The sequence below is a fragment of the Streptomyces sp. NPDC005494 genome (assembly GCF_042872025.1).
GTDB lineage: Bacteria > Actinomycetota > Actinomycetes > Streptomycetales > Streptomycetaceae > Streptomyces.
In genome coordinates this window covers 1-57,671 of record NZ_JBIAJR010000007.1, presented here as the reverse complement: position 1 = coordinate 57,671, position 57,671 = coordinate 1, and the positions used below count along the sequence as shown (strand labels likewise).

At 70.1% G+C, this 57,671-nt stretch carries 34 protein-coding genes and 1 pseudogene; 15 read left to right on the top strand and 20 right to left on the bottom strand.

The window, feature by feature from the left end; genetic code table 11:
• Positions 1-185 precede the first annotated feature (185 nt).
• Entirely contained in the window at positions 186-1,058 is an 873-nt protein-coding gene (locus ACFYQ6_RS20865) for an undecaprenyl-diphosphate phosphatase (RefSeq protein ID WP_361584187.1), read from the top strand.
• Positions 1,059-1,466: 408 nt separating this feature from the next.
• Positions 1,467-2,249, top strand: a complete 783-nt coding sequence (locus ACFYQ6_RS20860; protein WP_361584189.1) for an SGNH/GDSL hydrolase family protein — start codon at positions 1,467-1,469, stop codon at positions 2,247-2,249.
• A gap of 197 nt (positions 2,250-2,446) precedes the next feature.
• Here ACFYQ6_RS20860 and ACFYQ6_RS20855 read toward each other — a convergent pair whose 3' ends face one another.
• Positions 2,447-6,640, bottom strand: a complete 4,194-nt coding sequence (locus tag ACFYQ6_RS20855) for a molybdopterin-dependent oxidoreductase (RefSeq protein ID WP_388764226.1) — start codon at positions 6,638-6,640, stop codon at positions 2,447-2,449.
• A 216-nt stretch (positions 6,641-6,856) separates the two neighbouring features.
• Between ACFYQ6_RS20855 and ACFYQ6_RS20850 the strand changes: the two genes are divergently transcribed.
• The 3 genes from ACFYQ6_RS20850 (at position 6,857) to lnt (ending at position 10,118) form a co-directional block, all read left to right on the top strand.
• Positions 6,857-7,720 (top strand): universal stress protein, encoded by an 864-nt coding sequence (locus ACFYQ6_RS20850; RefSeq protein WP_388764224.1) that lies wholly within the window; start codon positions 6,857-6,859, stop codon positions 7,718-7,720.
• 169 nt (positions 7,721-7,889) lie between these two features.
• Positions 7,890-8,363 carry a nuclear transport factor 2 family protein gene (locus tag ACFYQ6_RS20845; protein ID WP_361584197.1) on the top strand — a complete coding sequence of 158 codons (474 nt, stop codon included), beginning with the start codon at positions 7,890-7,892 and terminating at the stop codon, positions 8,361-8,363.
• A 132-nt stretch (positions 8,364-8,495) separates the two neighbouring features.
• Positions 8,496-10,118 carry an apolipoprotein N-acyltransferase gene (lnt, locus tag ACFYQ6_RS20840; RefSeq protein WP_388764532.1) on the top strand — a complete coding sequence of 541 codons (1,623 nt, stop codon included), beginning with the start codon at positions 8,496-8,498 and terminating at the stop codon, positions 10,116-10,118.
• Here the strand turns inward: lnt and ACFYQ6_RS20835 are convergent.
• Both ACFYQ6_RS20835 and ACFYQ6_RS20830 read right to left on the bottom strand, forming a co-directional pair.
• Positions 10,042-10,947, bottom strand: coding sequence for a Gfo/Idh/MocA family oxidoreductase (locus ACFYQ6_RS20835; RefSeq protein WP_361584200.1), 906 nt, complete (start codon positions 10,945-10,947; stop codon positions 10,042-10,044). The two genes, lnt and ACFYQ6_RS20835, sit on opposite strands and share 77 nt — an antisense overlap.
• A 33-nt stretch (positions 10,948-10,980) precedes the next feature.
• A complete protein-coding gene (locus tag ACFYQ6_RS20830) occupies positions 10,981-12,192 on the bottom strand; it encodes an FAD-dependent monooxygenase (protein ID WP_388764222.1) in 1,212 nt (403 codons plus the stop codon).
• Positions 12,193-12,273: 81 nt separating this feature from the next.
• Here ACFYQ6_RS20830 and ACFYQ6_RS20825 point away from each other — a divergent pair, with 81 nt between their 5' ends.
• Entirely contained in the window at positions 12,274-12,909 is a 636-nt protein-coding gene (locus tag ACFYQ6_RS20825; protein ID WP_361584206.1) for a TetR family transcriptional regulator, read from the top strand.
• Between the two features lie 41 nt (positions 12,910-12,950).
• A complete protein-coding gene (locus tag ACFYQ6_RS20820) occupies positions 12,951-13,463 on the top strand; it encodes a DinB family protein (RefSeq protein WP_361584209.1) in 513 nt (170 codons plus the stop codon).
• Positions 13,464-13,677: 214 nt separating this feature from the next.
• On the opposite strand, the gene ACFYQ6_RS20815 is transcribed toward ACFYQ6_RS20820, so the two are convergent.
• The 8 genes from ACFYQ6_RS20815 to ACFYQ6_RS20780 all read right to left on the bottom strand — a co-directional run bounded on the left by ACFYQ6_RS20815 (position 13,678) and on the right by ACFYQ6_RS20780 (position 21,261).
• The gene (locus ACFYQ6_RS20815; RefSeq protein WP_361584211.1) at positions 13,678-14,172 is read right to left on the bottom strand and encodes a hypothetical protein; all 495 of its coding nucleotides are present in this window, start codon (positions 14,170-14,172) and stop codon (positions 13,678-13,680) included.
• 74 nt (positions 14,173-14,246) lie between these two features.
• Positions 14,247-14,966, bottom strand: a complete 720-nt coding sequence (locus ACFYQ6_RS20810; protein WP_361584213.1) for a uracil-DNA glycosylase — start codon at positions 14,964-14,966, stop codon at positions 14,247-14,249.
• A 90-nt stretch (positions 14,967-15,056) separates the two neighbouring features.
• The gene (locus tag ACFYQ6_RS20805) at positions 15,057-16,637 is read right to left on the bottom strand and encodes an ABC transporter substrate-binding protein (RefSeq protein ID WP_361584216.1); all 1,581 of its coding nucleotides are present in this window, start codon (positions 16,635-16,637) and stop codon (positions 15,057-15,059) included.
• 119 nt (positions 16,638-16,756) lie between these two features.
• Positions 16,757-17,512, bottom strand: a complete 756-nt coding sequence (locus tag ACFYQ6_RS20800) for an SDR family oxidoreductase (RefSeq protein WP_361584219.1) — start codon at positions 17,510-17,512, stop codon at positions 16,757-16,759.
• Between the two features lie 22 nt (positions 17,513-17,534).
• Complete coding sequence (fabG, locus tag ACFYQ6_RS20795; protein ID WP_361584222.1) at positions 17,535-18,296, bottom strand: 3-oxoacyl-ACP reductase FabG; 762 nt, start codon at positions 18,294-18,296, stop codon at positions 17,535-17,537.
• Between the two features lie 201 nt (positions 18,297-18,497).
• Positions 18,498-18,881 (bottom strand): DUF3037 domain-containing protein, encoded by a 384-nt coding sequence (locus ACFYQ6_RS20790; RefSeq protein ID WP_361584225.1) that lies wholly within the window; start codon positions 18,879-18,881, stop codon positions 18,498-18,500.
• Positions 18,878-19,762: a HipA family kinase gene (locus tag ACFYQ6_RS20785; protein WP_388764218.1), complete on the bottom strand. Its 885-nt coding sequence runs from the start codon at positions 19,760-19,762 to the stop codon at positions 18,878-18,880. Before ACFYQ6_RS20785 ends, ACFYQ6_RS20790 begins: the two co-directional genes overlap by 4 nt.
• A gap of 452 nt (positions 19,763-20,214) precedes the next feature.
• On the bottom strand, positions 20,215-21,261 hold the full coding sequence (locus ACFYQ6_RS20780) for a fatty acid desaturase family protein (protein ID WP_388764216.1): 1,047 nt from the start codon (positions 21,259-21,261) through the stop codon (positions 20,215-20,217).
• Between the two features lie 593 nt (positions 21,262-21,854).
• On the opposite strand from ACFYQ6_RS20780, the gene ACFYQ6_RS20775 reads away from it, so the two are divergent.
• The 4 genes and pseudogenes from ACFYQ6_RS20775 to ACFYQ6_RS20760 all read left to right on the top strand — a co-directional run bounded on the left by ACFYQ6_RS20775 (position 21,855) and on the right by ACFYQ6_RS20760 (position 26,277).
• On the top strand, positions 21,855-22,568 hold the full coding sequence (locus ACFYQ6_RS20775; protein WP_388764214.1) for a histone protein: 714 nt from the start codon (positions 21,855-21,857) through the stop codon (positions 22,566-22,568).
• A 3-nt stretch (positions 22,569-22,571) separates the two neighbouring features.
• Complete coding sequence (locus ACFYQ6_RS20770; RefSeq protein WP_388764212.1) at positions 22,572-23,576, top strand: SRPBCC family protein; 1,005 nt, start codon at positions 22,572-22,574, stop codon at positions 23,574-23,576.
• 348 nt (positions 23,577-23,924) lie between these two features.
• A pseudogene (locus tag ACFYQ6_RS20765) lies at positions 23,925-24,586 on the top strand (transposase); the annotation flags it as partial.
• 440 nt (positions 24,587-25,026) lie between these two features.
• Positions 25,027-26,277 (top strand): PP2C family protein-serine/threonine phosphatase, encoded by a 1,251-nt coding sequence (locus ACFYQ6_RS20760; protein WP_361584233.1) that lies wholly within the window; start codon positions 25,027-25,029, stop codon positions 26,275-26,277.
• Between the two features lie 24 nt (positions 26,278-26,301).
• Here the strand turns inward: ACFYQ6_RS20760 and ACFYQ6_RS20755 are convergent, their stop codons facing one another.
• Positions 26,302-26,538, bottom strand: a complete 237-nt coding sequence (locus ACFYQ6_RS20755) for a hypothetical protein (protein WP_361584236.1) — start codon at positions 26,536-26,538, stop codon at positions 26,302-26,304.
• An 87-nt stretch (positions 26,539-26,625) separates the two neighbouring features.
• Positions 26,626-28,227, bottom strand: a complete 1,602-nt coding sequence (locus ACFYQ6_RS20750) for an MFS transporter (protein ID WP_361584238.1) — start codon at positions 28,225-28,227, stop codon at positions 26,626-26,628.
• A gap of 998 nt (positions 28,228-29,225) precedes the next feature.
• Between ACFYQ6_RS20750 and ACFYQ6_RS20745 the strand changes: the two genes are divergently transcribed.
• Positions 29,226-32,048: a LuxR C-terminal-related transcriptional regulator gene (locus ACFYQ6_RS20745; RefSeq protein ID WP_361584241.1), complete on the top strand. Its 2,823-nt coding sequence runs from the start codon at positions 29,226-29,228 to the stop codon at positions 32,046-32,048.
• Between the two features lie 315 nt (positions 32,049-32,363).
• Here the strand turns inward: ACFYQ6_RS20745 and ACFYQ6_RS20740 are convergent, their stop codons facing one another.
• Both ACFYQ6_RS20740 and ACFYQ6_RS20735 read right to left on the bottom strand, forming a co-directional pair.
• Entirely contained in the window at positions 32,364-32,579 is a 216-nt protein-coding gene (locus tag ACFYQ6_RS20740; protein WP_388764209.1) for a hypothetical protein, read from the bottom strand.
• A gap of 281 nt (positions 32,580-32,860) precedes the next feature.
• Positions 32,861-33,652, bottom strand: coding sequence for an alpha/beta fold hydrolase (locus tag ACFYQ6_RS20735; RefSeq protein ID WP_361584247.1), 792 nt, complete (start codon positions 33,650-33,652; stop codon positions 32,861-32,863).
• 367 nt (positions 33,653-34,019) lie between these two features.
• Here ACFYQ6_RS20735 and ACFYQ6_RS20730 point away from each other — a divergent pair, with 367 nt between their 5' ends.
• Together ACFYQ6_RS20730 and ACFYQ6_RS20725 are read left to right on the top strand one after the other, a co-directional pair.
• Complete coding sequence (locus tag ACFYQ6_RS20730; protein WP_361584249.1) at positions 34,020-35,258, top strand: beta-ketoacyl-[acyl-carrier-protein] synthase family protein; 1,239 nt, start codon at positions 34,020-34,022, stop codon at positions 35,256-35,258.
• A 91-nt stretch (positions 35,259-35,349) separates the two neighbouring features.
• Positions 35,350-36,297, top strand: coding sequence for an ACP S-malonyltransferase (locus ACFYQ6_RS20725; protein WP_361584252.1), 948 nt, complete (start codon positions 35,350-35,352; stop codon positions 36,295-36,297).
• A 46-nt stretch (positions 36,298-36,343) separates the two neighbouring features.
• Here ACFYQ6_RS20725 and ACFYQ6_RS20720 read toward each other — a convergent pair whose 3' ends face one another.
• Positions 36,344-36,601 carry a phosphopantetheine-binding protein gene (locus ACFYQ6_RS20720; protein ID WP_388764206.1) on the bottom strand — a complete coding sequence of 86 codons (258 nt, stop codon included), beginning with the start codon at positions 36,599-36,601 and terminating at the stop codon, positions 36,344-36,346.
• A 203-nt stretch (positions 36,602-36,804) separates the two neighbouring features.
• Between ACFYQ6_RS20720 and ACFYQ6_RS20715 the strand changes: the two genes are divergently transcribed.
• A complete protein-coding gene (locus ACFYQ6_RS20715) occupies positions 36,805-38,403 on the top strand; it encodes an AMP-binding protein (RefSeq protein WP_388764204.1) in 1,599 nt (532 codons plus the stop codon).
• Between the two features lie 229 nt (positions 38,404-38,632).
• Here ACFYQ6_RS20715 and ACFYQ6_RS20710 read toward each other — a convergent pair whose 3' ends face one another.
• The 4 genes from ACFYQ6_RS20710 to ACFYQ6_RS20695 all read right to left on the bottom strand — a co-directional run.
• A complete protein-coding gene (locus ACFYQ6_RS20710; protein ID WP_361584261.1) occupies positions 38,633-39,547 on the bottom strand; it encodes a proline iminopeptidase-family hydrolase in 915 nt (304 codons plus the stop codon).
• Positions 39,548-39,648: 101 nt separating this feature from the next.
• Entirely contained in the window at positions 39,649-45,780 is a 6,132-nt protein-coding gene (locus ACFYQ6_RS20705) for a type I polyketide synthase (RefSeq protein ID WP_388764202.1), read from the bottom strand.
• Position 45,781: 1 nt separating this feature from the next.
• On the bottom strand, positions 45,782-56,620 hold the full coding sequence (locus ACFYQ6_RS20700) for an SDR family NAD(P)-dependent oxidoreductase (protein WP_388764530.1): 10,839 nt from the start codon (positions 56,618-56,620) through the stop codon (positions 45,782-45,784).
• Positions 56,621-56,672: 52 nt separating this feature from the next.
• A partial coding sequence (locus ACFYQ6_RS20695) for a KR domain-containing protein (RefSeq protein ID WP_388764200.1) occupies positions 56,673-57,671 on the bottom strand: 999 nt, incomplete at its 5' end.

The window sequence follows — 57,671 nt, the reverse complement described above, 5'->3', positions numbered from 1 at the left end:
GGAGCCGCCCCTGAGCCGGGGGCAGCGCAGGTCCGTTCACCTGCAGGCGATACGCTGCGCGCGACCGACAGAGGATGTTGGGGCCGTGACGTCCCGTCCCCCTTTTCTGACCACATCCGCACACAGCCGACGGTCTTCTCGACCGTCGGCCGTTGCATGAGCACCTCCGGGATGGCCAAAGCCCCATGAGCTGGTTCGAATCATTCGTCCTGGGCCTCGTTCAGGGACTGACCGAGTTCCTTCCGATCTCCTCCAGCGCGCATCTGCGGCTGACCGCGGCGTTCGCGGGCTGGCACGACCCGGGAGCCGCGTTCACGGCGATCACCCAGATCGGTACGGAGGCAGCGGTCCTCATCTACTTCCGCAAGGACATCGCCCGGATCATCTCGGCCTGGTGCCGTTCGCTGACCGACTCCTCGATGCGGTCCGACCACGACGCCCAGATGGGGTGGCTGGTCATCATCGGCTCGATCCCCATCGGTGTGCTCGGCGTGACGTTCAAGGACCAGATCGAGGGTCCGTTCCGCGACCTGCGCCTGATCGCGACGACTCTGATCGTGCTCGGCATCGTCCTCGGCATCGCGGACCGTCTCGCCGCACGCGACGAGACCGGCGGGAAGCACCGTGTGGTGCGGGAGCGGAAGTCGCTGCGGGAACTGGGTGTCAGGGACGGGCTGATCTTCGGCTTCTGCCAGGCGATGGCCTTGATCCCGGGCGTCTCGCGCTCGGGTGCCACCATCAGCGGTGGTCTGCTCATGGGCTACACCCGCGAGGCCGCGGCCCGCTACTCCTTCCTGCTGGCCATCCCCGCGGTGCTCGCGTCGGGCGCCTTCGAGCTGAAGGACGCGGGCGAGGGGCACGTCTCCTGGGGGCCGACGATCTTCGCGACCGTGATCGCCTTCGCGGTCGGATACGCCGTCATCGCCTGGTTCATGAAGTTCATCACGACGAAGAGCTTCATGCCGTTCGTCATCTACCGTGTGCTGCTCGGCATCCTGCTGTTCGTGCTGATCGGAGCCGGTGTGCTGAGCCCGCACGCGGGCGAGTCCGCCGGCTGACGGTCCCCCGGGAGGCGGATCTGCCCGCCTCGCGTCAGAGGTGGCCCGCCCGCGGCCGTGACGACGGCCGCAGGCGGTGGCCCCCAGCCCACCCCGGAGCAGAGAGAGCTCCCCGCCGGGTGTCCCCGGCTCCGCGGGAGGGCTTCCGGAGGGCTCCCCCGCGGCACCGAGAGGCATGGCACTCCTGAGGCGCGCCATTCCCCCGCCGTCCCCTCCGGAGGCCCGCTGAATAGCGACCAAGAGGCAACGGGTGGGGAGGCCGACCACCGGCTCCCGGCCGTGCCCGGTCCGGGAGTCGGTCATTTCGCCGATGACGTGGGAACCCCGGCGGCGCCAGGTTGGACACGGTCACCGCGGTCGCGCGGCGGCCGTGCACCCGCCCCTTCCGCCCCAGCCCTGGGAGAACCCATGCAGCTGACCCGCCCTGCCGGCGCCGCTCTCCTCGCCCTCGCTCTCGCCTCGGTCCCCGTGACCGCGGCGCAGGCCACGACGGCGGCCGACGAGGTGAACTACGTGGCCCTCGGTGACTCGTACGCCTCCGGGACCGGAGCCGGGAACTACTCCGACGCCCTGTGCACACGCAGCCGTAACGCCTACCCGGCGCTGTGGGCCGAGGCCAACGACCCGGCCTCGTTCTCCTTCGTCGCCTGCGGCGGTGCGAAGATCCCCGATGTCCTCGACGACCAGGTGAGCGCTCTGGACGAGGACACCACCCTGGTCAGCCTGAGCATCGGCGGCAACGACTCCGGGTTCGCGTCGACGATGCTGAGCTGTCAGTACTCCACCCAGTCGGCCTGCGAACGGGCGCTGGCTACGGCCGGGCAGTACGTCGTGAACGAGCTGCCCGGTGAACTGGACAGCCTCTACGCGACGGTCCGCGCCGAGGCACCCCGCGCCGACGTCGTCGTCATCGGATACCCGCACCTCTACAAGGAGGGCGGCCTCTGCCTGGGCGGGCTCAGCTCGGCCAAGCGCACGGCGATAAACAAGGGTTCGGACCTGCTCAACGAGACCATCGCGGCGCGCGCCGCGGCGGCGGGATTCGCGTTCGCCGACGGCCGCCCGGCCTTCGACGGGCACGAGATCTGCACCGGCGACGCGTGGATCAGCAGCACGAACGTCCACCCGACGGCCGAGGGCCACGCCTCCGCGTACCTGCCGGCCTTCACGGCGGCCGTGCCGGGGGCCTGAGACCTCGCGCGGTGCCGAGGGCCTGAGTCCTCGCGCCATGCCGGGGCCTGAGACCTCGCGCGGTGCCGAGGGCCTGAGTCCTCGCGCCATGCCGGGGCCTGAATCCTCGCACGGTGCCGAGGGCCTGAGACCTCGCGCCGTGCCGAGGGCCTGAGACCTCGCGTGGTGCCGAGGGGCGGGCAGCCCGGCAGCCGGGTTCAGTACACGTCGCGCACGTATCGCTTGTCGGCGGCGAGCTGCTTGACGTAGACGGCGGCGGCGTCCTCCTGGAGTCCCCCGTGGGCCACGGCGATGTCCCGCAGCGCCCGGTCCACGTCCTTCGCCATCCGAGAGGCGTCGCCGCAGACGTAGAAGTGGGCGCCGTCCTGGAGCCAGGACCAGAGCTGGGCGCCGTGCTCGCGCATCCGGTCCTGGACGTAGATCTTGGCTCGCTGGTCCCGGGAGAACGCGGTGTCGAGGCGGGTCAGGGTTCCCTCCCGGCGGAGGGAGTCGAGTTCGTCCCGGTAGTAGAAGTCGGTGTCCTTGCGCTGCTCGCCGAAGAACAGCCAGTTGGGGGCCCGGTGGCCGAGGGCCCGCCGTTCGTCGAGGAATCCGACGAACGGGGCGACACCCGTGCCGGGGCCGACCATCACCATGGGGGTGGCGGGATCGGCGGGCGGACGGAAGTGAGGGGCGCGCTGGACGAAGAGCGGGACGGAGCTGCCTTCCGGTGCGTCGGCGAGGAAGGTGGACGCCACGCCCTTGCGCAGGTGCCCGTGCCGGTTCTCGTACCGGACCACCGAGACGGTCAGCCGGACGAGGCCGGGGTCGGTGAGAGGGCTGGAGGATATGGAGTAGAGCCTCGGCCTGAGTCGCTTGAGGACGCCGGCCCACTCGGCCGCCGTGGCGCGGGCGGAGTGCTCGGCGATGACGTCGACGGCCTGTCGTCCCCAGGTCCACTGGGCGAGTTCGCCCTTGTTGTCGGGGCGCAGGAGCTTCTTGAGGGTGCGGTCCTGCGTACGGTCGCAGACCAGGCGCAGCAGGCCCGGCGTGATCCGGGCGATGTCCAGGTGGCGGTGGAGTGCCTCGCCGAGCGGGACGGACCCGATGCCCGCCACCTCGACCGCCTCCGCCGGGTCCAGGCCGGTGACGGCGAGCCATTCCGCCACGAGTTCCGGACAGTTCAGCGGTTCGACCCCGAGTGCGTCCCCCGCCTCGTACGTGAGAGGCACGGGGCTCTCTCGTGTGTCGAAGGTGAACTGGCGTACCTCCTTGGCGGCCCCTGGGAGGCTGAGCAGGGTGTTGCCGGCCAACCGCCCGACGGCGGTCCTGGCGGAGCGGGCGGTCACCGGAGCGACGGCAGACGCGGAGGGGGTCGCCCGCACCTCGGGGGCTCCGAGGACATCGGGCGCCGCGGGGGCGCTCAGGGCGGCGGACACGTCGTCGAGCCACCGGTCCGCCGGCTCCTCGTAGTCGGGCTCGCAGTCCGTGCGCGGTACGAGGCGTACGGCGCCCAGTTCGCCGAAGCGCTCGTCGAGCCGTCTGCCGTGCCCGCAGAAGTCGTCGTACGAGGAATCCCCCAGGGCGAGTACGGCGTACCGCACGCCGTCCAGGCGAGGGGTCCCGGGCGCGTTGAGGGACTCCCAGAAGCCGGAGCCGTTGTCCGGCGCGTCCCCGTCACCGAAGGTGCTGGTCACGACGAGCAGATCGGCGGTCCGCGGGAGTGTGTCCAAAGGGCTGTCGTCCATCCCCACGAGGGTCGCCGCCCGGCCCTCGGCGGTCAGCCGCCGGGCTGTCGCCGCGGCTACCTCCTCGGCGTTGCCGGTCTGCGACGCCCACAGGACCACGATCTGCCGGCCGGGTGCGGCATCCGGGGCGGGGACGGCAGGGGTGTGCTCGTCGGCCGCGTCGGCCGGGATCCGCGAGAACATGCCGGCCAGCACCCCGTTGACCCACAGGGCGTGCTCAGGGGCGAACGGCGCGTGCGCGGGCAGCACGGGAGTTCCTCCGGTCCTCGTGGAGAGCCCGGCCAGGAACCCCGACAGGTAGCGGCGTTCGTGCTCGGCCAGTACGGGAGGGGCCGTCTCGGCGACACCGAAGACTCCGGCGAGGGCGCTCGACGAGGGGGCGGCGGCCCCGGGCTCCCCCGCGAGAACGGCGGGCACCCCCACGGGCGCGGGGACCACGGCGGCGGCCTTCGACGGCGTGGGGGCCACGGCGGCGACCTTCGCCAGGGTCACGGCGCAGACCTTGAACTCGGGCTGGAGGGAGATCGGGTCGACGGCGTCGTTGGTGACCGCGTTGACACTGAGGTACTCCCCGAAGAGGTCGTTCCAGTGGAAGGGCGCGAAGCAGTCACCGGGCCGCACACGGTCGGTCACGACGGCGGGCAGGACGGCCCGGCCACGCCGCGAGGCGACCTCGACCGAGTCGCCCTCCCCGATCCCGAGGGCTTCGGCGTCCTGCGGGCTGATCTCCACGAAGGGGCCGGGGTTCAGCCGGTTGAGCTTGGCGACCTTGCCGGTCTTGGTGAGGGTGTGCCACTGGTGCTGCAGACGGCCGGTGTTGAGCACGTAAGGGAAGTCGTCGTCGGGCATCTCGGCGGCCGGCATGTGCGGCCGGGCGTGGAACACCGCGCGCCCGCTCGGCGTGGGGAAGGCCAGCCGGGGCACGCTCCCGTCCGGGCGGACCGTGAGGGACTGGCTGACCCCGTCGTTGATGTAGCGGACCGGATTGCGGGCGGGGCCGTCCGGGTCGGCACTGGGCCACTGGACGGGTGTCCGTCGCAGCCTCTCGTAACTGACCCCGCGCAGGTCGTAGCCCGTGCGCGGGTTGTGGGCGCGCTTGATCTCCTCGAAGATCTCCTCCGCTTCGCTGTAGTCGAAGGCCTCCTCGTACCCCATCTCGCAGGCGATCCTGGCGATGATCCGCCAGTCCGGCCAGGCTTCTCCCGGCGCGTCGACGGCCTGCCGGGCGAGGGTGAGGCTGCGTTCCGAGTTGACCATGACGCCCTCGGCCTCGCCCCAGAGCGCGGCGGGCAGGGAGACATCGGCGTAGGCGTTGGTCTCGGTGTCGGCGAACACGTCCTGAGTGACGACGAACTCCGCCGCCTCAAGGCCCTCGATGACGGTTCGCCGGTTGGCCACGGATGCCACCGGGTTGGTGCAGATGATCCAGCAGGCCTTGATCTGCCCGTCGGCCATCCTCCGGAACATCTCGACGGTCCCGGCGCCCGCGGTGTCGGTCCGCAGGGTTCCGGGTGCGAGGTCCCACAGCTCCTCGACCTGGGACCGTTCGTCGTCGGACTGCAGGGCGCGCTGTCCGGGCAGTCCGGGGCCCATGTAGCCCATCTCGCGACCGCCCATGGCGTTGGGCTGGCCGGTGAGCGAGAAGGGGCCGCTGCCGGGCCGGCAGATGGCGCCGGTGGCCAGGTGGAGGTTGATCAGGGCGTTGGTGTTCCAGGTGCCGTGGGTGCTCTGGTTGAGGCCCATGGTCCAGCAGCTCATCCACTCGCCCGCCTCGCCGATCCAGCGGGCGGCGAGACGGATGTCGTCCTCGGGGATGCCGGTGATCTCCGCGACGGCGGCGGGCGTGTAGTCCCGCAGGAAGCCGGGCATCGCCTCCCAGCCCTCGGTGTGTTCGGCGATGAACTCCGGGTCGGTGTGGCCGTTCTCGACGAGGAGGTGCATGACGCCGTTGAGCAGCGCGAGATCGGTCCCCGGGCGTATCCGCAGGAACAGGTCGGCCTTGTCGGCGGTGGCGTTGCGCCGGGGGTCGACGACGATGAGCTTCGCGCCGGCCTTCACCCGTTCCATGAGGCGGAGGAAGAGGATGGGGTGGCAGTCCGCCATGTTCGAGCCGATGACGAAGAAGGTGTCGGCGTGCTCGAAGTCGTCGTACGAGCCCGGCGGGCCGTCGGCGCCCAGGGAGAGTTTGTAGCCGGTGCCGGCGCCGGCCATGCAGAGCCGGGAGTTCGATTCGATCCAGCTGGTGCGGACGAAGCCCTTGGCCAGCTTGTTCGCGAGGTACTGCGCCTCCAGCGTCATCTGCCCGGAGACGTAGAGGGCCAGCGCGTCCGGCCCGTGCTCGTCGACGATCGCGCGCAGCCGCCGCGCGGTCCGTGATATCGCGGCCTCCATGGGCAGCGGCGCCGGTTCCTCGCTGCGGTCCGCACGCACCAGCGCCGTCGTGAGCCGGCCGGGAGCGGCCAGCATCTCGGCGCTCGTCGCCCCCTTGGTGCAGAGCCGCCCGCCGTTCGTGGGGTGGGCCTTGTCGCCTGCGGCCTTCAGGACGGTGCGCCGTCCGTCCGGCCCCTTGCCGATGTCCAGGACGATCCCGCAGCCGACACCGCAGTACGAGCAGACCGTCCGCACCTGGGCGGGGGTGTCCGGCTGCGGGTTCGGCACGCTCATGGACGGCCTTTCATGGGGGACGCTGACACCGCGACCGTACGAAACGTCCGTTTCCCGGGTGTCACGCCGGACGATCAAGCGTGGTTACGTCCCTTGCACAGCGGCCAGGAGCCGCCGGTGAGGCCCGCCGCGCCGGGCCCCCGTGGCCGGGCCATAATCGCGATGGCGGGCCGGCCCGCCCCGGCCCGGGAGATCTCCGACCTCCGTGGAGGATTCATGACCGCCGACGCCCTTCCCGTGATCGCAGCGGTGGACGGTTCCGCGCACAGCTGGGAGGCGCTCGACTGGGCCGCTGCCGAGGCCGTGCTCCGCGGTCTGCCGCTCCTGATCGTGCACGTGCGGCCACCCACTCGGCGCAAGGACGAGGAGGGCGTGCTGCGGGAGGCCGAGGAGCTGCTCGCGCAGGGTGTGCTGCGGGCCTCGCGGCTGGCGCCCGGACTGCGCACCTCGACGCTGACCCCGCTGGACTTCCCTTCGGCCGCGCTGATCTCGCTGAGCCGGGACGCGTCGATGGTGGTCGTCGGCTCGCGGGGGCTGGGCGGGTTCCGGTCGCTCATGATCGGCTCCAACAGCCTGGCCACCGCCTCGATGGCGCGGTGTCCGGTCGTGGTCGTGCACACCGGCCGGACCGACGAGAGCGAGGGCGACGCGGCGGAGAGCTTCCCCGACATCGTCGCGGGGGTGGCCGCCGACGAGAGCAGTGGGGCGGTCCTGGACTTCGCCTTCGAGACCGCCGCGAGGAGACCGGGTGCGCGGCTGCGCCTGGTCCACGGGTGGACGATGTTCTCGTCGATGCTGTCCGGTGGCCCGGTGTTCGACACCGACGCGGCAGCGGCCTCGGCGGGGCGGGCCCTGGCGGAGCTCACGGCGGGCCGGCGCGAGAGGTACCCACAGCTCGACGTCGTGCGTGAACCGGTGCGGGGCTCGGCCTCGCGCACGCTGGTCACGGCGTCGGCCACAGCGGCGCTGACCGTGGTCGGGCGGCGCAGGGGCGGTGAGTCCCTCGGCCTCGGGCTCTCCCCCGTCGCGCAGACGACGGTGACGCACGCCCTGGGCCCTGTGGCCGTCATTCCCACCTGAGCGTGCCGCGGGAGGCCGGTCCCGGGCCCGATTCCGTTGCCGGTGTGGGGAGTGCCGGTGCGGGGAGTGCCGGCGTACGGCGTGCCGGTGCGGGGCGTGGACTGTGCGCGCGAGGAGCGGGCCGTGCGCGGCTCTTGGCCTGCCGCTCCCACGGGACGAGACTTGGGCGATGACACAGCGCGTGGCTCTCGCGACGGTGATGGACCGGATCTCCATCGATGCAGTGATCACCGATTACGCCGCCGCGGTGGACGACGGCGCCTGGGACGACCTGGGCGCCCTGTTCACACCGGACGGGCGCGCCGACTACCGGGGGGCGGGCGGGCCCGAGGGGCCGGCCACCGAGGCCGTGCGGTGGCTGTCGGAGAGCCTGCGGCCCTTTCCCGCCCGCCAGCACCTGATCGTCAACCGCTGCCTGGAGCTCCAGGATCTGGGCGGCTACCCCGGCGACCTGGCCCAGGTCCGGGCCGACTACCTGAGCCCGATGGGCCCGGAGACAGGTGACGGCGGGAGCGTCCCCACCGTGGTCACCGGGGGTCGCTACGTCTTCGACCTGCGGCGTACGGAAGCGGGCTGGCGGCTCCTGTCCCTCTCCGCGCTCCGCAAGTGGCGGTACGCGCCCGGGGCGGCCACCGCGGGCTGATCCACCGCCCGCCGCGCGACCCTGGGGAGGCGTTGCCCGCCCCGGCGGCCCGGCACGCCCTCTGGGCGCCGCTGATCTTCTGCACCACACTGGGGACCAGGCGCAGAACCGGCGAGAAGGAGATGCGTGCCGATGCGGGTCGGGCGGCTTGCGGACGGACGGCGGGGCGAGGGAGGCGTACGGCCTGGCGAGCGGCTGCTGAACTCGCGCACCGCCCGGGGCGTCGCGGCGCTGTGCGCGGGCGCCCTGCCCGCGCTGGCGTTTCCCGCGCCCTCGCTCTGGTGGTTCGCCTACGTCGCGCTGGTGCCCTGGATGCTGCTGATCCGGTCGGCGGCCACCTGGCGCCGTGCGGCTGCCGACGGCTGGGTCGGGGGCATGGGATTCATGCTCGCGGTGCACCAGTGGCTGATGCCGAGCCTCCATGTGTTCATCGTGGTGCTCGCGGCCCTGCTGGGGCTGCTGTGGGCGCCGTGGGGTGTGCTGGTGGCCCGGCTCCTCGGCGGGTCGCCGTCCGTCCCGCGCTCCGTGGCCGCTGTGGCGGTGGTGCCCTCCGGATGGCTGATGATCGAACTCGTCCGTTCCTGGGAAGGGCTCGGCGGCCCTTGGGGGCTGCTGGGCGCCAGCCAGTGGGAGGTTCCGCCGGCGCTTCGGGTCGCTTCGGTGGGAGGCGTGTGGCTGGTCAGTCTGGGAGTGGTGGCCACGAACACGGCGCTGGTCCTGCTGTTCGCCGTTCCTTCGGCTCGCAGAGCGGCCGGGGCGTGTCTGGTGGCGGGTGCGGTGGCCGTGGGGGCGACGGTGGCGTGGGCGCCGCGGCCCGAGGAGAGCGGACCGGTCCGGGTCGCCGTGGTGCAGCCGGGTGTCGTCGAGGGGCCCGGCAGCATCGAACGCCGGTTGACGCGCGGCGAGGAGCTCACCCGTGGCCTGGCCGGCCGTGACGTGGACCTGGTGGTCTGGGGCGAGAGCAGCGTGGGGGTGGACCTCTCCCGGCACCCGGAGGCGGCGGACCGTGTCGCCGCGGTTTCGCGCCTGGTCGGGGCCGATGTGCTGGTCAACATGGACGCCCGGCGCACGGACGGTCCCGCGCGGGCCGGGATCTACAAGTCCGCTGTGCTGGTCGGACCGGACGGCCCGACCGGGGACCGCTACGACAAGATGCGCCTGGTGCCGTTCGGTGAGTACGTTCCGGCGCGTGCGCTGCTGGGCTGGGCCACCTCGGTGGGCAAGGCGGCGGGCGAGGACCGGCTGCGCGGCAGCGAACCCGTGGTGATGGAGCTGCCGGACGGGCTGCGGCTGGGACCGCTGGTCTGCTTCGAGTCGGCCTTTCCCGACATGAGCCGGCAGCTGACGAAGGACGGGGCCCAGCTGCTGGTGGCCCAGTCGTCCACCTCGACGTTCCAGCACAGCTGGGCTCCTGAGCAACACGCCTCGCTGGGCGCGCTGCGCGCGGCTGAGACGGGCCGCCCGCTGGTGCACGCGACGCTCACCGGCGTGAGCGCGGTGTACGGCGCCGATGGCGCGCGCCTGGGCGCCCCGCTCGGTACGGACGCGAGCGAGGCCGTCGTCTACGACGTCCCGCTCGCCCGGGGCACCACGCTCTTCGTGCGGCTGGGCGCCTGGCCCGTGTACGGCGCGCTCGCGGTGCTGGCCGCTTTCTTCGGCGCGGCGGGAGTGCGGTCCCTCAGGACGCCTGCTCCAGAGAGTCCAGAACCACGCGCTCGCACAGCCGGTGGGTCTCCAGAGCGTCCCGGGCGCTGAGCAGCACGCCGGACCTGACGGCGTCCAGGAAGGACACCACGCTCTGCTCGATGCCCCGCTGGCGGGCCACCGGCACCCAGTCGCCGCGTCGCCTCAGGGTCGGCTGGCCCTTGTGGTCGATGACGTCGGCGAGGTTGAGCACCTGCCGTTTGGTGTCCTGGCCCGAGACCTCGAGGATCTCCTCGGTCGATCCGTTGAGCCGGTTCATCATGCCGATGGCGGTGAATCCGTCTCCGGACAGCTGGAGCACCACGTGGTGCATGAGCCCCTCGGCGATCCGTGCCCGGACGGTGACGTGCGAGACGGGGCCGGGCACCAGGAAGCGCAGGGTGTCGACGACATGGATGAAGTCGTCCAGCACCATGGTGCGCGGGTCCTCGGGCAGGCCCACCCGGTTCTTCTGCAGGAGGATCAGCTCGCGCGGGTGCTCGGCGCACTGGGCGTACGACGGGGCGAGCCGGCGGTTGAACCCGACCGTGAGCGTGACGCCGAGCTCCTCGGCGAGGGCCACCAGCCGCTCGGAGTCGGCGATCTCGTAGGCGAGGGGCTTGTCCACGTAGGTGGGGACGCCTGCTTCGAGCAGCCGGCGGGTGATCTCCGCGTGTGCCGAGGTGGGCGCGTGCACGAATGCGGCGTCCAGCCCTTGGGCCAGGAGCGAGTCCAGGTCCTCGTGGCACCGGTCCGCGGGGATGCGGTGGGCGGCCGCGACGGCCGCCAGGGTGGCGGGGGTCCGGGTCTGCAGATGCAGTTCGACGCCGGGCAGGGTCGTCAGTACCGGCAGATACGCCTTCTGCGCGATGTCGCCGAGCCCGATGCAGCCGACCTTCACGAGGTTCTCCCTGTCGCTTCGACCAGGGCACCGTCACGGTCGCGTCGTCTGTCCCTCCCTGGTTCCGGCAGCATACGGGCGACGGGGCGGCTGCCAGTCGGCGATACCGTCGAAGGTGCGGAGCACGAGCCCGGGACCGAGGCGGGAGACGGTGGACATCAGCCCGTCGCGGAGGGCGACCGCCGGGGCGCCGGACAGCTGCATCATGCGGGAGAGCCGTGCCGCCTTGCGGACGATGGCGGTGGTGCGCGGCTGCCGTGCGGCACTGTACGCGGCGAGTCCGGCACCGAGGTCGGCGTCCGGTGTCACGTGGTGGGCGAGCACGATCGCGTCCTCGATGGCCTGGTTGCCGCCCTGGCCCAGTGTGGGCGCCATGGCGTGGGCGGCGTCGCCGAGGAGCGCGGTGCGGCCCCGGTGGTAGGCGGGCAGGGGATCGGTCATCTGGTGCACGTCGTGGCGCAGGACCTGGGCGGGCTCGACCGCCCCGATGATGGCCGGCACCGGGTCGTGCCAGTCGCCGAACCGGCGCAGCAGTTCGGCCTTCTCGTCGTCCGCGGCACGCGCTCCGGCCGGGGCGGTGGCCGCGGCATAGGCGTAGGTCCAGCCGTCCTTCAGCGGGTGGCTGCCCCACAGCGAGCCCCGGCCCCAGGTCTCGTGAGAGGTGAAGGTCCGTCCGAGCGGAGGTGCGAGGACGCGCCAGGTGGTGAATCCGCTGTACGACGGTCCGGGGTGCCGAGGGAAGAGCGCGGTACGGACCGACGAGCCGATTCCGTCGGCGCCGACGACCAGATCGCCCTCGATGTCCCCGGCCGGCGTCCTGACCACGGCCGGGCTTCCGCCCACGCGGCCCGGATCGACGAGCTGCGCCGCGGCGCCGGTACGCACGGTGGACTCCGGGAACCGGGCGCGGAGCAGATCGATGAGCGCGGAGCGGCGCAGGAGGACGAGCGGCCCTCCGAAGCGTTCGGCCGCGGCGGCGCTGTCGGTGCGGGCGAGCCACCGCCCGGAGGGCGTGCGCATGCCCCCGTCGCCCTGCCAGGCCGCGAGGGATCTGACCTCGTCGCCGGCCCCGATGGCGTCGAGGGCGCGCTGGGAGTTGGGGGCGAGGCTGATGCCCGCCCCGATGGGCTCCAGTGAGGACGCGCGTTCGAGCACGGTGACGTGCCACCCGCTCCGGTGCAGCGCCGCGGCGACGGTGAGCCCGCCGATTCCGCTGCCGATGACCACTGCTCGGGACGTCGCCATGACTGAACCCTCCTCCGGACTACATCTGTAGTAGCACCTTCACGTTACTACAGATGTAGTGGGGCGCGGTAGATTGTTCCCATGTCCACGCGCCCCACTCCGACGCGCTCCGCCCCAGGGGCCGCCACCAGGCCCTCCGCCTCCTCCCGCACCGAGCTGATCGCCGACGCCGCGCTCGCGCTCCTCGCCGAGCGCGGCATGCGCGGCCTCACGCACCGGGCGGTGGACGAGAGGGCCGGACTCCCCCAGGGGTCGACGTCCAACCACGCCCGCACCCGCGAGGCCCTGCTGGAGGCCGCCGTGCGGCGGCTCGCGGAGCTGGAGGCACGGGTGCTCGCCCCCGGGGAACTCCTTGCGAGCGGTGATCCGGACGGGGCCGCCGCGGGGCTGGCGGCAGCTCTGCACCGGTATCTGACCGGCAGGCCCGAACTCGTCGTCTGCCGCTACGAACTCGCCCTGGAGGCCACCCGCCGCCCCGCCCTGCGGGCGTTCTACGACGATGCGGGCAGACGCTTCCGCGAACCCCTGACGGCTCTGATGGCAGCGGCGGGTTCGGCCGACCCGGAGCGGCACGCGCTGTCGGTCGTGGCGTGGGCGGAGGGAATGATGTTCGCCTGCGCTGTGGGTTCGTACCATCGGGCCGTGCCGACCGAGGCGGAGTTGCGCACGGGCTGCGCCGAACTGCTGCGCGGGATGCTCGGCGGAACGCCCGGCTGAACGCTGGTGGCGCTGTTCGTCACTGCGCGAGGATGACCCGTATGACGACAGAAGAACGCTCCGCGCCCGCGCTCGACGCGGCCGAGCGGCAGATGCTCGAAGGCTGGCTCGACTACCACCGCGCGACTCTGGCCATGAAGTGCGAGGGACTCACCGACGCGCAGCTGCGGGAGGCCTCCGTACCTCCGTCGGAATTCACCCTGCTCGGTCTCGTACGTCACCTGGCGGAGAACGAGCGCGGCTGGTTCCGCGAGGTGCTGGCCGGCGAGGACCTGCCCCCGATCTACGGGACGGACGAGGACCCCGACGGGGAGTTCCACCTGACCGAGGCGGACACCTGGGACGAGGCCAGGGCGACGTGGCTCGCGGAGATCGAGGCGGCCAGGGCCAACGCCGCGAAGGTAGAACTCGACGGCCTGTCGGTCGGCGTGGGCAGGCAGGGCAAGCCGTTCAGCCTGCGGTGGATCTACACGCACATGATCGAGGAGTACGCCCGGCACAACGGTCACGCCGACCTCGTACGGGAACGGATCGACGGCGCGACCGGAGAGTAGGGCCGGCCCCGGGCCGCGTGAGCGCCCGGGCCGCGTGAGCGCCCGGGCCGCGTGAGCGCCCGTGGCGGGTGGGCGCCCCGGGACGGGGGCACGAGGCCGTCCGGGCCCGCTCCCCCCGCCACGCGGGCCCCAGCCTGAACCCCTGACCCGCGGGGCCGCCCTGTCAGGTCGGGATCGCCGGTCCCTCAGTACCCGGGGCCCCGCACACTGCCCTTCAGGGCCCCGCAGCGCCGCCTCGCAGCCGCTGCTCCATACGCCCGATGGCCGCGCGGACCGATCCGCCGTAGTCGTCCCGCTCCAGCACTCCGGCCGCGTCCCACGCCCGGTCAAGATGGAGCCGGGCCGCCTCGAAGCGCTGGAGCTTGAGGTAGTCCGCCGCGAGGTTCAGGTGCAGCGAGGGGAAGAAGGCCCGCACCGCGGACGCGTCGGGATGCTCTCCGGCCGGCTCCGGGGCCGCCCCCTCACCCAGCCCCTCCGCGGCCGTCAGCGCCCGGAGGTCCCAGGCGAGCTCGTCCCCGGGATCATCCTGGGTGTCGGCCATGTAGTGCGCGAGGGTGCAGCGGTGCAGGGCGTCACCGTCTTCCCCGATCTCCGACCAGATGACCCCGAAACGATTGCGGGCCTCTTCCCTGTCACCTGCGTGAAGCAGCATGATCGCCTGGCCGATCCTGGTCATGACGACGTCCCCCGACGCTTCCCGCTGCTCCACGACAGAGGTCTCCCTGATCACCGCCGGCCTGTTCCGGTCGCTCAGACGCTAGCCGCAGCCACCGGCAAACCCGCTCAGGCGCGGGCCTGAGCCGCCGGCCGGTTCGCCTGGAGGCCCAGGTCCGGGATGCGCCAGTCGATGGGCTCGTGGCCCTGCGCCGCGACGGCCTCGTTGATCTGGGTGAAGGGGCGGGAGCCGAACCACTTCTTGGCGGAGAGCGGCGAGGGGTGCGCACCCTTGACCACTACGTGACGCTCCTGGTCGATCAGCGGGATCTTCTTCTGGGCGTAGTTGCCCCAGAGGACGAAGACGGCCGGGTCGGGCCGCTCCGCGACGGCGCGGATCACGGCGTCGGTGACCTTCTCCCAGCCCTTGGCCTTGTGCGAGTTGGCCTCGCCTCCGCGGACCGTCAGCACCGCGTTGAGCAGCAGGACGCCCTGCTCGGCCCACGGCATCAGATATCCGTTGTCCGGGACCGGCAGGCCGAGCTCGTCGTTCATCTCCTTGTAGATGTTGCGCAGCGAGGGGGGCGTCTTGACGCCGGGCCTGACCGAGAAGCACAGGCCGTGCCCCTGGCCCTCGCCGTGGTACGGGTCCTGGCCGAGGACGAGCACCTTCACACGGTCGTACGGCGTGGCCTCCAGGGCGGCGAAGACCTGCTCGCGCGGCGGATACACCGGCCCCCTGGCCCGCTCCTCCTCGACGAAGTCCATGAGCTCCTTGAAGTAGGGCTTCTGCAGCTCTTCGCCGAGGACGCCGCGCCAGGACTCGGGCAGCAGGTCGGTGTCGGTCACGTCCACAACCTCCGGTAAGCAATCGGTTCTTGACCACAGAACCTACCGGCAGCCACTGACAACGCCCCCGCCGAGCCTGCCGCCGCCCGCCTACCAGCTGGTCTTGCGGTACAGCTCCCACATCTGCATGACGGTCTGCGGGTCGAGCGCGCGCTCTCCGCCGCCGATGTCCTCACCCGCCGCCACGTACAGCTTGCCCTGCCACAGCGGCAGCAGCCGCACGTCCTTGACGAGGATCTCCTGGGCCCGCCGGAACTGCTGGGACACGGCACCGCGGTCGCTCTCCTTGCGGGAGGAGGGCAGCAGGTCCTTGGTGATCTCGTCGGTCAGGTAGGGGGTGCCGGTGACACTGTCCTGCCCCACGAAGGGGGCGATGAAGTTGTCGGGGTCCGGGAAGTCGGGGAACCAGCCTCGGCCGAAGACCGGGTAGTCGCCCTTGGTGAAGCCTTCCTGGAACGTCTTCCACGGCGCGCTCTTCAGCGTGATCCGGAACATGCCGGACGCCTCCAGCTGGCGCTTGAGCTCGGCGAACTCCGGAGCGGTGGAGGAGCCGTAGCGGTCCGTGGTGTACCAGAAGGTCATCTCGACGGGCTCGGTGATCCCCGCATCGGCGAGGATCTTCTTGGCCTTGGCCGTGTCAGGGTCACCGTAGGAGTCGAAGAAGCTGGTGGTGTGCCCGGCGATACCCTTGGGGACCATCGAGTACAGGGGTTCCGCCGTCCCCTGGTAGACCTTGGCCACGAGGGCGTCGCGGTCCACCACCTGAGCGATGGCCTGACGGACGGCGAGCTTCCCGGAGGCCGGGTCCTTCGGGTTGAAGACGAGGAAGCGGATGTCGGCACCGACCGTCTCGACGATCTGCAGACCGTTGTTGTCCTTCTTGTTGTCCTCGAGGCCGATGACCTCGTCCGCGGTCAGACCGCGGTAGGTCGCGTCGATCTTCTTGTCCTTCAGCGCCTCCACCATGGGGGCGGAGTCGTCGAAGTACCGGATCGTGACGGCGTCGTTCTTACGGTCGGCGAAGCCCTTGTAGGCGGGGTTCTTGGTGAGCTCCGCCTTGCTCCCCGGTTCGTACGAGTCGAGGACGTACGGCCCCGAGCCGGTGACCTTGCCGTCGTCGCGGATGCTGTCCGCCGGGTACTCACTCGCGGGGACGATCGACATGGCGGGAGTGGCCAGGATGAACGGGAAGGTCGCGTCCGCCTTGGAGAGGTGGAAAATGACCGTGTCGTCGCCCTTGGTCTCCACCCGGTCGAGAGATCCGAGCAGACCGGCCGGGCCACCCTTGACCTTGATCTTCGCGATCCTGTCGATGGAGTACTTGACGGCCTCGGCGTCGATGCTCTCCCCGTTCGAGAACTTCAGGCCGGACCGCAGGGTGCACCGGTAGGCCATGCTCGTGGCGTCCGTGAAACGGCACTCCTCGGCCGCGTCGGGCTCGGGGCTGGTGCTGCCGGTCGGGAAGCTCACCAGGGTCTGGAAGACGTTCCTCATCAGCTCCCAGGAGCCGTCCCACGCCGCCGCGGGGTCAAGGGTCGAGGGCGAACTCGTCGTTCCGACCGATATGTGCTGGTCCGTCTCGGAACTGCTGTCGGACAGCAGTCCGCAGCCGGCCAGCACAGAAAGGGAAGCAAGGGCTGCAGCAGCCTGCAGACTGGCCCGGTAGAACACGTGCACGCTCCTCGATCAGCCTTGGGGTCGGCAGACCATACCGCAGCGCCCCACCGGATCAATCCGTCGGTCCGGCGGGGCACTTGAGTCAATCAGGGCCAAACTGGCGCAGGCCTACCTCAGGCCACGCCCGCATTCAGGAAAATGCCGCCGTCGACCACGAGCGTCTGCCCCGTGACCCAGTCGGACTGCGCGGACGTGAGGAAGGCCGCGGCCCCACCGATGTCCTGCGGGACGCCCAGCCGGCCGAGCGGATAGGCGGCGGCGGCCTCGGCCTCACGGCCCTCGTACAGCGCCTCCGCGAACTTGGTCTTCACCACGGCCGGGGCGATCGCGTTGACCCTGACCACCGGCGCGAACTCGTGCGCCAGCTGGAGGGTCAGGTTGACCATGGCCGCCTTGCTCATCCCGTAGGCGCCGATGAACGGCGACGCGGAGACACCCGCGACCGAGGCGATGTTGACGATCGCCCCGCCGTTCTCCTTCTGCCAGGCCTTCCAGGTCTGCTGGGCGAAACCGAGCGCGGAGATCACGTTGGTCTCGTACACCTTGCGGGCCACGTCGAGGTCGAGCTCGGCCATGGGCCCGAAGACGGGGTTCGTACCGGCGTTGTTGATCAGGTAGTCGACCCGGCCGAACGCCTCCATCGCGCGCTCGACGGCAGCCGCCTGGTGCGCCACGTCGTGCGCCTTGCCCGCGATGGCGACCGCGCGGTCGGCGCCGAGCTTCTCGACGGCCTCCTTCAGCGCGTCCTCGCCGCGTCCCGTGATGACGACCCTGTCGCCCCGGGCGACGAGCGCCTCGGCGATGCCGTAGCCGATACCCCGGCTCGCGCCCGTGATGAGCGCGACCTTGCCACTGTCCTGCACAGTCATGTTCTCCGTTGCCCTTCCGGGGTCAGTTGAGCGGTCCGCCTGCGACGTACATGACCTGACCGGACACGAATCCCGCGTCCTCCCCGGTGAAGAAGGCGATGGCGTTGGCGATGTCCTCGGGACGCCCCACTCGCTGCACCGGGATCTGCGTCGCCGCGGCGGCCTGGAACTCCTCGAAGCCCATGCCGACCCGGGCCGCCGTCTGGGCGGTCATCTCGGTGACGATGAAGCCGGGAGCCACGGCGTTGGCGGTGACGCCGAACTTGCCGAGCTCCTTGGCGAGCGTCTTGGTGAAGCCCTGGAGGCCGGCCTTCACAGCGGAGTAGTTGGCCTGGCCGCGGTTACCGAGCGCCGAGGAGGAGGAGAGCGAGACGATGCGGCCGAACTTGGCCTCCACCATGTGCGACTGGACGGCCTTCGCCATCAGGAACGCGCCCTTGAGGTGCACGTTCATCACGAGGTCCCAGTCGGACTCGCTCATCTTGAAGAGCAGGTTGTCGCGGAGCACACCCGCGTTGTTGACGAGGATGGTCGGGGCGCCGAGCTCGGCGGCGACGCGCGCGACGGCGGCTTCCACCTGGGCGCTGTCCGACACATCACAGCCGACGGCGAGGGCCTTGCCGCCGGCATCGGTGATCTTCTCGACCGTGTCCTTGCACGCTGCCTCGTCGAGGTCGAGTACGGCGACGGCGCGGCCCTCGGCCGCCAGGCGTACGGCGGTGGCGGCGCCGATGCCCCGTGCCGCTCCCGTCACGATGGCGACGCGCTGCTCGGTGGTGGACATGCTTGGTTCTCCTCGCCCTTGGATAGCGGCTCAGCGGACGTCAGGAAGTTCCCGATGACTGAGCAACCGCTTAGTACCTTCAGCAGACGAGACGCTAGAAGCCCTGGCACCCGGTGTCAACGGCACACGGGGGCACGGGCGCATGTCACACCGGACGGCGCCGCGGCCCGCGCGTCGCGAGCGGCGGCGCCGTCCGGGAGATCAGCGCACCAGCAGGTCGAGCAGTCGCTCGACCTCGGCAGCCGGGTCGGCGGTCAGACCGCTGTGCACGGCACCCGGCTGGACGACCGTCGAGCGGGGAGCGATCAGCCAGCGGAAGCGCCGTCCGGGGTCGTCGCCGGCCGCCTGGCCCGCCGCTGTACCGCCCGTGCAGACCCCTTCCACCGCACGCAGCGCGGCACGTACCCCGAGCACGTCCGCCTGCGGGTCGAGGGCCTTCAGCTTGTGCTCGTCCAGATGGGTCCGCGCGGCCACGAAGGACTGGGCGCGGCAGTAGACCAGCACGCCCGCGTTGAAGCACTCACCGCGCTCGACACGTGGAACGACGCGCAGGACCGCGTACTCGAAGACGTCCCGCCTGCTCATCGGCCACCCTCCTCGGCGCCGCGCCCGGCGTCCGCCTGGGCGGCGCGGTCCTTCTTCGTCGGGTGGGGCCACGCCGTGAGGTGCTCGGTGAGCCAGCCCGGCGCCTGGGAGGGCCGGGTCGTGGTGGGTGCTTCCATGACGATCCGCTCGTGGATGCCCTCGGCGCGCGCCAGCAAAGGTTCCACGTAGGCCCGGCGCAGCTGGTCCGTGGTCTCGAAACCGGGTTCACCCGCCAGCCACTCGTCGGGGACGGCGGCGGCCACCTCGGTGAGGAGTTCCTCCGTGACGAACGGGGCCAGCTCGGCGGCGGCAGCCGCGATGTCCGGGCCGAACGGGGCGAGGACGTGGTCGGAGGCGTTGTAGGGCTTGGCGGCGGAGGCCTGCGCACCCGGCCAGTTGTGGTGCCAGATCATCGTCGCCCCGTGATCGATCAGCCACAGGTCACCGTGCCAGACGAGCATGTTGGGGTTGCGCCACGAGCGGTCCACGTTGTTGATCAGCGCGTCGAACCACACGATCTTGCCCGCCTCCGCCGACCCGACCTCGTAGGCGAGCGGATCGAAGCCGAGCGAACCGGGAAGGTAGTCCATTCCCAGGTTGAGCCCGGCGCTGCCCTTGAGCAGCTCCTGGACCTCCTGGTCCGGCTCGGCGAGGCCGATGACGGGGTCGAGCTGGATGGTCACCAGCTCCGGCACCCGCAGCCCCAGCCGCCGGCCGAGCTCGCCGCAGATGACTTCGGCTACCAGGGTCTTGCGGCCCTGCCCCGCTCCGGTGAACTTCATGACGTACGTGCCCAGGTCGTCGGCCTCGACGATCCCGGGGAGCGAGCCACCCTCACGCAAAGGCGTGACATAGCGGGTCGCTACGACCTCTTCTAGCACTTTCCCAGGCCACCCATCTTTTCAGCCTCACAAACCACGGACGACTTCTCCGGAGCGTAGAGGCGGGAATCACGGGTCAACAGTGCTGAGGAGGACCTGGGGAGTTTCGGCCGGCGAACCGGTCTCCCCGCTTCCCAAGCAGACCGTCGACGGTGCCGTGCCCCTTGCTGCCAGCTTCCGGCATGAAGTGAGCATAGTAACCGAGGGTGATCGCCGGCGAAGACTGTCCCAGCCAGGTTCACACCGGGCTCTCCGGCTTCCCACATGATCGAGGCGGCGGCCCCGAAGCACCTGGAAACCGTCCTTCGGGGCCACCGCCCACTGCCAGGCTTTCGCCCCCTCGGCACGTGGCGGGATGATGCCTTGCCCTGGCCGGTCGACGTCGTAGCCGTCGGCTTGAACCGGTCGGCCTTCGTCGTGGACCATCCACGTGCCGGCTGCCGGGCGTGGCGTCAGGTGGTGTTCGCCCTTCTCAGGGGGGCTCCCGCCGTGTGGAGACTCGCGAGGGTCTGCCGGTAGGACTCGACAAGGCTGGTCTCCAGGTAGCCGACCCCGATCTCCTGGCAGTACTCGCGGACGATGGTCCGGGCTCTGCGCAGGTGCGGGCTGGGCATGCTCGGGAAGAGATGGTGCTCGATCTGGTAGTTGAGACCGCCGAGGACGATGTCGGTCAACCGGCCTCCGCGCACGTTGCGGGAGGTCAGGACCTGGCGCCTCAGGAAGTCGGGACGGTCGGCGCCTCGCAGGATCGGCATGCCTTTGTGGTTCGGGGCGAAGATCGATCCGAGGTAGACGCCGAAGAGGGCCTGGTGGACGAGGAGGAACACGACCGCCTTGCCGGGCGGCAGCACCAGGAACAGCGCGCCGAGGTAGGCGGCGAGGTGCGCAATGAGCAGGGACCCTTCCCACGCGCGGTGCTTGAGCGAGCCGTCGAACAGCGATCGCACCCCGGACACGTGCAGGTTGAACCCCTCCAGGGTGAGCAGGGGAAAGAAGACGAACGCCTGCGAGCGGCCGAGCAGCCGCGGCAGTCCCCTGGCCGCACGGGCCTGGTCCTGCGTCCAGACGAGAATGTCCGGTTCGAGGTCGGGATCGAGGTCCTCGTGGTTGGGGTTGGCGTGGTGGCGGGTGTGCTTGTCCTGCCACCAGCCGTATCCCATGCCGATGCCGAGGTTTCCGGCGACGCGCCCGGACACCTCGCTGGCCTTGCGCAGCCGGAAGACCTGCCGGTGGGCGAGGTCGTGCGCGAGCAGAGCCACTTGTCCGAACACGAAGGCGAGGAAACCGGCTGTCAGCAGCGTCCACCACGTGTCACCGATCAGGACGAAGGCCGTCCACCCGGCGGCGTACATGGCCGTCACGACCGTGATGCGCAGGGTGTAGTACCCGGGGCGCCGGTCCATCAGACCAGCATCCTGGATCTTCCGGGAGAGCCGGGCAAAGTCGCTGCCCGTACTCGCCCGCACGGGAGGGGGACGTACCGTCTGCGAGAAGTTCATGATCAGAAGTCGCTTTCCGTAATCGTCAGGCGGCACGACATGACGCATGCCTTATCCGGACTTCACTTGGCATGTGAGTGAACTCCCAGTACTGCGCATACCCGGAATCCCGGAACTGACGTACGCCTCGGTCCGCCGTTCCGCTCCCACTCCCGGCCACCGGACGCCGGCCTGGCCGACATGCCGCTGAGGCGAAGCCCCTGCGAGCAAGTGCCAGCGGTCGCCGGGCACGTGTCGCTGACCGGCGGAAACCGCGACGACGAGCGCATCGCCGCAGCCGCTCCGGGAACTTCGGCATTCCGCTGACGGAGGCGCGGCGTGATGGAGTCCCGTCCTGCATCTCGTCGTCCGCTTCGAATGGCCCCGGACCGGCTCTGCGCGGTCGGGCCGGTTGTGCGGCCATCGACCATCACTCCGCTGGGGGCACCACTCGCGAAAACTACAATTGTCTTGACAAGGAAAGTATGTCCCCTGCCGGGACGCGCGGCATGCTGCCCACCCCCGACAGGGGACGCGCGGCGTGCCGCCCGAGCGGGACGTCCTCCGGTCGGCGGAATCGAGGACAGCAGCCGGCAGATCCGCAGACCCAGGCGGTGTTCCTGGGCAGCGTCGCACAGCTCGCAAGTGCCCTGGTGAAGGGACAGCAGCTCATGCGGAACACGACCAAGATCGCGCTCGCGGCCGCCGTGGCCGGGGGCTATGTCCTAGGACGGACGAAGAATGGCCGCCTCGCGTTCACAGTGGCGACTTACCTCGCCGGACGACGTTTCGGTCTCGATCCCGGCCAGCTGATGGCGCAGGGCCTCACGAAGCTCAAGGAGACGCCTCAGTTCGCCGAGATCACCGACCAGCTCCGCAGCGAAGCCCTGGATGCGGGCAAGAAGGCTCTGGGAGCAGCCGCCGACCACAAACTGGCCGACCTCGCCGGCTCGCTGCACCAGCGGACCTCCCGGCTGGGCAGCGCCGAGACGACCGAAGACGAGGACGAGTACGAAGCCGAAGGCGAGGACGAGGAGGGCTACGAGGAGCCCGTGGCGGATGAGGAGGAAGAGCAATCCGAGGAAAAAGAGGACGAGCCGACGGCGAAGTCCCCGTCAAAGTCGGCGGTTGCGAAGAAGACCGCGCCGGCCGAGCCCGTTGCCGAGAAGACGGCGAAGCAGGCACCGGCGAAGAAGACCGCAACGCGCGCTCCGGCACGCAAGGCAGCCGCCAAGAAGAGCGCAGCGCGCACTCCCGCACCCAAAAAGGCAGCCAAGAAGAACGCGGCGAAGAAGACGCCAGGCCGCGAGCCGTCCACGCGGAGGTAGGTCATGGCACAGTCGGACCGCACCAGCGCGCAAGGGCCCCAGTCAGGGTTTGACCAGCTGCTCAAAGAGCTGACCACGTTCCTGGGAGCGCAAGCCGGGAGGCTCGCGGACAAGGCCTCGGACAAGCTGGGGGGATTGACCGACCAGCTCCAGGACGTCGTGCAAGGCAACGGAAGGCTGTCCGACATCGCCGGATTCGGGGGGCGGATGCTGCAGGGCGACTCACCCTTCAAAGCCATGATGGGCCAAGGTTTCAGCAGCATAAAGGACAAGTTGACCGATGCCGCCTCCCAGCTGTTCGGCCAGAAGGGCCGCAAGAGCGGCGGCAAAGTCGTCAACATCGTCGAGTTCATCGACGTGGGCCTGCCACTGCGCACTGTGTACGACCACTGGACGCAATACGAGGACTTCAGCGGCTTCGCCAAGGGTGTGCGCGACGTCTCCCGCAACGATGACACCACCAGCGACTGGAAAGTCAAGGTCGGACCGTCGACACGCGGCTGGAAGGCCACCGTGCAGGAGCAGGTACCCGATGAGCGGATCGTATGGACCTCCGAAGGGCCCAAGGGAACCACCCGCGGCTGTGTCAGCTTCCACGAGCTCGCTCCGACACTGACCCGCATCGTCGCGGTCGTCGAGTACTACCCTTCCGGATTCTTCGAAAAGACCGGCAACCTGTGGCGCGCCCAAGGCCGACGCCTCCGCTTGGACCTCAAGCATTTCCTTAGGCACATCTCGCTCGCGACCGACGAGGCGGAAGGCTGGCGCGGCGAGATCCGTGACGGCGAAGTGGTCCGCACCCACGAAGAGGCACTTGAAGACGAAGCCAAAGCGGAAGACGAGGACACGGACGAGGAAGAAGACGAATACGAGGGCGAGGACGAACGAGCAGAGGAGGACGACGAGCCCGAGGAGGATGAAGAGAAGCCCCCTGGGGAAGCCGACGACGCGGTGGACGAGGAGTACGAGGACGACGAAACAAGCCGTCCGCGTCGGCGGCGCAGGTAACCGTCAAGTCCGCAGAGGACACCAAAGCCGATGCGTCACCGAAGCCGTTGCCCTGCGCGACCCCTCACGACCCCTGCGTAGGGATCCAGGGCCATCTTCCGGGAGAGCCGGGCGATGTTCGCTCACCGTATCCGCCCGTCCGGGAGGGGCACAGCAGCAGCGGAGAAAGCTGCCCCCGTTATCTTTTTCGCGGTCCTGCAACGGGGCCGCTGGCCTCCGGGTCCGGCATGGCTGTGTCCCCCTGTCGAAGGCATGACCTGGGGGGTGGTGTCACCGGGCCCGGGGGTGTTCGTCGGAGACGCTGATCAGAGGTCGGCCACCGTCCGGTCCGGCGCAATGCCGGGCAGGGAACGTCACGGATCCCCGGCCGCCCTGCGGAAAGCCGGCCGCCGCAGACTTGTCGACCTCATCCGCCCCAGAGCCCCGCGCATGGCCGCCCGGCTGATCGACGACGTCTTCGACGCCCTGAACGAGCAGAGCGTCATCGTTCCCGGGACCGGCACCCTCGACATCGTCGTGCCCTCCCCGGCCCGCTCGCTCGCCGCCGTCCACGAACAGCGCCGAGCTCTGGAAGCCCAGATCAAGACCCTGCTGGAGGAGACCACCCTCTTTCCCAGGTCCTGACCTCGATGCCGGGAGTCGGCGTCAGGACCGCCGCAGTTCTGCTGACCACCGTCGGCGACGGCACCAGCTTCCCCACCGCCGCCCACCTCGCCTCCTACGCGGGCCTCGCCCCGACAACGAAGTCATCGGGAACCTCGATCCGCGGCGAACACGCACCCCGAGGCGGAAACCGGCAGCTCGAGCGAGCGATGTTCCTGGCCGCTTTCGCCTGCATGAACGCCGATCCCGCCTCCCGGGCCTACTACGACAAGCAACGAGCCCGCGGGAAGACCCACACCCAGGCTCTCCTCCGCCTCGCCCGCCAACGCATCAGCGTCCTGTTCGCCATGCTTCGCGACGACACCTTCTACGAGTCCCGAACCCCCACCGTCACCCTCGCCGCATGAACAGGAGCGACACCCCCAAAACCGACAGCTCGGGATTGACGAACGACATAGAGGCCCCCCGCGAGCAGATGCTGCCTGCGGCCGTCGGCACAGCGCAGCAGCTGCCGGCGGTCCTGCCGGGCCCCCGGGCTCTCTCTCGAAGCGGCGCCCAGTCCTCCGCTGTCGTCGTGCGGAGCCGCGCCCGCGGTACACGTCGAACCGCGTGGCCCATGACCGGCAACCGGTTCCTGTCCTGGGGCTGATGACGTGCAGGCTGGGAGTCGCCTGCGGGGGCGTGGTGCAATGAGATCTGTACGGTGCCGCCTCGGCGCGGATCTTCGCGCGTCCGGGGCGGAGTCCCGGTCGGCAGCAAGTAGCAAGGGGTCGCTATGACCGCAGGAGAGCCGGACGACGGGCAAGCCTCTCGCCCTCCCGTGGGCGGAAGTCAGCGGGGCAGGGCAATGACTTTGGCGGGGACGTTGGAAGCGGCCGAGGCCGCGGCACCGGTGGAGTCGCTCGACGTGGTCGCGCGCATGCTCAAGGAGCGCCTCGGGGCCGCGTCGGTGTCGTTCCTGATCACTGACTTCTCCGGCAGTTCGGTCGTGCGGCTGGGCGCTGCGGGCAGCGTCGAGACTGGTGAGCCGGCCCAGCGCATTTGGCTGCGGGGCACCCCGTACGACGACGTGATCCGCAGCCAGCGGCCGAGTGTGGAGGACAGGGACGGGAGAGAGCTGGTGCGGGTCGTCGCCCCGGTGACCAACCGTGGGGATGCCCTCGGGCTCCTGGAGCTGTTCCTGCCCGCGGCACCGAGCGCGGAGGTGATGCGGGAGATCGGCGAGACCGCGCATGCGCTGGCATACATCGTGATCGCGAACCGGTCCCACACCGATGTGTACCAGTGGGGCCGACGCACCAAGCCGCTGAGTCTGGCCGCGGAGATCCAGCACCGGCTGCTCCCGGCGTCGCTGGCGTGCGAGGCGGCACAGTTCGCGGTCGCCGGAGCTCTGGAACCCGCCGACCACGTGGGGGGCGACACCTTCGACTACGTGATCGACCGGGATACGGTCCAGCTCTCCGTCACCGACGCCATGGGGCACGACGTCGATGCCGCGCTGCTGGCCACCCTGGTGGTGGGCGCCCTACGGCGGGCGCGGCGGGCGGGTGCCGACCTCGCGGAACAGGCCCGCCAGGCCGACCGGGCCATGCGTGATCACGGCCGCAGGGGCTACGTCACCGGCCAGCTGCTGCGCATCAGCCTGATCGACGGCGAGACGGAGTTCGTCAACGCAGGGCACCCCTGGCCGCTGCGGATGCGCGACGGAGAAGTCCAGGAGATCGTCCCGAAAGTCGATCTCCCCTTCGGCCTCAGGGCCCAGGCATCGCAGGCCAACACCTACCGCGTGCAGACGCTGGACCTCCGCCCGGGTGACCGTCTGGTCATGCTGACCGACGGCATGCTCGAGCGCAGCGCCGAGAACGTCGACCTGTCGGACCTGATCATCCGCAGCCGCGCCCTGCACCCCCGCGAAGCCGCCCGCACCCTCATCAAAGCGATCGTCGACGTCGGCCACGGCCACCTCAACGACGACGCGACCGTCATGTGCCTGGACTGGCACGGCGTCGCCAACTCCGAGCGCGACGCCGCCCACGGCGCCAGTCTCACCGACGCCTCACAGCCGTCAAGCACAGGACAACCTGCTCCCGGACGATGACGCCCAGGATCAGCAGGCGGCCGGTCACCGCCGGTACCAGCCACTGCGGGTAGGCAGGGCGCCGGTCCGCCTGCCGGCGTCGAAGGAGCCGGCCGCCTCCTCGGCCTCCTGCGGGTCCGTCGACGAGGCGAGCTCGATCTTCTTGCCCAGCATCCGGCCATGGGACGTGGCGGCCAGGGCGGCGCCGGTCAGGACGGTCTTGGCCAGGGTGGAGGCGGCTACCCCCGCTGGCGCCGCCCGCGACCGCCCGCGTCCGCCCACGGGTCAGTTGCATACAGTCCGCGCCCATGAAAGACGGCCGCTGCCCCACAGTCGGTGGGGCAGCGGCCGCAAAGCCGGCTCGTCTTCTCAGCTCTTGGTTCCCAAGGGGTTCGCGGTCTCGGGAGCGACGACCGGCCCGTCCGGCTCGTCCGCGGCCTCGGAAGTCCCCGCCACGGCCGGTCCCGCGGCGCCCCGCAGCAGCAGCACGACCAGCAGGGACGCGAGCAGCAGGACGCCCGCGCCGGCGAGCGCCGCCGCGTTCAGGCCGTCGGTGAAGGCCTCGCGTGCCGCGGTCAGCAGCGCGTCTCCCGTGGCTCCGGGGAGTTCGCCGGCGACCATGACGGCCGCCGCGAGGGTCTCCCGCGCGGCGTCCTCCGCCACGGCGGGCAGGCCCTCGGGCACCGAGCCCTCCAGATTGTTGCGGTACACCGCGCTGCCGAGCGTGCCGAGGGTCGCCAGACCCACCGCGCCGCCCAGTTCCTGTCCGGTCTGGAGCGTGGCGGAGGCGATACCCGCCTTCTCCGCCGGGGCGGAGCCGACCACCATGCCGGTGAGCAGGGGCATCGTGGCGGCGACCCCGGCGGACAGGCCGCCCGCGCCGACCAGCACCATCCACAGCGGGGAGTCCGCACGGACCTGGGTGAGGAAGAGAAGACCGCCGGCGGTGAGGACGAACGCGCCACCCACGATGAACGCGTGGTCCACGCGCTGCGCCAGCCCCGTGGACACCCCGGTCGCGAGGAAGATTCCGACCGACGGGGTGAGACTCCACAAAGAGGCCTCCAGCGCCGACATCCCCTGGACCGACTGCAGGTACTGAGTGGTGAAGATCGCGAAGCCGATCATCACCCAGGAGGCGATCATCGCGAAGACCACGCCGCCGCGGAAGGCGCGGGTCCGCAGCAACGACAGGTCCAGCAACGGTGCGGCGGCCGCGCGTTGGCGCACGACGAAGAGGGCGGCGACGACCAGGCCCACCACGATCGCCACCACAGGCACGACCTCGAAGCCGTCCGTCCCGAGCTCCTTGATCCCGTAGATGACCGGAAGGATCGCGCCCAGCGACAGCAGACAGCCGAGCGCGTCGAACGGTCCCGGCTGCGGGTCCTTGAACTCCGGCAGGAGGCGCGGCGCCAGGACCAGGAGGAGCACCATCACCGGAGCGTTGATGAGGAAGACCGATCCCCACCAGAAGAACTCCAGCATCACCCCGGAGAGCACCGGGCCCAGGGAGACACCGGAGATCAGCACGGCCGACCAGACCCCGAGGGCCTTGGCCCGCTGGGTCGCGTCGGTGAAGATGCTGCGGATCAGCGAGAGCGTGGACGGGAGCAGGCAGGCACCACCGACGCCGAGGAGGGCGCGGGCGCCGATCAGCATGCCCGCGCTGGAGGCGTAGGCGGCGATCAGCGAGGCGCCACCGAAGAAGACCGTGCCCGCCATGAGCAGCTTGCGCCGGCCCATCCGGTCGCCGACCGACCCCATCGTGATGAGGAGCCCGGCCAGGACGAAGGCGTAGATGTCGAAGACCCAGAGCAGTTGAGTGCCGGTGGGCGACAAGTCGGCGCTGATCGCCGGTACGGCGAAGAAGAGGATGGAGATGTCCATCGACACCAGCAACAGTGGCAGCGCCAGGACGGCGAGCGCCAGCCATTCTTTGCGTCCTGCGAGGGCAGGCTCGGTCGTCATCGCTGTACCTTCCTGATGAAAACGGTACGGCAATCGTCTCGTCCGCACCCACGGCCCGACACCCCTAGGGCCCCCTAGGGGCATGGTAGGACAGAGTTCCCGGAATGCCCGGCTTGCCGTAGCCGCGAGTTCCCGAACCACCGCATCGCCTGTCCCCCGCAAAGCGCCCGTGCGCCCTTTGCGTCATTGCGCGACATGCCCGACGGCCGAAAACAAACGTAATTTGGCTGGCAGTCGGCGTCCGATTCGAGAAATTCCACCGGAATCCCATTGGTTACACCCCGGCACTTTCGGCCAGCATGCGCGATCCGGCCACTCTCCGCGCCGTCCGGGGCGCGCCACGAGAGGGTGGCCGCCCATGGCCACGGGATGTCCGGAAGGAATCTGGCCCTGTCGGGGAACGGGTCACTCACCCGACGCTCGGCGCCAGCCGGCCGGATCGCGCCCGGACGGCGAACAGCCCTCCGACCTGGGACGTGTCGCGGTGACGGCCCCGGGCCACCACGCGAGGGAACAATCACGCGGGGCCCGGCACGAGCGACTTCACGCCGGTGCCGGAACGGCAGGTCGTATACGTACGGGGACCGCTTGAGTCGTATACGTACGGGGACCGCTTGACCCGTCCGATCGAGACACCGGGACCACTCCGACGACCGGCCTCCGGCGGGCCGGAACTCGCTCGTCACCGCAGAGCCACCGCGCACCCCGGAAGAGCCGAATATCCCCCACCGCAAGAGACCTTGCGCGCCGCGGAACCGATTGGGCCCGGTAGCCATCAAGCGTAACGTGGCCTTCACTTTGCTGTCGTACTCCAGCACCGAATGTGGTGCTATCGTCGGCCGCTGAGTGCCGGGGGGCCGTTACTCGAACTGACGGACAGTCCTTGCTCAGCGCAGCACAGAACCTCGTGTGCGAACCATTTCAGTCAATGGTGAAGGCGATAGGCAGCAGCCCGGTGAGACTTATCAGAGCTCGGGTGTGGAACGGGGGTACCACCGATGCTTCTCGAGTACGTCGACGCACTGCGCCATCTCGGCGACCAACTCACGGATACCGCGGCGGGGAGGGGACGTCTGCTCATCGTCAACGGCGGGCTGACGAGTGGTAAGGCCGAACTCCTGCAGGAGTTCGCGGCACGGGCGGACCGTGTGGGCGCACTCTGTCTGACCGCGACCGCCGCACGCGGCCTCCAGTCGCTGCAGGCCGATGTCGTCGACCAGTTGTTCCATTCCCGGGGGCTTCCCGCCGAGACCACCGAGCACGTCTCGGCCTTGCTCAGTCCGGCTGTGGTCGCCGCTCAGCCCGGAAGCCCGGACCTGGAGTCCTTATCCGGAAGCGGCGCACGAGCCGTGCGCGACACCTGTGCCGAACTGCTGCAGCTCTCCCGGGAGCGCCCGTTGGTCATCGGTGTCGACGACGTGCAGTTCGCCGACGCGTTCTCCCTCCAGCTGCTGCTCTACCTGAGCCGCCGCATGGAGTCGGCCCGGATCATGATCGTGCTGAGCAAGTGGGACTGGGCCCAGCCCACTCTGCCGCGCTTCTACGCCGAGGTCACCCGGCTCCCCCATGGCCTGATCCGGCTGGTGCCGCTCTCCGAGCACGGTATCGCCGAGCTGATCACTCAGCGCACCGGGGTGCAGCCCGACCCCGGACTGGTCGCGGCCTACTACGAACTGACGGGCGGCAACCCCAAGTTGGTCGACGCTCTGCTGGAGGACCAGCGGACGGGGGACGTCGAGTCCCCGGGATTCGGCCCGGCGGGGCCGGCGGCGGTCGGGAGCCACTATCAGCAGGCGGTGCTCGCCTGTCTCTACCGCTGGAATCCCCAACTCCTGGAAGTCGCCGAGGCGTTGGCCGTCCTCGGCGACGAGGGCGCCGCCGGTCCGCTGAGCCGGCTCAGCGGTCTCAGTGTGGACACCACGGAACAGGTGCTGCACACCCTGGTCGCGGAGGCACTCCTGACCTCGGGTCCGACGCCGGGCAACTACCGGTTCCGTCATCCGGCGATCGCCAAGACGCTGCTCAACAGCCTGTCCACGACCGAGCGCACCCGTCTGCATCTCCAGGCGGCCAAGCTCCTGCATCAGCAGGGCGTCGGCCCCAGACCTGTCGCCCGGCACCTCGCCGAGGCCGGCATCGTGGTGGAGAGCTGGGCCGCAGGTGTCCTGCGGGCCGCAGCGGAACAGGCGCTCGCCCACGACGACTCCGGCACCGCCGTCCAGTACCTCGAACTGGTGATGAACGCCAGCACGCCGGGTACCGAACACAACAGCGCGCGGCTCGCCCTGGTCCACGCCTCCTGGCGTACCAGCCCTGCGGTCTCCGCCCTGCACCTGGCCCTGCTTCCGGAGGGCCCCGACGTGGAGACGCTCAACCGCAGGGACACCGCGACACTCGTCCGGCACGCCCTGTGGCAGGGCGACACCGAGACCGCCGCGGTGGGGCTGAAGGTGCTCGAGGCATCCGGTGGAGCCGTCGACGACAGCACGATCGCCTGCCTCCGGCTGGCCGAACGATGGGTCTACGGACCGACGGTGGAGGAATGGCGCCGCCCCGACACCAGACCCGAGCACAGCGCGGAGCCGACCGGCGGTGGGTCCTCCAGCTGTGCGCATGCCGTATGGGATCTCGCCGCACTGTCCACCCGCACCGGCGCGGACCACGCCGCCGCCAAAGCCCGTCGTGTGCTGGAGAACTGCGCACTCGACGACGTCTCACTGGAGACGGTCGTCGCGGCGATCCTCGCCCTGATGCACGACGGCGAGACCGAGGCCGCGGTGAGCTGGTGCGACCTCCTCCGTGAGGAGGCCGCTCGCCGGCTCGCCCCCACCTGGCTCGCGCTGCTGGAGTGTCTCCGCGCCGCGATCGCCCTGCGGCACGGCGACCTGGCCACCGCGGCGAAACTGGCCGCCACCGGCTACGAACGTCTTCCCGCCTCCGCCTGGGGCGTGTTCATCGGCTACCCGCTGAGCATCCTGATGATGGTCGACACAGCTCTCGACAACCACGAGACGGTGGCGGAGCACCTGCGCCAGGTCGTGCCGGAGGCCATGTTCGCCACCGTGTGGGGGGCCCACTACCTGCGGGCTCGCGGCCATCACTTCCTGGCCACCGACCGGGCGTTGTCCGCCGTCAGCGACTTCCGGGCGGCCGGGGGCCTCTCCGAACGGCTGGATCTGGACTTCCCCGCGCTCTTCCCCTGGCGGGGAGACCTCGCCCTGGCCAACATGCGGCTCGGCCGCACGGTCCTCGCCCATCGGCTGCTCACCGAGGAACTGGAGCACCCCCGACTGGACGTCCGCGCCAAGGGTGTCGCCCTGCGGCTGCTGGCGTCGTGCAGCGATCCGAGCCGACGCCAGGTTCTCCTGGAACGCGCCATCGACCATCTGGAGCGGTCCGAGGACCGGCTCGAACTGTCTCGGGCCCTCAAGGCGATGAGCCGCGTACTGCAGCAGTCGGGTCAGAACGAGCAGGCGCGTTCCACCGCCCGTCGGGCGGCGCAGGAGGCACGGATCTGCCGCACCGGGAGCGAGGAGCCGACGGAGCGGGAGAGCCCTGAGCCGGACCCGACGGTGCCGGGCCCGAGGGTCGCCGCTTCATCGGTGCGCGAGCAGCTGAGCGAGGCGGAGCACAGGGTCGCCACCCTCGCCGCACGCGGTCTCACCAACCGGGAGATCAGCGGGCAGCTGTTCATCACGGTGAGCACGGTCGAGCAGCATCTGACCCGTATCTACCGCAAGCTCGGGGTGACCAGGCGCAGCAATCTGCCCACCCACCTGGCCGACCGGCGTGGTGCGATGGAGGGCCGGGCGCAGGGCTGAGCCCCTGGCCGCGTGTCCACACCCTTCAGGTCCCGTTTCGCCGTACGGCTGACGGGACCTGTTTCGTCGCGTGCGGCTGAGAACAGCACAGGAGTGGCGAGGCGGAAGCCGCGCGCCCGGGAGCGCCCGCCCGTCCGCACCGGTGATGTCCGTACGCAGGGGGAGCCGGGGGTGGCGGGGCGCCGGGCGTTGCGCTCTGCCGTTGCCGTCCCCGAGCCGGTCACGGCGCATGCCGGAGGATCGCTCACTCCGTGCCCGTGGTGAGCGATCCGTGGAGCGACGCCCCCCGCGCGGTCATCCGGCGGGGCAGGGTTCTCAGGTGGAGGACGAGGCACCCGGCAGCGGGCGGCCCTCGCCCTGCCGGGCGGGCGAAGGCGCCCGGCCGTGCGGGCCGGAGCCGGTGCCCTCGTCTGCGGGGGCTGGCTTCTCGGCTCCGGGCACCCAGAAGCCGAAGCCGAGAAGCATCGGCAGGGTCGGGAGCTCGGGAAGGTCGGCGAAGGCGGGGTCCGGCGCGCGGGGTACGCGTGCCACCCCGTCGTCGGACAGCGGGTGCGGCGCCGGGCGGGAGGCCCTCCCAGCCGTCGAGGCCGCCCCGCCGCGCCCGGCCGACCGGCGGGAGCGGCGCTCCGCGGCGACAGTCGACAGGGATACGGTCCCGCTCGGGGCGGACCGGGTGTTCGGAGCAGTCTTCTCGGCGACCATGAGGGCCTCCAGAACCTCGGTGTCACGCTTCGGACCGTCGGGCCCGCCTTGCGAGCCGACTCCGGCCGCCCGGAGGGCGTCGCCGTACGTCGTTCTCCGCGGCCACCCGCTCATCGCAGGGGGAGCGCGGCGCCTCCGTCCGCGGGCTTCACGGTGTCGGTGAACGCGCGTATCTCGCGCAGGACTTCGGGGGCCTGGGCGACGAGATAGAAGTGGCCGCCGGGGTAGGTGCGGAGCCGGAACGAGGCGTCGGTGTGGCGCTCCCAGGCCTGTGCCTCCTCCGGTGTCACCTGCGGGTCGTCCCCGCCGACGAGTACGGTGACCGGGCACTTCAGCGGTGGGCCCGGACGGTGCTGGTACGTCTCCACAGCCCGGTAGTCGCTGCGCACCGCGGGGAGGATCATGCGCAGGACCTCCTCGTCCGCGAAGACCTGGTCGTCCGTGCCCTGCATGCGCTTCATCTCCGCGACGATGCCCTCGTCGTCGGCGGCGTGGACGTTCTCGTCGCGATAGGTGGAGGGCGCACGACGGCCTGAGGCGAGAAGGCCCGCCGCGGGCGCCCCGCGCTCCTGGAGCCGGGTGGCCACCTCGTAGGCGACCATGGCCCCCATGCTGTGGCCGAACAGGACCAGCGGCCGGTCGGCCCAGCCTGCCAGCAGTTCGTCCGTCACCACGTCCGCGAGGGCGTGGATGGAGTCCACCGGCGGTTCCGTGTGCCGGTCCTGACGGCCCGGATACTGCACCGCCAGGACGTCCAGGCCCGGGCTCAGGGCCCGGGCCACGGGGAAGTAGAACGTGGCGGACCCACCGGCGTGCGGGAAGCAGACCAGTCGTACGCCGGCGTCCGGGGCGGGGTGGTACCGCCGTGCCCAGACATTGGATTGCGCCGGTGCTGCGGTCATGGCAGTCGGATTCCTCTCGGGCGTGGACCGTTGCGACGGAAGCCGCGCGCTGACGCCACGAGTATGCCCTCGGCCCTTTCGAAGTGGCCAGAATCGACCACCCCTGAACTCCCGTGATACCCCCCTATTCTTGGCCGGCGATAGGTGAGCAGGTAATGCCCTGGTAACACTGTGTGCAGGCCGGTTGCAGGGCCGTCGCGCATCCGGAACCAGCGCACGTGCACCATGCTCGTAGGCCCGGAGTCCCCAGGCTCGTGGCCAAGCGTCAGGAATCGAAGGGTATGTGTGATGGGCCAGAGATGACGCCGCCGAAGTCATGGAGAATATCCGCCCGCGCCGAATGCGTCGCACAATTCCCGGAGGACAAATGAAAACCGACGACCGCCATCCGCCGCCCTTCCGGCACCGCGTCATGGTCACCGGAACCGGTGCGGTCACCCCGTTGGGCGAGGGAGTGGCCGCTCTCCACAACCGGGTGGTGAACGGGGAGTCCGGGCTGACCGACGGGGAGGGCCACTGTCAGACGTTCGACCCGCACGCGGTGCTGAGCCGCAAGGGGATCCATGCCACCGACCGCTTCAGCCAGCTCGCACTCGTCGCCGCCGAGGAAGCGATCCGGCAGGCCGGCTGGTCCGACGGCCTGCCCTACGCCCCGGAACGCGTCATGTGCGTCATCGGTTCCGCCGCCGGCGGCGTGCTGACCTTCGAGGAACAGCTGACCACCATGCGGCGCAACGGAACCGATGCCGTCTCACGGCACGCCGTGCCGATGATGGCTTCTCATTCGGCCGCTGTCCAGATCGCCGTCCGGCACCGGCTGCGCGGTGAGACGTACTGCGTCACTTCCGGCTGCGCCTCCGGAACGCAGGCCATCGGCCTGGGTGTCCGGGCCATCCGCAGCGGCGCGGCGGACGCCGCGGTGGTGGGTGGAGCGGACGCGCCGCTGACCAATTTCATGCGCTCCGCCTACCTGAACGCCGGGGTCATGTCCCCCACCGGGATCTCCGTGCCGTTCGACGAGGGACGTGACGGCTTCCTGATGGGTGAGGGCGCGGGCGTGCTGGTCCTGGAGTCCGCGGAGAGCGCCGAACGGCGCGGGCGGCCGGTCCTCGGCGAGATCCTGGGCTACGGCTCCAGTTGCGACGCGTTCCACGTGCTCTCCCCCGCCGAGGACGGGGTCGCCGCCATGGGCGCCGTCCGGTACGCCCTCGACGACGCGGGCGTCGGTCCCGACGCGCTGAGCTATCTCAACGCACACGCCACCGGCAGCGCGCGCGACGACCGCCTGGAGGTCGCCGCGATGCGCGGTGTGCTCGCCGACGCCCTGGAGACCCTGCCGTTGTCGTCCACCAAGTCCGCCACGGGCCATCTGATGGGAGCGGCCGGCGCGGTCGAGGCCATCGCCACGCTGATGGCGCTGAACGCGGGGGTCGCGCCACCCACCGTGGGACTGCGGCGGCCGGACCCCTCGCTCGGGACGCTGCGGCACGTCCTGCACGCCGTGCCGCTGACCGCAGCTCCGGGCCGGCGCCCCGTCGGGATGTCCACGACGTTCGGGTTCGGCGGGCACAACGCGGTCCTGGTACTCGAAGGGGCCACGGCCTGAACGGCGGGACACACGCAGGATGCCTCCCGTCCTGCGCCTTAGGGGCGGCTAGGGGTGCTGTGTCCTCGCCCTCAACGCCAACACTGTCGCCATGGACAAGGAGACTCGCACGGGCCATGCCGTGGTCTTCCCGGGGATGGGACCCACCCGGTTCGAGGACGTGGCCCGATTCATGGTGATCAACCCGCAGGCCCGGAAGCTGGTGGCCGCCGCAGACGAACGGCTCGGCTACTCCCTCATCGACCGCTTTCGCGACACGGAGGGCGACTACTCGGAGTACGCCCAAGTCGCCTTCTTCGTCAACAGTCTGGCGCTCGCCCGGTGGGCCGAGGCCACGCTCGGCTGCGAGGCCACCGTATGCGTGGGGCCGAGCTTCGGCAACAAGGCGGCAGCCGTCCACTCCGGGGCTCTCGACTTCGCCGACGGCGTGACGATGACCTCGCGCTTCGCCCGGGTGCTGGACGACTACTTCGCGACGGAACACCGCGAAGCGGTCACGCTCTCCTTCGCCCGGACCCCGCCCGAGTCGCTGCGCACCGTGCGCGACGAGCTGGACTCGATGGGCGAGTGGCACGACATCACCTGCCAGGTCGACGACGACTTCGCCATGCTGACGCTGTCGCGGTCCCGCCTGGAGTGGCTCCAGCTGCGGCTGCGTGCCCTGGGCGGGCTGCCGCTGTACGTGATGCACCCGCCCATGCACTCTCCGGCCTTCGCCGGGCTGCGCCGCCGCATGGAGGAGGAGGCGCTGGCAGGGCTGCGGTTCAGTGATCCACGGCTGCCGGTGGTCTCCGACCACGACGGGAAGCTGCTGACCACCGGGGCCGAGGTGCGTGAGCTGATCCTCGACGGCTGCGTCCGGGCGGTCCACTGGCCGGACGCCCTGACCGCGCTCCGCGAGCGCGGTGTCGGCCGCCTGTTCGTCGCCGGCCAGGACGCGCTGTTCGGACGCGTGTCCGTCGCCACCCGCAACTTCGAGGTCACGGCGGTCGATCCGCGACTGGCACTGCGCCCGCGACGCCGCGGCGGGACCCGCTGAGGCGAAGCCCCGGCGAACCCCGCCGCACACGCACGGCCGACTCCGGTCAGCCGTGCGTGACCTGCACCAGCTCCGACATCTTGGTCCAGAGCACGCCGGGCGTCGCGAAGGTCTGCATGCTCAGTGCCTCGTCGACGAAGCGGACACCATAGGAATTCTCGAGCGCGCTGAGCAGCTCAACGGTTCCCATCGAGTCCAGGCCGAGATCCCGCAGTCCGGCATCTTCCTCCAGCGGCTCGTCCGCCGAAAGGAACGGCAGATAGCTGCGGATGATTTCTTCGAATTCCTTGTCCCACGTACTCATGTGTTCGGGCCCCATTCCGGTTCCGGCTTTAACAGCGGACCTGCCTAATGGGTGGTGACGCTAATCGCCCTCGGAGAACCCGAACAACCGCTACCAACCCCTGTCCCGCTTAACGCGTCCAGCAAGACCCCTGTCCGTGGGCCGGGCAACCGGGATCACGGTAATGCGCGGCCTGCGGGAAACGACCACCCACAGGAGGAAGTATGTCCGGCACCGTCGAGCACTCACTCCATGCCCGCTTTCTGCGCGGCCTGGAGATATCCCCTGACGGCACGGCGCTTCGGCTCGGCGGCACGTCCGCACTCAGCTACCGCGAGACCCACCGCCTCGCCCTCACCTGGGCCGGCGCACTGTGTGCGGGCGGCACCCGGCCCCGCGCGGTCGGAGTGCTGGCGGGCAAGACCGTGCCCGCGTACGTCGGCCTCCTCGCCGGGCTCTACACGGGCGCCACCGTGGTGCCGCTCAACCCTGACTTCCCCGCGGAGCGCACCCGCCGGATGCTGGAACTCTCCGGGGTCGAGGCGATCGTCGTGGACGAGGAGGGCGCGGCAGCACTCTCGAGGCTCCAGCTCCGAGCCGCCGGAACGGACCCCGGCTTCCCACCCGGCGCGGCAGTGCTCGCGGCCTCGGCGGACGGCACCGTCCTGACCGACGCAGAGGCGGTGGCGCCCTGGCCACGGGTCGTCGTGGACCCCGCGGCGGCGCTGAGCGCCCCTCGTACGGTCTCCGCCGAGGACACGGCCTACATGCTGTTCACCTCCGGCTCCACCGGCAACCCCAAGGGGGTGCCGATCAGCCACGGCAGCACGTACCACTACTTCCAGCTCCTGGACGAACGGTACGACTTCACGGCGCAGGACGTCTTCTCGCAGACCTTCGACCTCAACTTCGACTGCGCGATGTTCGATCTGTTCTGCGCCTGGGGGGCCGGCGCCACCGTCGCCGCCATCCCCCCGCACAGTTACCGCCGGCTCCCCGACCACCTGCGCGAGGAGGGCATCACGGTGTGGTTCTCCACGCCCAGCGCGATCTCCCTCGTCCGCCGCACGGGACAGCTGTCCCCCGGCTCACTGCCCACACTGCGGTGGAGCTTCTTCGCGGGCGAGGCGCTGCACTGCAAGGACGCCGCCGACTGGCACGAGGCCGCCTCGGGCTCGCTGCTGGAGAACATCTACGGACCCACCGAGCTGACGATCACCATCACCGGCCATCGCTGGGACCCGGTGGCCTCGGCCGAGCACGGCGTCAACGGCCTGGTCCCCGTCGGCGCGGTCCACGCGGGCCATGACCACCTGCTGCTCGCGGACGACGGTTCTCTCGCCGACGAAGAGGGTGAACTCTGCGTCACCGGACCGCAGATGACCGTCGGCTACCTCGACCCCGCGGACGACGAGGGCCGCTTCCTGGAACGCGACGGCCGCCGCTGGTACCGCACCGGGGACCGAGTGCGCAGGCTGCCGGGCAGCGACGAGCTGATCTACCTCGGACGGCTCGACTCGCAGGTGCAGCTCCAGGGCTGGCGCGTGGAGCTGGCCGAGGTCGACCACGCCGTACGCTCGTGCCCCGGGGTGGAGGACGCCCTCACGGTGGTCCAGCAGGTGGAGGGCGGCACCGAGCTGGTGGTCTTCTACACCGGCACACGCACCTCTCCGGCGGCGCTGGCCCGGGTCCTGCGGGAGATCCTGCCCGCCGGAATGATCCCGCGCCGGTACGAGCACCTCGGAGAGTTCCCCCTCAACTCCAACCGCAAGATCGACCGCAAGGCCCTCACCACGCGCGCCACGGCACTGTTCGGCGCCTGACGGCACGTACGGGCCGGGGTGTGGGGACGGGGACCGCCGATCGGCGGTCCCCGTTGTCACACCCCGGCCCGTGCACCGATGGGTCGTGGCTTCGTACCGGCCCCGCGCCAGGTCTTCGTACCGGCCCCGCGCCAGGTCTTCGTACCGGCCGGGGGCCAGGTCCTCGTACCGACCCGGGGCCTGGCCGTCTCGTACCGGACCGTGATCAGGGCCTTGGGCGAACCCGCGGTCAGCCTCGCTCGCGCAGATAGCCGAGCATTACCTCGACGAACCGCTCGGGCTCCTCGAGGTGGGGCAGGTGGCTGGAGTCCTCGAAGATCTCCCAGCGCGCCTGCGGGATCAGCTCCGCGTAGGGCCGCACCGTGGTGGGCGTCGCCTCGTCGTGGCGGCCGGAGAGTACGAGGGTCGGCACCTCGATGTCGGTAAGGCGGTCCTCCACGCCCCAGTCGCGCAGGGTGCCGATGACGTGGAACTCGCTGGGTCCGTTCATCGTGAAGTAGACCGTGGGGTCGTTGTACACCTCGTAGAACGACGCCTGGTAGTCCCGCGGCCAGGGCTTGATGCGGCAGACATGACGGTCGTAGAAGGGGCCCATGGCCTCGTAGTACTCGTTGGTCCCGGTGGTCCCCGCCGCCTCGTGCCGCAGGAGCGTCTCGTTGACGCCCGGCGGCAGCTGGGCCCGCAGGACCTCCATCTCCTGGAGCCACAGCGGGTAGGAGGCCGGCGCGTTGGCGATGACCAGCCCGCGCAGCCCGGCGGGCTTCCGGGCAGCGTGCTCCGCCACCAGGAGCCCGCCCCACGACTGGCCGAAGAGGACGTAGTTGTCGGCGACACCCAGCTCGCCGAGCAGATTGTCCAGTTCGGCGAGGAAGAGGTCCACGGTCCAGAAGTCCGCGCCGCGGTCGGGCAGATGGGTGGAGCCGCCATTACCCAGCTGGTCGTAGTGGACGACGGGCCAGCCGTGGTCGGCGAACACCGCCATGTTCTGCAGGTAGTCATGGGTACTGCCCGGACCGCCGTGCACCACGACGAGCGCCGGCTTGTCCGAGGTCACGTCCCCGGTGATGCGGTACCAGGTCCGGTACTCGCCGAACGGCACAGTGCCCTTGGTCACGGCCCGCTGGGACCCGGCGGCCACACTCATGTTCGATCACCCTTCGTCGGTCGCAGATGCGTCGATTGGTCGGGGAGCGCGGGCCCGGTTCGGCTGCCGCACGCTCCCCTGCTGCCGGAGCCCGGCGTACGTCAGTCCAGCGTGCCGATCCAGTCCTCGATCGCCCGCGCGCAGTCCGCGGCGCCTTCTTCCAGCATGGTGAAGTGGTTGGCTCCCACTCCTCGTACCGTCTGGGTCGCGTTCCAGGGCGCGGCCTGCCAGGCGTCGCCAGGGCCGTCCGTGTCGGCGCCGGGGAAGGGCCTGGCGCATTGCAGGAAGAGCACCGGGGCATGCAGCCCTTCCAGGGGGAACGACCCGAGCATGTTGCTGTAGCGGCCCATGGAGGACAGCCGGGCGCTGTCGAACCCGTCGAAGGTCTGCTCCATCTCCAGCATCGTCTCCAGCAGGCCGTCGAGCAGTGCGTTGGAGACGTCGGGCAGGTAGGAGTCCATGAGGACGACTCCGGCAGGACGCAGGCCGCGCTGTTCGAGATGCATCGCGGCGGCGTGGGCGAGGATGCCGCCCGCCGAGTAGCCGGCCAGCACGAACCGTTCGCCGCCCGCGGCCTCGAGGGCGGCCTCCGCCAGCACCTCGGCGGCGGCGTCGTTCGTGGCGGGCAGGCTGTCGCCCCGCACGAAGCCCGGCAGCGGAATGCCGGCGACCCCGCGGACGCCCTTGAAGTGGTTGGCGATGTGCGCGTGCTGATAGACCCCGCTGGTGGCCATGGGCGTACTGAGGCAGATCAGCCGCGTACGTCCGGCAGGCCCCTCCATGAGCCGGACCGGTACCGGGAGGGCGGGGATGTCCGCGGCCGAGGTGAAGGCGGGCCGCGTCTCCGCGACCGCGTTCAGCATGGTCATCGCCCTCTGGAGCGGGCCGTTCTGGAGCGCCTCTCGGAACAGCTGGCTGAGGGTGTCCGTCGCCGCGCTTGAAGGGCGTCCCGCACTCGTTCCCGCCGTGGGCGCGCCATCAGTGGCCGCTACCCCGGAAACCGGGCCGGCCACGGAGATCTCCTCCTGGAGGAACCGGGCCAGAGCCGCCGCGCTCTTGTGGTCGAAGACCACCATCGACGGCAGCCGCAGCCCGATCGCCTCGCTGAGCGCGGACCGCAGTTCCATCGCCATGAGCGAGTCGAAGCCCAGCTCGAGGAAGTCGCGTTCGGGGTCGATGCCCCCGGCTTCCTGGTATCCGAGCAGGTCGGCGGCGAGGCCGGTGACCAGTTCCCTGAGCAGCGTGTGCTGCCCCTCCGCGTCCAGCCCATCGAGCCTGCGGCGCAGAGCGCCGGGATCGGCCTTGCCTGCGGCGGTACGCCGCCGGGGCGGCGGGGCCAGGGCGTGAAGGATCTCGGGGAGGTTGTCGGCGGCTTGGCGGAGGGTGGGCAGATCGAGCCGGATGGGAACGAGAGCCGGATCGTCCAGACCCATCACCGTGTCGAAGAGCTCCAGACCACGCTCGGCCGACAGCCCCTCGATACCGACCTGCTTCATCCGCCGCAGATCAGCCCCCGACAACTCACCCCCCATCCCGTCCCCCGCAGACCACAACCCCCACGCCAACGCCTTGCCCGGCAGACCCGAAGCACGACGATGAGCCGCAAGACCATCCAAGAACGTGTTCGCCGCCGCGTAGTTCGCCTGCCCCGCGTTCCCCAGCACGCCAGCCGCCGAAGAGAACAACACGAACGCCGACAGATCCATCCCCGCAGTCAACTCATGCAAATACCACGCCGCATCCACCTTCGGCGCGAACACCCCACCCAACCGCTCCGGAGTCATCGCACCGATCACACCGTCATCCAGCACACCCGCCAGATGCACCACACCCGACACCGGATGATCCGCCAGCACCTTCGCCAGACCATCCCGATCCGACACATCACACGCCTCGAACACCACCCGCGCCCCAGCCGCCTCCAACTCCGCAGCCAAAGCACCAGCCCCCGCAGCACCCCCACCACGACGACTCACCAACACCAACTCCCGCACCCCGAACACCGACACCAACCGCCGGGCCACCAAACCACCCAACGACCCCGACGCACCCGTCACCAACACCGCACCCGAACCAAAACCACCCACCGCCGGTGAACCCGTCGTCTCTCCCGGCACCGGCACCAGCTCACTCCCGGGCGACACCGCGGCCACGTCGACGGCCACCCGGCCCAGACGGGCGACCCTGGCACCGTCCTCAAGCACCACCACCTGCGGCTCACCAACCGAGACCGCCACCGCAAGACCATCCTCCAGACCCGTCCCCTCACCAAGATCAGCGAGAACGAACCGACCCGGAGCACCCGCCTGCGCGGAACGCACCAGACCCCACACCGCAGCACCAGCAAGATCCGACACATCACCACCATCCACCGACACCGCACCCCGAGTCACCACCATCAAACGGCTGCCGGCGAACCGTTCACCCTCCAACCACTCCTGCACCACACCCAGCACACCCGACACCACACCCCGCACCACACCAGGGCCCGACCCCGCACCACCGCACCGCAGCACCACCACAGCCGGCACCGACCCACCATCAACCACGTCCTCCCAGAACCCCCACCCACCAGGCAGAGAAGCGGAGGCCGGGACAGGGACCGTGGCCGGCACCCAGTCCAGACGGAACAAACTGTCATGGAACACACGCCCGCCCCCGGCCAACTGCTCCACGGAGACCCGGCGCGACGCCAGCCTCTCCACCGAAGCAACCGGACGCCCCGCACCGTCAGCAAGCCACACCGACACATCACTGCCACCCGAGCGCACCACCCGCACCCGCGCCGCAGAAGCGCCCACCGCATGCAACGCGACACCACTCCAGGAGAACGGCAACACCGGCTCCGACTTCTCCTCACCACCCGACAGCAGCACCGAATGGAGAGCAGCATCAAGAAGCGCCGGATGCAGACCGAACCGCCCCGCATCATCACGAGCCTCGTCAGGAAGAGCGACCTCCGCGAAGATCTCCTCACCCCGCGCCCAGACAGCCCTCAGCCCCTGGAACACCGGCCCATACTCATACCCCTGCTCAGCCAGCCGCTCATACGCACCCTCGACGGGAACAGGCACAGCACCCTCCGGCGGCCACACCGCCAGGCCGAAGTCAGCGTTCGGCGGTTCCGGCAGCAGTACGCCCTCAGCGTGAAGGGTCCACAGGATGTCCCGGTCACCCTCCGGCCGCGAGTGCACACTCACCTCACGCGCACGGTCATCGCTCGGAGCACCGACCACGACGTGGACCTGCAGCGCCTCGGACTCGGGCAGGATCAACGGCGCCTGAAGCGTCAGCTCCTCCAGCAGCCCGCACCCGACCTCCTCGCCCGCACGCAACGCCAGCTCCACCAGGCCCGTCCCCGGCACCAGCACGCTGCCCAGCACACTGTGATCAGCAAGCCACGGCTGAGTGGCAAGCGAGAGACGACCGGTGAAGACCACTCCCCCGTCGGGCAGACCAACGGCCGCGCCCAGGACCGGGTGATCGGCTGAGACGAGTCCAAGGGACTCCGGGTTGGAATCCATGACGTCGGGAAGCAGCCAGTAGTGCTGGTGCTGGAAGGCGTACGTGGGAAGGTCGATGCGGCGGGCGCCGGTGGGCGCGTAGAAGGCCGCCCAGTCGGGTGAGTGGCCGACCGTGTGCAGCCGCGCGAGCGCCGTGACCAGCGCTTCGGGCTCACTCTGGTTGCGACGCAGACCGGGCACGAACACCGCGTCGGCCGCAGAATTCTGCGCCATGGCGGTAAGGACCGCGTCGGGGCCGACCTCCAGGAACACGGAGACCCCGGCGGCCGAGAGCGCACGAATGCCGTCGCCGAAACGGACCGCCTCGCGGACGTGGCTCACCCAGTACTCGGGGGTGCGCAGGTCGTCGGTGGTTGCCGGCTCGCCGGTGACGTTGGAGACGACCGGGATACGAGCCTCGCCGAAGGTGACGTTCTCCGCGACCGTGCGGAACTCGTCGAGCATCGGCTCCATCAGCGGCGAGTGGAACGCGTGCGAGACCCGCAGCCGGCTCGTCTTGCGGCCTTCCGCCTCGAAACGGGCGGCGACCTCCAGGACCTCGTTCTCGGCGCCGGAGATGACGACCGCGTCCGGACCGTTCACCGCAGCGATGCTCACCGCGTCCGACGTCAGATACGGGAGAACCTCGTCCTCCGACGCACGGATGGCGACCATCGCGCCACCCGCCGGCAGGGCCTGCATCAACCGCGCACGCGCAGCCACCAACCGCGCCGCATCCGCAAGCGACAGCACACCCGCCACGTGCGCGGCCGTCAGCTCACCCACCGAATGACCAGCGACGAAGTCCGGGCGCACACCCCACGACTCCAGCAACCGGAACAGCGCTGTCTCGAACGCGAACAACGCCGGCTGAGTGAACTCCGTCCGCTCCAACACCGACGCGTCCCCGCCCCACACCACATCCCGCAGCGGCGCGGGCAGATGGCCATCCAGCTCCGTGACCACCGCGTCGAACGCCTCGGCAAACACCGGGAAGGACTCGTGCAGGTCACGGCCCATCCCGACCCGCTGCGCACCCTGACCCGTGAACAGGAACGCCGTCTTCGGTCTGGACCTGGCCTCGCCACGAAGCACCGAAGCGTCCCGCCGGTCACCAGCAAGCGCCCGCAGCCCCTCGACCAGCTGCTCCCGCGTGTCGCCCACCACCGCAGCCCGATGCTCGAACACCGCACGCGAGGTCGCGAGCGAGAAGCCTACGTCCACCGGACGTATCTCGGATTCACTCATCACCTGCGTCAGCAGACGCGCCGCCTGTGCCTTCAGCGCCTGCGCTCCCGTGGCCGAGAGCACCCAGGCATGCAGCGGGATCTCCGGAGCAGAAGCCGGAATCCTCTCTTGCCCGTCACTCTCGACGGGCTCCTCCTCCGGCGCCTGCTCGATGATCACGTGCGCGTTCGTGCCGCTGATCCCGAACGACGACACAGCAGCCCGCCGCGGGCCATCCGTCAAAGGCCACTCACGCGCCTCCGTCAGCAGTTCCACCGCACCCACCGACCAATCCACCTGATCCGACGGACGATCCACATGCAACGTCTTCGGCAACACACCATGCCGCATCGCATGAACAACCTTGATGATCCCCGCCACACCAGCCGCAGCCTGCGTATGACCCATGTTCGACTTCACCGAACCCAGCCACAACGGCCGGCCCTCAGGCCGATCCTGGCCGTACGTCGCCAGCAACGCCTGCGCCTCGATCGGATCACCCAACGTCGTACCCGTACCGTGCGCCTCCACCAGATCCACGTCTCTGGTGGTCAACCCCGCATTCGTGAGCGCCTGCCGAATGACGCGCATCTGCGACGGCCCGTTCGGAGCGGTGAAGCCGTTGCTCGCACCGTCCTGGTTGATCGCGGAGCCGCGTACGACCGCGAGCACCGGGTGGCCGTTGCGGCGGGCGTCCGACAGCCGCTCCACCACCAGGACGCCGACGCCCTCGCCCCAGCCCGTGCCGTCGGCCGCCGCCGCGAACGACTTGCACCGGCCGTCCGCAGCCAGCCCACGCTGCCGGCTGAACTCCACGAACGTCTCCGGCGTCGCCATCACCGTCACGCCACCCACCAACGCCAGCGAACTGTCCCCCGACCGCAGAGACTGCACCGCCGAATGCAACGCCACCAACGACGACGAACACGCCGTGTCCATCGTCACCGCCGGACCCTCGAGACCCAGCGTGTACGCCACCCGCCCGGATACCATCGAGCCGGTCGAGCTGCTGTACGGGTAGTCGTGGTACATCACACCGGCGAAGACGCCAGTCCGGCTCCCCCGCAGGGTGCCCGGGTCGATTCCGGCCCGTTCGAGCGCTTCCCACGACACCTCCAGCAGCAGCCGCCGGTGCGGGTCCATCACCAGTGCCTCGTTCGGACCGATCCCGAAGAAGGCCGAGTCGAAGCCGCCGGCGCCATGGAGGAAGCCGCCTTCGCGGGTGTACACCTTTCCTTCGGCGCCCGGCTCGGGGTCGTACAGCTGCCCGGTGTCCCAGCCACGGTCCTCCGGGAAGGCGCCCACCACATCCCGACCATCGGCGGCCATCTGCCAGAGGTCCTCGGCCGACTCCACACCACCCGGATAGCGGCAGGCCATGCCCACGATGGCGATCGGCTCATGCAGGGTCGACGAAAACTTGCTGTTCTGGCCGCGAAGCCGCTCGACCTCCTTGAGTGACGCCCGCAGTGCGTCAACCAGCCGTGCGTCTGAAGTCGTCATCTCAACTACCTGCTTCCGCGGTCGGGCCGTCCAGTTCGAACTCGTCGAGGGCCATGCTGATCAGGCTCTCGGCGTCCAGCTCATCAATCGATCCGCCGGCGTCGCCCTCGTCGCCGTCCCCAGCGGGTGCCTGTACTCCGCCCAGTTCCAGGAGGCTGCGCATGAGCCCGGCATCGCGGAGCCTGTTGATGGGGATGGTCTGCAGAATGCGGCGGACCTGCTCGTCCTCGTCGACCTGGTCCGGGGCCGCGGAGTCGGGGTCCAGTTCCGTGAGCAGGTGGGCCGTCAGCACCTCTGGGCTCGGATAGTCGAAGATCAGCGTCGGTGGCAGTCGGAGGCCGGTTGCCACGTTGAGTTGGTTACGGAACTCCACGGCACTGAGGGAGTCGAACCCCAGCTCCTGGAAGGCGCGTTCGGGATGGATGGCCTCGGACCCCGAGTGCCCGAGCACGGCCGCCGCCTCGGCGCGGACCACTTCGAGCACCAGTGCGGAGCGTGCAGCCGAGTCCAGACCGGCCAGCCGTTCCGCCAGAGCCGGGCCGGCCTTACTGACGGCCTCGCGCCTCTTCCGACCGGCGGTGCCGGCCTGGGAGAGCACGCGGAAGAGTTCGGGGAGGTTGTCGGCGGCTTGGCGGAGGGTGGGCAGATCGAGCTGGATGGGAACGAGAGCCGGATCGTCCAGACCCATCACCGTGTCGAAGAGCTCCAGACCACGCTCGGCCGACAGCCCCTCGATACCGACCTGCTTCATCCGCCGCAGATCAGCCCCCGACAACTCACCCCCCATCCCGTCCCCCGCAGACCACAACCCCCACGCCAACGCCTTGCCCGGCAGACCCGAAGCACGACGATGAGCCGCAAGACCATCCAAGAACGTGTTCGCCGCCGCGTAGTTCGCCTGCCCCGCGTTCCCCAGCACGCCAGCCGCCGAAGAGAACAACACGAACGCCGACAGATCCATCCCCGCAGTCAACTCATGCAAATACCACGCCGCATCCACCTTCGGCGCGAACACCCCACCCAACCGCTCCGGCGTCATCGCACCGATCACCCCGTCATCCAGCACACCCGCCAGATGCACCACACCCGACACCGGATGATCCGCCAGCACCTTCGCCAGACCATCCCGATCCGACACATCACACGCCTCGAACACCACCCGCGCCCCAGCCGCCTCCAACTCCGCAGCCAAAGCACCAGCCCCCGCAGCACCCCCACCACGACGACTCACCAACACCAACTCCCGCACCCCGAACACCGACACCAACCGCCGGGCCACCAAACCACCCAACGACCCCGACGCACCCGTCACCAACACCGCACCCGAACCAAAACCACCCACCGACGAACCAGCCACCTCCCCAGCCGTCGGCACCCCAGACCCACCCGAACCCCCGCTCACACTCACAGCAACCCGACCCAACCGGGCCACCCGCGCCCCACCCTCACGCACCACCACCTGCGGCTCACCCACAGACAGCACCACCCCGAGCCCATCCTCCAGACCCGTCCCCTCACCAAGATCAGCAAGAACGAGCCGACCCGGAGCACTCGCCTGCGCGGAACGCACCAACCCCCACACCGCAGCACCAGCAAGATCCGACACATCACCCCCGTCCACCGACACCGCACCCCGCGTCACGATCACCAACCGCGAATCAGTGAACCGCGCACCCTCCAACCACTCCTGCACCACACCCAACACACCCGACACCACACCCCGCACCAGTCCAGGCACAGAACCCACACCCGAGCCCGCACCCGCGCCCGCATCGAGATCACCGCAGGGCAACACCACCACGCCCGGAACCGGACCTTGACCACCAGCAACGTCCTCCCACAACCCCCACCCCCCGACAGCAGGAGCAGAGACAGAGGAAGGAACAGGAGCGGGCAGCCAGTCGAGACGGAACAACCCCTCATGGAACGCACGCCCGCCAGCCGCCAACTGCTCCGCAGAGACTCGGCGCGACGCCAGCCTCTCCACCGAGGCAACCGGGCGCCCCGCACCGTCAGCAAGCCACACCGACACATCACTGCCACCCGAGCGCACCACCCGCACCCGCGCCTCGACAGCCCCCACCGCACGCAACGACACACCACTCCAGGAGAACGGCAGCACCGGCTCCGACTCCTCCTCACCACCCGACAGCAGCACCGAATGGAGAGCAGCATCAAGAAGCGCCGGATGCAGACCGAACCGCCCCGCATCATCACGAGCCTCGTCAGGAAGAGCGACCTCCGCGAAGATCTCCTCACCTCGCGTCCAGACAGCCTTCAAGCCCTGGAACACCGGGCCATACTCATATCCCTGCTCAGCCAGCCGCTCATACGCGCCAGCCACGGGCACCGACACCGCACCCGCCGGCGGCCACGCCACCAGATCGAAATCGGGTGCGGGCGCCTGCGGCAGAAGGACCCCCTCAGCGTGCAGCGTCCACGAGGCGTCCTGGTCATCCTCCACACGGGAGTGCACACTCACCGCACGCGCACCGCCATCCGCGCCGGCCCCGACCACGACCTGGACCTGCAAGCCGGTGCTGTCAGGAAGCACGAGGGGAGCCTGAAGGGTCAGCTCCTCCAGCAGCCCGCACCCGACCTCCTCACCCGCACGCAGGGCCAGCTCCACCAGCCCCGTCCCCGGCACCAGCACACTCCCCAGCACACTGTGATCAGCAAGCCAGGGCTGGGTGGCGAGAGAGAGTCGGCCCGTCATCACGAGGCCACCGGAATCCGGAAGCACGACGGCGGCTCGCAGCAGCGGGTGGTCAACCGTGCCGACACCAGCGGACTCCAACGAACCACCGCTCCCAGCCCATGCGTTCGACCAGTAGTCGACCGTGTCGAGCCAGTAGCTCTCGTGCTGGAAGGCGTACGTGGGCAGGTCGATGCGGCGGGCGCCGGTAGGCGCGTAGTACGCGGCCCAGTCGGGGACGTGGCCCACCGTGTGCAGCCGCGCGAGCGCCGTGACCAGCGCCTCGGGCTCACTCTGGTTACGGCGCAGACCCGGCACGAACACCGCGTCGGACGCCGAATTCTGCGCCATGGCGGTGAGCACGGCGTCGGGACCGACCTCCAGGAACACGGAGACCCCGGCGGCTGACAGTGCGCGAACACCGTCGCCGAACCGTACGGCCTCACGGACGTGGCGCACCCAGTACTCGGGGGTGCGCAGGTCGTCGGGGGTTGCCAGCTCGCCGGTGACGTTGGAGACCACGGGGATACGCGGTTCCTGGAACGTCACGCTCTGCGCGACGGTACGGAACTCGGCCAGCATCGGCTCCATCAGCGGCGAGTGGAAGGCGTGCGAGACCCGCAGACGGTTTGTCTTCCGACCCTCCGCCTCGAAACGGGCCGCGACCGCCAGGACCTCGTCCTCGGCGCCGGAGATGACGACCGCGTCCGGACCGTTCACCGCAGCGATGCTCACCGCGTCCGACGTCAGATACGGAAGGACCTCTTCCTCCGACGCCCGCACAGCGACCATTGCCCCACCAGCCGGCAGGGCCTGCATCAGCCGCGCGCGCGCAGCCACCAGCCGCGCCGCGTCCCCGAGTGTGAGCACACCTGCGACGTGCGCGGCCGTCAGCTCACCCACCGAATGCCCGGCCAGGAAGTCCGGGCGCACACCCCACGACTCCAGAAGCCGGAACAGCGCCGTCTCGAACGCGAAGAGGGCCGGCTGCGTGAACTCCGTCCGCTCCAGAACCCCCGCATCCTCACCCCACACCACATCCCGCAACGGCGTAGGCAGGTGACCATCCAGCTCCGCCACCACCGCATCAAAAGCCTCGGCAAACACCGGGAAGGAAACATGGAGCTCACGCCCCATCCCCACCCGCTGCGCACCCTGACCCGTGAACAGGAACGCCGTCTTCGGCCTGGACCTGGCCGCGCCACGAAGCACCGAAGCATCCCGCCGGTCACCAGCAAGCGTCCGCAGCCCCTCGACCAGCTGCTCCCGCGTCCCGCCCACCACAGCAGCCCGATGCTCGAACACCGCACGCGACGTCACCAACGAGAAACCGACATCCACCGGATGTATGTCAGAGGCAACCACCCGCTCCAGCAGACGCGCGGCCTGATCACGCAACGCCTCCGGACTACGACCCGACACCACCCACGGCACCACCGGACCATCCACCACCGGCCCACCAACAGCGGCCGACGGCTTCTCCACCACCTGCTCCAGCACCACATGCGCGTTCGTACCGCTGATACCGAACGACGACACAGCCGCCCGGCGCGGACCATCCGTCTCAGGCCAGTCCCGGGCTTCCGTCAGCAGCTCCACCGCGCCCGCCGACCAATCCACCTGATCCGACGGACGATCCACATGCAACGTCTTCGGCAACACACCATGCCGCATCGCATGAACAACCTTGATGATCCCCGCCACACCAGCCGCAGCCTGCGTATGACCCATGTTCGACTTCACCGAACCCAGCCACAACGGCCGGCCCTCAGGCCGATCCTGGCCGTACGTCGCCAGCAACGCCTGCGCCTCGATCGGATCACCCAACGTCGTACCCGTACCGTGCGCCTCCACCAGATCCACATCAGCACCGGTCAGACCCGCATTCGCCAGCGCCTGCCGAATGACGCGCACCTGCGACGGACCATTCGGCGCCGTCAGACCATTGCTCGCACCATCCTGATTCAGCGCCGAACCCCGCACCACCGCAACCACCGGATGCCCCAGACGCCGCGCATCGGAAAGCCGCTCCACCAGCAGCATCCCCGCACCCTCACCCCACGCCGTCCCATCCGCACCAGCAGCGAACGACTTCGCACGCCCATCCGCCGCCAACCCACGCTGACGACTGAACTCCACAAACGTCTCCGGAGTCGCCATCACCGCAACCCCACCCACCAACGCCAGATCACAATCCCCCGACCGCAGAGACTGCACCGCCGAATGCAACGCCACCAACGACGACGAACACGCCGTATCCACCGTCACCGCCGGCCCTTCGAGGCCGAAGACATAGGAGATGCGGCCCGAAGCGATGGCTCCCGTACCGCTGTTGGCGGCGTAGTCGTGGTACATCACACCCGCGAACACACCCGTCCGTGAACCCGCGAGCGTCGACGGAACGATGCCCGCGCTCTCGAAGGCCTCCCACGAAACCTCCAGCAGCAGCCGCTGCTGGGGGTCCATGATCAACGCCTCGTTCGGGCTGATCCCGAAGAAGTCCGGGTCGAACTCGGCAACCCTGTGCAGGAAGCCGCCCTCACCCACATAACTCGTGTTCGGGCGCGCGCCGGTCGGGTCGAGTAGCTCGTCGACCCGCCAGCCGCGGTCGGTGGGGAAGGGCGTGATCCCGTCCCGACCCTCGACCACGAGGTTCCACAGGTCCTCGGGGGACTCGACATCGCCCGGATAGCGGCAGGCCATGCCCACGATCACGATCGGATCGTCGTCCGTGGCCGTGCCCACGCTGACGGCCCGCACGTTCTCCGTCACTCCGGAGAGTTCGCCCAGCAGGTAGCGGGCGAGTGAGAGCGGGTTCGGATAGTCGAAGATCACGGTCGCCGGGAGCCGCAGGCCGGTCTCCTCGCCGAGGCTGTTACGGAGTTCGAGCGCTCCTAGTGAGTCGATTCCCAGATCACGGAATGCCCGGTCGGCTTCGACTGCTTCGGCCCCGGAGTAGCCGAGGGCGACTGCGGCGCGTTCCTGGACGAGGCCGAGCAGCAGGTCGTTCCGCTCCTCCGCCGACAGACCGGCCAGTCGGCGCCGCAGCGGGTCCGAGCCCGCGCCGGCAGCCGCAGCACTACGCCGGGCCGTGGGCACCAGGGCGCGGAACAGACCGGGTAGTGCGTCGCCCTGGGCCCGCAGTCCGGGCAGGTCGAGAGCGGTCGGCACGACGAGGGCACGGTCCACCGAAGGTGCGGCGTCGAAGAGCGCCAGGCCTTCGTCAGTGGTGAGGGGGGAGATCCCGCCTCGGGAGATCTTGGCACGGTCGGAGGTGTCCAGCTCACCTGCCATGCCTCCGGACAGCTCCCAGAGTCCCCAGGCCAGCGACTGTGCAGGCAGGCCCTGGGCGCGACGGTGGGCGGCGAGAGCGTCGAGGAAGGCGTTGGCCGCCGCATAGCTGCCCTGACCGGGCGCACCGAGCAGGCCGGCGAAGGAGGAGAAGAGGACGAACGCCGCGAGCGGATGCCCTGCGGTGAAGTGGTGGAGGTGCAACGCGGCATCCACCTTGGGGCGGAACACCGTGGTGACGCGCTCCGGGTTCAGGGAGGCCACGACACCGTCGTCGAGCACTCCCGCCGCGTGCACCACACCGGTCAGCGTGACCTGCTTCAGGAGGGTGGCTACAGAGGTGCGGTCCGACACGTCGCAGGCCGCGATGGTCACTTCCGCGCCGAGCGCGGTGAGTTCGTCCCGGAGCCCGGCAGCGCCCGGTGCGTCCGGCCCCCGGCGGCTGGTGAGCAGCAGGCTGCGTACACCGTGGTCCACGACCAGGCGGCGGGCGACGAGCGCACCGATGCCTCCGGTGCCACCGGTCACGAGCACCGTGCCGTTCCCGAAAGCACCACCGTCGGCGACGGGTCGTGCGTCGGCATCGGCGGGAGCGCCGGCCGACGGTGAGGTCGCCGCAGCGGCCCGGCCGGTGCCCGCGGTGTCGGCCGTGGCCCGCGTCAGCCGCGGGGCGTGCAGCACGCCGTCGCGTATCGCGACGTTGTCCTCCCCGGTGGTGACGACGGCGGCGCTGATCGCCTGGGGGTCCCCCGTGGCGTCCAGGTCAGCGAGGAGGACGCGGCCCGGGTTCTCCATCTGTGCGGAACGGACCAGCCCTGCGACCGCGGCGCCGATGAGACCAACCAGTCCCAGGCCTGTGTCACCGATGCCTTCCGAGGCAGTGGCGCCGTTCGGCAGGCTCTCCGGGCCGGCGACGGCAACGGCTCCGCGGGTGACGACCAGCAGACGCGACGCGTCGAATCGCCCGTCGGGGTCAGCCAGCCATTGCTGAAGCGCTGCCAGCACACGGTGGGTCGTCGTGTGAACAGCATCGACGGACTCGGCAGAGGGTCCGGAACCGGCGAAGTCCGAGGACTCCTCGATGGTTCCGGACGCGGTGGCCTCCGGACGAACCGCCTCGAGTATCACGACGTCCGGCACAGGTGCGCCGCTGTCCAGCTCTTCCCAGGTCCCGATGGTGAGGGCTTGCGGCGCGGTGGCCGACGGCAGCCGCACCCAGTCCAGTTGATAGAGAGAGTCATGGAACGTGGCTGCTGCAGCCGCGAGTTGTGCATCGGAGATACGGCGCAGAGCCAACGAGCCGACCGTGGCAACCGGCCGGCCCTCGACATCGGTGCACTCGACACTCACCGCGACACTGCCGCCACCGGACTCGCCCGGGACGAGCCGCACACGCAGCGACGCAGCGCCGGAAGCGTGCAGCGCCACCTTCGACCAGGTGAACGGCAGCGTCGGGCCCTGGCCCACCGCATCCGTCAGGGCGACCGCGTGAAGCGCCGCGTCGAGAAGCGCGGGGTGCAGACCGAAGCGCTCCGCCTCGCTGCGGGCGTGCTCAGGAAGCGTGGCCTCGGCGTAGATCTCGCTGCCGTGCCGCCAGGCCGCGGTGAGTCCCTGGAAGACCGGTCCGTACACCATGCCGGATTCGGCGAGCCCTGCGTACAGCCCTTCCAGATCCAGCGGTTCGGCACCGGACGGCGGCCACTCCTGCAGGTCGGCCCCGCCGCTCGGAGCAGGAGCTGCGGCGGGGGACGCGAGTATTCCACTGGCATGGCGCATCCACGGAGCATCGGCGTCCGCGTCACCAGCACGCGAGTAGACGCCCACCGAGCGATTCCCGTGGACGGCATCGGGAGCCCGGACGATCACCTGGACCTGCGCCGAACCGTGGGCGGGCAGGACCAGTGGTGCCTCGATCACCAGCTCGTCGAGGACCGGCGAGCCGACCTGGTCCCCCGCACGGATGGCCAGCTCGACGAACCCGGTACCGGGGAAGAGCACCGACTCGCCGATCACGTGATCGGCCAGCCAGGGGTGCGAACCGACGGAGAGCCGACCGGTGAACACCGCGCCGTCGGCGTCGGCAAGCATCACCATGGCGCTGAGGAGGGGGTGCTCGGCCGCATGCAGACCGGCTGCGGTGGCTCCCACGGCCGCACGGTCCGGCAGCCAGTAGTGCTGGCGCTGGAAGGCGTAGGTGGGCAGGTCTATGCGGCGGGCTCCGGTGGGCGCGTAGAAGGCGGCCCAGTCCGGGACATGACCCACGGTGTGCAGCCGCGCGAGCGCCGTGACCAGCCCCTCGGGCTCACTCTGGTTGCGACGCAAACCGGGCACGAACACCGCGTCGGCCGCCGAATTCTGCGCCAACGCGGTGAGCACCGCGTCGGGACCGACCTCCAGGAACACGCTCACCCCGGCGGCTGACAGGGCACGCACTCCGTCCCCGAAGCGCACGGCTTCCCGAACGTGGCGCACCCAGTACTCGGGGGTGCGCAGGTCGTCGGGGGTTGCCAGCTCGCCGGTGACGTTGGAGACCACCGGGATACGGGCCTCGCCGAACGACACGCTCTCGGCGACCGCACGGAACTCGGCCAGCATCGGCTCCATCAGCGGCGAGTGGAACGCGTGCGAAACCCGCAGACGACTCGTCTTACGGCCCTCCGCCTCGAAACGGGCCGCAACCTCCAGGACCTCGTCCTCGGCACCGGAGATGACGACCGCGTCCGGACCGTTCACCGCAGCGATGCTCACCGCGTCCGACGTCAGATACGGAAGGACCTCGTCCTCCGACGCACGGATGGCGACCATCGCCCCACCCTCCGGCAGGGCCTGCATCAACCGCGCACGCGCAGCCACCAACCGCGCCGCATCCGCCAGAGACAGCACACCCGACACGTGCGCGGCCGTCAGCTCACCCACCGAATGGCCGGCCAGGAAGTCAGGGCGCACACTCCACGACTCCAGCAACCGGAACAGGGCTGTCTCGAACGCGAACAACGCAGGCTGCGTGAACTCCGTCCGCTCCAGAACCCCCGCATCCTCACCCCACACCACATCCCGCAACGACCCCGACAGATGACCGTCCAGCTCCGCCACCACCGCATCAAAAGCCGCAGCAAACACCGGGAAGGAAGCATGAAGCTCACGGCCCATCCCCACCCGCTGCGCACCCTGCCCCGTGAACAGGAACGCCAGAGCCCCGGCAGAACGTGAAGTCCCCCGCACCACACCGGGACCTTCCCGTCCTTCCGCCAACACGCCCAGAGCCGCGATCAGTTCCTCGCGGTCACGGCCGACCACCACGGCACGCTGATCCAGCACAGCACGCGAGGTCACGAGCGAGAAACCGACATCAACCGGATGTATGTCAGACGCGGCAACCCGGTCCCGCAGACGCCCCGCCTGCTCCTTCAACGCGTCCACGCCGGCGGCCGAGAGTACCCACGCGTGCACCGGGAGCTCCAGAGCAGGAGCCGGAACCTCCTCCGCCCCGTCGCTCTCGACGGGCTCCTCCGCCGGCGCCTGCTCGATGATCACGTGCGCGTTCGTACCGCTGATCCCGAACGACGACACAGCAGCCCGCCGCGGAGCATCCGTCTCGGGCCAGTCCCGGGCTTCCGTCAGCACTTCCACCGCACCCGCGGACCAGTCCACCTTCGGCGACGGCTCTGCAACGTGCAGCGTCTTCGGCAGCACTCCGTTCTGCATCGCCTGGACCATCTTGATGAGTCCGGCAACGCCCGCGGCGGCCTGGGCGTGACCGATATTGGACTTGATGGAGCCCAGCCACAGCGGCCGGCCTTCCGCTCGGTCCTGGCCGTACGTGGCCAGCAATGCCTGCGCCTCGATCGGGTCACCCAGCGTCGTACCGGTGCCGTGCGCTTCGACCGCATCGATGTCGGAGGGTGTGAGCCCGGCCGAGTTCAGGGCGTCCTGGATGACGCGTCGCTGGGCGGGACCGTTGGGTGCGGTCATGCCGTTGCTGGCGCCGTCCTGGTTGACGGCCGAGCCGCGTACCACGGCGAGTACCGGGTGCCCGTTGCGGCGGGCGTCCGAGAGCCGCTCCACCAGGAGGACGCCGACGCCCTCGCCCCAGCCCGTACCGTTCGCGTCGGCAGCGAAGGCGCGGCAGCGGCCGTCGGGCGACAGACCGCGCTGCTCGCTGAAGTAGGCGAACACGTCCGGGGTGGACATCACGGTGACGCCCCCTGCGAGCGCGAGGGAGCACTCGCCGCGCCGCAGCGACTGGATCGCGAGATGGAGCGCGACCAGTGAGGAGGAGCAGGCCGTGTCGATCGAGACGGCCGGGCCCTCCAGGCCGAGGGTGTAGGCCACCCGGCCGGACACCAGGCTGCCGGCAGTCGTGACGCTGGCGTAGTCGTGGTAGACGACACCGGCGAATACGCCGGTTCGGCTTCCCTTGAGCGACGAAGGGTCGATCCCCCCGCGCTCGAGGCTTTCCCAGGAGGCTTCCAGCAGCAGCCGCTGCTGCGGATCCATGTCCTCCGCCTCGCGCGGGCTGATCTTGAACAGCTCCGGGTCGAACTCATCGGCGTCGTAGAGGAAACCACCGGTCTTCGCGTAGCTCTTGCCCGGCTTCCCCGGTTCCGGGTCGTAGATGTCGTCGACGTTCCAGCCACGGTTGGCCGGGAAGTCGGCGATGGTGTCCGTACCCGCCGCGACCAGGTCCCACAGATCCTCGGGGGACCTTGCTCCGCCGGGGAAACGGCAGCTCATGGCGACGATGGCGATCGGCTCGTGTTCCCTGGTCTCGGCCTCCCGCAGCTTGCGGCGGACCTGGCGCAGGTCAGTGGTGGCTCGCCGGAGGTATTCCCGGAGCTTGGCGTCGTTCTCCATCGTCGTCATACCCAATCTCGGAGGAAGTTCATAGGAGGACTGCGAAGAGCTCTCAGGAATGACCCAGTTCGTTGTCGAGCAGGTCGAACAGCTCGTCGTCGGACGCAGTGCTGAGATCCGGCTCGTCCTCGGCCGTCGCCGCATCGGGCTGGGCCGCGTTCCAGCGGCGCAGCAGGGTTTCCAGGCGTGCCGTGATCTGAGCGCGCCCACCGTCCACGAGCGACGCGGCAGCGAGGGCAGCCTCGAGGCGCTCGACCTCGCCGATCAGTTGCTGGGAGCCGTCGGCAACGCGGGGTGCCAGCAACTCCTGCAGCTGTACGGCCACATCGCGGGCCGTCGGGTGGTCGAACACCAGGGTCGAGGGGAGCTCCAGCCCCGTGGCGATGTTGAGGCGGTTACGGAATTCGACGGCCGTCAGGGAGTCGAAGCCGAATTCCTTGAACGCCCGGTCCGCCTCGATGGCGTGGGGCGTGGCATGGCCCAGTACGCCGGCGACCTGCTCCCGCACCAGATCCAGGAGCAACCGCTCCCGCTCCTCCGGACCGAGGCCTGACAGCCGTCCTGCGAGGGTCGCACCTCCGCCGGCCTGGCCCCGGGAGGAGACGCGAGCCATGTGGCGGAGGAGGTACGGGACCGTGGCCGGCTGGGACCGCAACGCCACCAGATCCAACGGCAACGGCACCACCACCGACCCACCCGCATCCGAGCCCGCACTCATCGCAGCGTCGAACAACTCCAAACCCTCGACCGCACCCAGCGCCGGGAAACCCTGCCGAGCCAACCGCTCCACATCACCGACCGACAACCGGTCAGCCATCCCGCCCACACCAGCCCACGGCCCCCATACCAACGACCGACCCGGCAGACCACCACTCACCCGCACCACAGCCAACGCATCCAAAAACGCATTCGCCGCCGCATAATTCGCCTGCCCCGGACCACCCAACAACCCAGCCACCGACGAAAACATCACGAACGCCGACAGATCCATCCCCGCCGTCAGCTCATGCAGATACCACGCCGCATCCGCCTTCGGCGCGAACACCCCGTC

Excerpts from the sequence above, each read along its gene's own strand:
- ACFYQ6_RS20825 (WP_361584206.1), top strand. The coding sequence starts at position 12,274 with ATGTCCACGCGCCCCACTCCGACGCGCTCCGCCCCAGGGGCCGCCACC.
- ACFYQ6_RS20725 (WP_361584252.1), top strand. The coding sequence starts at position 35,350 with ATGGACAAGGAGACTCGCACGGGCCATGCCGTGGTCTTCCCGGGGATG.
- ACFYQ6_RS20865 (WP_361584187.1), top strand. The coding sequence starts at position 186 with ATGAGCTGGTTCGAATCATTCGTCCTGGGCCTCGTTCAGGGACTGACC.
- ACFYQ6_RS20820 (WP_361584209.1), top strand. The coding sequence starts at position 12,951 with ATGACGACAGAAGAACGCTCCGCGCCCGCGCTCGACGCGGCCGAGCGG.
- ACFYQ6_RS20770 (WP_388764212.1), top strand. The coding sequence starts at position 22,572 with ATGGCACAGTCGGACCGCACCAGCGCGCAAGGGCCCCAGTCAGGGTTT.
- ACFYQ6_RS20760 (WP_361584233.1), top strand. The coding sequence starts at position 25,027 with ATGACTTTGGCGGGGACGTTGGAAGCGGCCGAGGCCGCGGCACCGGTG.
- ACFYQ6_RS20850 (WP_388764224.1), top strand. The coding sequence starts at position 6,857 with ATGACCGCCGACGCCCTTCCCGTGATCGCAGCGGTGGACGGTTCCGCG.
- ACFYQ6_RS20845 (WP_361584197.1), top strand. The coding sequence starts at position 7,890 with ATGACACAGCGCGTGGCTCTCGCGACGGTGATGGACCGGATCTCCATC.
- ACFYQ6_RS20720 (WP_388764206.1), bottom strand. The coding sequence starts at position 36,601 with ATGAGTACGTGGGACAAGGAATTCGAAGAAATCATCCGCAGCTATCTG.
- ACFYQ6_RS20715 (WP_388764204.1), top strand. The coding sequence starts at position 36,805 with ATGTCCGGCACCGTCGAGCACTCACTCCATGCCCGCTTTCTGCGCGGC.
- ACFYQ6_RS20790 (WP_361584225.1), bottom strand. The coding sequence starts at position 18,881 with ATGAGCAGGCGGGACGTCTTCGAGTACGCGGTCCTGCGCGTCGTTCCA.
- ACFYQ6_RS20730 (WP_361584249.1), top strand. The coding sequence starts at position 34,020 with ATGAAAACCGACGACCGCCATCCGCCGCCCTTCCGGCACCGCGTCATG.
- ACFYQ6_RS20710 (WP_361584261.1), bottom strand. The coding sequence starts at position 39,547 with ATGAGTGTGGCCGCCGGGTCCCAGCGGGCCGTGACCAAGGGCACTGTG.
- ACFYQ6_RS20735 (WP_361584247.1), bottom strand. The coding sequence starts at position 33,652 with ATGACCGCAGCACCGGCGCAATCCAATGTCTGGGCACGGCGGTACCAC.
- ACFYQ6_RS20860 (WP_361584189.1), top strand. The coding sequence starts at position 1,467 with ATGCAGCTGACCCGCCCTGCCGGCGCCGCTCTCCTCGCCCTCGCTCTC.
- lnt (WP_388764532.1), top strand. The coding sequence starts at position 8,496 with ATGCGGGTCGGGCGGCTTGCGGACGGACGGCGGGGCGAGGGAGGCGTA.
- ACFYQ6_RS20780 (WP_388764216.1), bottom strand. The coding sequence starts at position 21,261 with ATGAACTTCTCGCAGACGGTACGTCCCCCTCCCGTGCGGGCGAGTACG.
- ACFYQ6_RS20705 (WP_388764202.1), bottom strand. The coding sequence starts at position 45,780 with ATGACGACTTCAGACGCACGGCTGGTTGACGCACTGCGGGCGTCACTC.
- ACFYQ6_RS20745 (WP_361584241.1), top strand. The coding sequence starts at position 29,226 with ATGCTTCTCGAGTACGTCGACGCACTGCGCCATCTCGGCGACCAACTC.
- fabG (WP_361584222.1), bottom strand. The coding sequence starts at position 18,296 with ATGTCCACCACCGAGCAGCGCGTCGCCATCGTGACGGGAGCGGCACGG.
- ACFYQ6_RS20750 (WP_361584238.1), bottom strand. The coding sequence starts at position 28,227 with ATGACGACCGAGCCTGCCCTCGCAGGACGCAAAGAATGGCTGGCGCTC.
- ACFYQ6_RS20800 (WP_361584219.1), bottom strand. The coding sequence starts at position 17,512 with ATGACTGTGCAGGACAGTGGCAAGGTCGCGCTCATCACGGGCGCGAGC.
- ACFYQ6_RS20700 (WP_388764530.1), bottom strand. The coding sequence starts at position 56,620 with ATGGAGAACGACGCCAAGCTCCGGGAATACCTCCGGCGAGCCACCACT.
- ACFYQ6_RS20855 (WP_388764226.1), bottom strand. The coding sequence starts at position 6,640 with ATGAGCGTGCCGAACCCGCAGCCGGACACCCCCGCCCAGGTGCGGACG.
- ACFYQ6_RS20830 (WP_388764222.1), bottom strand. The coding sequence starts at position 12,192 with ATGGCGACGTCCCGAGCAGTGGTCATCGGCAGCGGAATCGGCGGGCTC.